Origin of the sequence: Acerihabitans sp. TG2 (genome assembly GCF_035013185.1) — a bacterium.
Lineage (GTDB): Bacteria > Pseudomonadota > Gammaproteobacteria > Enterobacterales > Enterobacteriaceae > Acerihabitans.
Genome location: NZ_JAYGJO010000001.1, coordinates 115,344 through 173,014, shown reverse-complemented (window position 1 = coordinate 173,014; position 57,671 = coordinate 115,344). Strand labels below are relative to the sequence as shown.

Sequence of the window (57,671 nt, the reverse complement as noted above, 5' to 3'; positions counted from 1 at the left end):
CCGCCAGGGAGTGCAGCAGCGCGGTGCCAGCCAGCCAGGGCATCAAGGACGCATTTTCCACCGGATCCCAAAACCACCAGCCTCCCCAACCCAATTCGTAGTAAGCCCAACTCGATCCCAACACGATGCCCAACGTTAAAAAGATCCAGGCTGCGGTGGTCCAGGGCCGGGACCACCGCGCCCAGGCGGTATCCAGGCGGCCGGCAATCAGCGAAGCAATGGCAAAAGAAAACGCGACCGAAAAACCCACATACCCCATATAAAGCAGTGGCGGATGAAAAATCAGCCCAATATCCTGCAACACCGGATTCAAATCATGCCCATCAATGGGAACATCCGGCAATGTCCGGCTAAACGGATTGGACGTGAGCAAAATAAACACCAGGAAACCGAGGGTGATCATCCCCATCACCGACAGTACCCTGGCGATGGCTTCATCGGGCATCCGACGACTGAACAACGCTACTGCCAGCGTCCAGCCGCTGAGTATTAACACCCATAGCAGCAGCGATCCTTCGTGGGCCCCCCAGGTGGCGGCAATGCGATAATAAACCGGCAAGGTGGTATTGGAATTATTAACCACATAAGCAACGGAAAAATCGTTAACCACAAAGGCATAAACCAAGCACACAAACGCGCCGGCAATCGCCAGAAACACCCCATAGGATAAGGGACGCGCCACCGCCATCAGTCGGGCATCACCCCGTGCCGCGCCCCATAGGGGATAAACCCCCAATAACAACGTCAAACCGACGGCCAGACATAACAAGAAATTACCCAGTTCCGGGATCATAATGGGTCCTTGCGCTGCATGCTGGGTTTCGCGACGGTATTTTGCGTGGTTTTCATCGACTCAGCCACTTCGGGAGGGATATAGTTTTCATCATGCTTAGCCAGCACTTCGCGGGCTTGCACGACCTGATCGGCCCCCAACACCCCTTGGGCCACGACCCCCTGCCCTTCGCGGAACAGATCCGGCAAAATGCCCTCGTAACTCACCAAAATGGAACCTACTGCATCATAAATTCTGAATGTGACCTGTAATGTATGTGGGTCGCGCTTAACGGAACCCGGCATCACCAGACCACCAATGCGCAGCCGCTGGCCGATATGCGGTTTTTCATGTTGCGCCCCTTTCCCCTCAATGATCTCCCTGGGGGTATAAAACAGATCAATATTGGCCCGGAGGGCATACAGTACCAGCGTCACGATAAGCGTAGCGCCCAACAACATCACCAGGGCCAAATACAGCCGGTTTTTGCGACGTGGCGTCACAGAACATCCTCCCCGGCGATTTTTCCAGGCGTATTCAGTGCTGATCCTTTCTCATCCGGCGCATTGCCATCGGCAGTATGGGCAACCGGCGGGTTTGCATCAACCGTGGTATTCAGCCTGCCTCGACGCATGCGCAGCGTCCGCGTCTGTTGGCGGCGAATAGCCTCCAGCAATTGACGCCGGTGCCAATGGGTATGAATCACCAACCCTAACAGCGACAACAGGCTAACAGACACCGTAAGCCAGACATAAAACGCATAGCCGCCCATGGCGAAAAACGCGGACCACGAGTTAAATGCCGGCGTCATCGCAAGGTCTCCTTCGTGACCAACTTAGTGACCAACGCCACCACCCACGGGCGGTGGCGCTCCGACAACAGGATCATATTTCGCAAACGCATCAATGTCAGCGTAATAAAAAACAGCAGATATCCAAGCATCGACCAACGCAGCGGGGTGCGCATGCTCGGATCAATACTTTGTTGCATATCGGTCGAACCTTGATGCAGGGTGTTCCACCACTGCACTGAATAGTGAATAATCGGAATATTCACTATACCTACCAGAATCAGGATACCGGCAGCACGCCCGGCCAAACGACGATCTTCAAACGCGTTATACAGCGCCATGATCCCCAGATACAAAAACAACAGTATCAACTCGGACGTCAGCCTGGCATCCCATACCCACCAGGCACCCCACATCGGTTTGCCCCAGGCGGCACCGCTAACCAGGGCGATAAAAGTCAACACCGCGCCCACTGGCGCCATCGCTGCGGCCGCTAAATCGGCCATTTTCATTTGCCATACCAGGCCAATAAATGCGGCAACGGCCATTGCCGCGTAAATCCCCATCGACCCCATGGCCGCGGGCACATGGATGTACATGATGCGATAACTTTCACCCTGCTGATAATCCGCCGGCGCAAAACCAAAACCCCAGACCCCGCCTAGCGATAACGCCAATACGGTAGCCGTCGCTATCCAGGGAATAAGGCGACCGCAGAGCTGATACACCCGCTCCGGTTTCGCCCATTGATGCAGCCATTTCCACATAATTATATTCTGCTCATCAAAAAATCGACACCCGATCGCCGCCCGCGCTATTGTGCACTGACCCGCAGCGCAGCGGCAGTGGCAAACGGCGCCAACATGACACTTCCCACCAATAGCGCGGCAAGAATGGCCAGATAGCCGCTTATTGGCATCCCCTGAGCCGCATTGTTGATAGCAGCGGTGGCAAAAATCAATACGGGGATAAACAGGGGTAACAGGAGTAGGCTTAACAGTACCCCCCCTTTGCGTAACCCCACCGTTAGGCCCACACCAATGGCGCCGATCAAACTTAAGCTCGGCGTACCGAGCAATAACGTCAGGGCTATCGCCCGCCAGGTCATGACATCCAAAGAAAAAAACAGCGCCACTAGCGGCGAAAGCAACAACAGCGGCAACCCGGTTAACAACCAATGCGCACACACTTTACCCAACACCATGACCGGCACCGGCATCGGCAATAACAACAGTTGGTCCAGCGAACCATCGACATAATCGTCCCGAAACAAACGTTCCAAAGACAGCAGACTGGCCAGCAGTGCCGCCACCCAGATCATGCCTGGGGCAATGCGCTGCAGCAGTTGCGGCTCCGGGCCGATGGCCAGCGGGAATAGCGTAATAACGATCAGGAAGAAGCACAACGGATTAATAATCTCCGCGCGGTTACACAACGCCAGCCGCAGCTCGCGGCGCATAATCAGCCAAAACATGGATGATCCGCAACCGTTGTAGCCCAGGGGTTGCCACCGACTCTCTTCTGGTTCTTGCTCACAGTAATCCCGCCAGCATTGGCGCGGACCTGGTTATGGACAAGGTGTTCAGTGAAGCCATTGGCCAGCGTTGGAACCTCGGGTGATAATAAAATTTTACCTATCCTAGTGTGGGTTGCGGGCAGCGGTTGATGCGTGGTGAGCAAGGCCATGCCGCCCGCAGCACAATGGTCGGTAATGACCCCCATGACATCGTCAACTCCCGCGTGATCAATCGCAGTCAGCGGTTCGTCAAGGATCCATAATACGGCGGTGGAAAGCCATAAACGCGCCAGGGCGACACGCCGTTGTTGACCTGCCGACAGCCCAGCCGCCGGCAGCTCTTCATATCCCAGCAGCCCGACCCGCTCCAACGCTTGCCAAATTGCGTTTTCATCACGACCCACGCCGGCGGCGGCCTGAAAAAAAGCCAGATGTTCAAACGGTGTTAACGTCGTTTTTACCCCCGCCTGATGACCAAGATATAACAGGTCGCGGTGATATAACCCACGTTCACGGTTGATCGGTGTTTTTTTCCAACACACTACCCCGCTATCAGGCTGAGACAACCCGGCCAGAATACGCAATAGCGAGGTCTTGCCCGCGCCGTTGGCCCCTTCCACCTGCAGCAATTCTCCCGCTGAAACACACAGGTTCAAGCCGGTAAACAATGCACGGTTATCACGAACACAGCATAGGTCATGCGCTTCCAGCATCGACAACTCAGCTCTTGGTTAACATGTTAGCAATCATAACATAGAGCACTTCCACGATGACGTCAGCCCTGTTTTTTACTCACCATTGCGCAGCGAATGAGCGATTGAACGCTTAAGTACTTATTTTTGGAGATGAATCGGGTATAATCACCCGCGCTATCGGGTCCTCGTAGTTAAACGGATATAACAAGCCCCTCCTAAGGGCTAGTTACAGGTTCGATTCCTGTCGGGGACACCAAAAGCCATAATCAGACGTTAACCCACATCAACCCATCCTCACTAATCCCTTGTAAAAAAGCATCTGATGTAAATTCACCTACACTGAAATAACGTCCAATCTTCAACAAAGCGGGAGGAGTATTCGGGGGTGTTCCGTTGCATAGAATTTGATCGCCGGGCAAGTGGCCACAAATTCCGGCATCATTTATTGTGTAAGCACCTGGGGATTGATGAACCTCCGCCCGGTGGTTCACCTTGGCACCAGCCCAAGTGCTGTTCGACTCTGTTCCAGATTTATTGGCCTGTGTATTGCCAACGTTGGGCGACTCGAATCATTCAGGGTGTAACGTTTGTATCAAGTCCCGATAGTGCCTATGCGCTGAAGGCTGACTCAACGATCGCCTGGCGTTCATTATATTATCGAACTACCAAAGGTGATGGCCTCACTGGTCAAAAACCGCTTAGGCAGATACCGGTGATAGTTGCGCTGCTCGCAAAACGCCTTGAAATCGTCAAGATTACGCGATTCCGTCATATCGTATAGAGTCTGCATATAATTATTGATGGTGTTAACTGTGAGATTCAACCTGATTGCGACCTCCTTTACCTTAAGTCCTTGCAGCCGATAAAAAAAGATTTCACATTGGCGTTCCGTAAAAAAATCATCGGGTTTATTCAGCAGTAATGAACCTGGCATTTGACCTTTGACATAATCATTTAAAGTATATAGTTCCAAAACCTTATTATACCCACACATACCTACGCACTCGTGGTTTTCATTATAAAATGGTGTTTTTTTGAATATATAGGGATGATCGTGAGAGTGGGGATGAATTTCCAATGTGGAGAAGATGATTTCCTCTTCCCATGTACGTTTATATTGTTTGTTAAATTCAGCTACCACATTTTCTGCATTGAAGAGTTTACAATCCACTTCGCTATCAAGTTTTCCCAACAGAAGATTTACCGACTTGACGCCCAAACTCTCCGCACTTGCCTGATTGGCGTAGATCATCCTACCCTCCTTGTTTCTTATCACAAAGGGATAGTTAACCTGATCAAATACTTTAGTAAATGAACTGGGTAAATTAATTTCAGGTACTACTTCAGGTACTACTTCAGGTACTACTTCAGGTACTACGGAATCCGAACACACATGAGACATATTTTTCTCCTAACAGAGTAGGCTTTCTTTTACAAAAAAACCATGGCCGAAATATCTATCCACTGCCAATGAATCAGATGAATATATCCAAATAATTAATATCGGCTTACAATAACTAGATGGTGATCCGACGATTCACAGTAGTTCATTACATTATCAAACGACCAAAGATGATCGCTTCGCTCTCCAAAAACCGCTTAGGCAGATACCGATGATAGTTACGCTGCTCGCAAAACGCCTTGAAATCGTCAAGATTACGCGATCCGGTCATATCGTATAAAGTCTGCATATAATTATTAACGGTATTAACCGAGAGATTCAACCTGATGGCAACCTCCTTTACCTTGAGTCCTTGCAGCAGATAAAAGAAGATTTCACATTGGCGTTCCGTAAAAAAATCATCGGGCTTATTGAGCAGAAGTGATCCTGACATATTACCTTTAACATAATCATTTAATGAATTAGTTTTCAATATATCATTATTCCCAATTATGCCAATGCACTTACCCTCTTTATTTTTGTAAGGTGTTTTTTTGAATATATAAGGATACCCCATGACTTGAGGGTGTAATTCAAGTGTTGCGAAGGTTTTTTCTCCCTGACAAACGCGACGATATTGTTTGGCAAACTCTTCGGTAACCTCATTTGATTCAAACAATTGTGCTTTAACGTCCTTATCAAACTTACCCACAATTTCATTTTTAGACTTCAAACATAAAAACTCAAGATATGCCGGATTACCATAGATTAACCGCCCCTCAAGATTTCGTATGGCAAAAGCATAATGCATCTGATCAAACAGTTTTGTTACCGACAGCGGCAACTCTATTTCTGGTATTATTTCACTTGAGTTGATTGCTGACATAAGTCGCTTCCATCACATTACAATATGTTTTAGCATGTTATCAGCAACCAGAGTGTTCATCTACTAGACTATAGTTCAGATGAATATATCCAAACAATTATTCATATGTCAAATTTACAAATTATATATATTAACAATACTACCCGGAACTTAATAATACGATATGGGAATATTAAAATACAACAATGTTCTGGTAACCAAACCAAATCCGTAAGGCGCTTATTTTTATCTTAGTGGGGCCACGATGGCCCGTTTTTATTCAGTCATTGGATAAGGGATGTGTAAGAACGCGATTACCACACAGGCATCACTACCCACAACTGATTATGATAAATGGGGGTTATTCCATTATCCCCCTCGCGTTATTTACAGTTTAAAACCTGAGACCACCGTCTCCAACTGCAAGGTTTGTTCTTGCATCGATTGCGCCGCGGCGGACACCTGTTCAACCAGGGCGGCATTTTGCTGTGTGGTACTGTCCAGTTGGTTAATAGCAATATTGACTTGCTCGATACCCAGACTCTGTTCCTGGCTGGATGACATGATCTCGCCCATTAGCGTGGCAACATTGTTCACACCTTTCATCAGTTCGTCCATGGTGCTACCTGCCGTCGTCACCAGATCGCTACCGACGGAAATATCCGCCACCGAGTCTTCTATCAGTTTCTTGATTTCCCTGGCAGAAGTAGCAGAACGTTGCGCTAGGTTACGTACCTCGGAGGCCACCACGGCAAAACCCCGGCCCTGTTCGCCGGCGCGGGCTGCTTCAACCGCCGCATTCAATGCCAGGATATTGGTTTGAAAGGCAATGCTGTCAATAACGCTAATAATATCGACAATTTTCTTGGATGAGTTGTTAATGGATCCCATGGTATCAACGATCTGGTGTACCACATGGGTCCCTTTGCCTGCGACTCCCGACGCGTCGCGCGCCAGTTGATTGGCGTCTTGGGCATTGCCGGCGTTCAGCTTCACGGTGCTGGTCAACTGCGCCATGGACGCGGCGGTCTGTTCAATAGAGCTGGCCTGTGCTTCGGTGCGCGCGGACAGATCCAGGTTGCCGCTGGCGATTTCACGCGACGCGCTGGCAATGGCTAAACTGCTATCACCGACCTGCTTAAGGAGGTTTTGCAGAAAATCCAGAAAGTGATTAACACTCTGGTTAACGCGATTAAATTCCGGGCTTTTACCCAGCGGTAACCGACGCGTCAGATCCGCACCGCCTTCGGACAGTCGGCTGATATTATGATGCAGTACCGCCAACTGGCGCATAACGATCTTGATGGCAAAAATCATGACACACAACAGCAGCAATGCCATGGGTATCTGAACCCAGCCCAAACTGGCAAGGATGGCGTGGGTCCTGGCCAGCAGCATGCTGGTGGGCATGTCCGTCGCAATAAACCATGGACTGCCTTTAATCGCCCGCAAAATCATGGTATGCGAGGTGCCGTCATTATCGTAGTCCGCAAGCAAATCACCGCTGTTACCTACCTGTCCCAGCATGATTTGCATTTGCCGGGCCTGGGGATTGGACTCACCGAGCGCACTCAGCTTGGGTAGTTTTTCATTTGCCGGGGTACTGGCTCCCACGATAGTGCCATCGCGCTCCAGGATAAAAATACTGGCATTGACCTTCTGCTCCATATTTTTAACCAGGTTATTAAAAAAACCCAAGGTGACATCAATGGTTGCCACGCCCCACGGCTTATCATCTTTATAAATTGCCATGGCGCAATTGGTACGGGCTTCACTGCTGGCGCTATCAACATAAGCAGGAGCCCATACACATTGTCCTTTTGGCGATTTTAATCCGGCCTGGTACCAGGATTGTTCAAAATAGTTAGGCGACTCTGCACTGTTCCAGAACGTATTCACCGTAAGCTGGTTTTGCTCGTTTCGCGCAAAGAAGGTACTGAATTTTGCCCGTGTGGCATCACGCTGGTTCGGCAGCGGCCAGATGCCACCACCAAATACATTACTATCGCCATATTGATCCACTAACGCAGGTAACAGACGATCGATGGAATTACTGTCCATCTGCGCCACCACTTGGGTAATTGAGCGAATTTGCGACTGAACCGTATTAAGGCGGTTGGTAATATTTACGGCAATCCCGTCAACCTGATTGGCTACTAATTGGCTTTCAGCCCGTTTTAATTGTGGTGAAACAAAAATTTGAATAACGATTACTGTAATGATAATCATTACTATAAAAAATAGACTGAGTGATGTGATGAACCTGGATTGCGTAGTTTTAAGCATTTTTAGAAGTCCACTGGCAACGCAGCGACGTCACTGCCTAAGTATTAACGGCATACTTAATGGCACCTTTACCTATGCTGAATGATTCTTTCCAGCTTTGTGATCAAGTTACCATTTTATACTCTTTATCCCTGTTGGAAGGTAAATCCGGTTCCAAAGCCAGCCACCGGATTTACCCACGCCTACCGCCAACCAAAACCACAACGCGCCGCATCATAAGATAACATCACAGCATTCACCTTAATGAGTGTATTATATGTACATTACAATACTACAGCCTATTTCACTGCCTATATCATAATAGGAAAATAAACCTGTTTAACAACCTAAGTAATAAAAGACCCTGGATCTATATGTCAACATCTTACAATATAAGCTTTATAACTTAGGTGATTAGATTACTATAGCCATTAACATGATGACTTAAAAAACGTTTAGGCAAGTAACGATGGTAATTACGTCCTTTACAAAACAGTTTAAAACCTTCAAGTTGCCTGGCACCAGTTTTATAATATAATGATTGCATATAATTACAGATAGTATTCTCCGATAGACCCAATTTTTGCGCAACGTCTTTTGATTTCATACCTTGGATCCGATAAAACATGATCTCGCACTCTTTTTCGGTAAAAAAATCATCCGGTTTGGTTAATAACATCGAACTAGGCAAATCACCGGTAATAAAATCGTCTAAACAATAGGTGGTTAATACATTAATGATGGCAACAGTACCCGAGCATAGCCCCTCATCATTATAGTAGGGTAGTTTTGTGATAATGTAGGGATAATCCTGGCTACGCGGGTGAACTTCCAAAAAACTCATGCTCTCCTTAGTGTTGATAACATACCGGTCTTGCATTGCCCATTCATCCGGAACGTTATCATAAGCCATTAAAGATGACTGCACGTCTTTATCCAGTTTCCCCACGACGTCATCTTTACGACAGACCTTATAAATTCGCAGCATCGGCTCATTAGCGTAGACAGTACGTGAATACCTATCCCTTATGGCATAGGGTTCAGTAAACTGATCAAGCAGCGATGTTAGCGTAGGGGAAATCATCATATTAGGGATGATATGCTCATCAATCATAGCGTGGTTCCTATTGCAACTTTATGTTTTTGATAGAGTAAATTATACCTCCTTAAAATAACGTCAAATTTTGGTGACAACAACGTTACTTTCTAGTTTTTTAGTCACATTTAACTAAATAATTCACGTTGCCGCAAGGCGAAAACACGGAAAATGCCGAGGGGCTAACTCAGGTAAAAAACGATTGTAGGCGAAAATATTGGTCATCTTGTTATGCCCACTTTTTTATTTCACCACGGAGAGATTAATCTTATTATTGGTCCTTAATTTAGCCGGTAGATAACGATGATAAAAACGACTTACGCAAAATGCTTGAAAATCATCAAAATTTGCTGTCCCTGCCTTAAGGTATAACCCTTGCATACAGTGGCTAAACCGTGTTTCGGATAACCCCAGTCGCAATGCAACGGCCGCCGGCGCCATGCCCTGCAACCGATAAAACATCACTTCACACTCCCGCTCGGTAAAAAAATCATCTGGTTTATTAAGTAATAACGATCCTGTCATATTACCTTTAACATAATTGTTGGTGGAATACACGTCGAGTCTTTTCACATAGGCTAAGATCCCAATGCATTTGTTGTTGATATCTCTGAAGGGTACTTTATTTACGAGATAAGGGTAATCTACTGCAAGCGGGTGGATCTCGAGTGAATTAAGTGGCTGATCTAAATTAAATACTACCCTGTCCTGTCGAATAAACTCTAAAGCAGTATTTTCAGGCTCAACCAGTTTCGATTTTATTTCCTTCTCAGTGTTACCCACAAGATCGGACACTTTATTAACACCATAAACTTTGAGTAATGCATGATTTGCATAGACGTAACGTGACTCAAAATTTTTAATGCCATAAGGCTCTTTCATCTGATCAAATAGCGTCACCACAGACTTGGGTAACGTTATTTCTTGTATCAGGCTTTTACCATCCATAATAATTCCCACTTTAATTATAAGTTTTTTACCCAATGACTGCCAATGCTTAGTTTTGTTATCTGTAATTTTTACAATGCCGAGAGTTCGGTGATGCTCGGCCACCCATATTTTTTATAACAATAGCATCAGAATGGATGTATGTCCGTTCATCCTCTCCCTCCCGGATCCGGCTAAATGATAGAACTGCCAAAATCAATGTGCTGATTGCTTAAGAACCGTTTGGGTAAATAACGATGATATTCCCGTATTTCACAAAACTCCTTAAATTCGGTGAGATTGTTAACATTTGCCATGTCGTACAAAGTCTGCATATAATTATTGATGGTGTTTTCGGTTAAATTTAACCGTTTGGCCACCTCTTTTACTTTTAACCCCTGCAAACGGTAAAACATGATTTCACACTGGCGTTCGGTGAAAAAATCGTCAGGTTTATTTAATAACAATGAGCCTGGCACATTTCCTTTAACATAATCATTGAGGGAATACACTTCTAGTTTTTTCACGTAAACTAATACCCCAATGCATTCATTATTGATATCCCTAAAAGGTATTTTATTTGTTATAAATGGGTAATCGACCGCATGCGGATGGATATCAAGTAAGTTAAGTGATTGTTCTGAACTCACCACCAGACTATCCTGTCGAACAAATTCCCCGGCAACTTCCTCATCTTCTACTAATTTTGATTTTATTTCCTTATCCGTGTTACCTATGAGGTCAGAAATGTTATCTACTCTAAACAAATTAACCATTGCCTGGTTAGCATATACAAAACGCGATTCTACATTTTTAATGCAATACGGCTCTTTCATCTGATCAAATAAAGTCACCATCGACTTGGGTAACGTTATTTCTGGTATCAGGTCTTTTTTATCCATAATAATTCTCCCTTTGATAATAAGTTGGTTTTTTATTCCAAGACTGTTTATACTTAACACTTAACACTTAACACTTAACACTTAACACTTAACACTTAACACTTAACACTTAACACTTAACACTTAACACTTAACACTTAACACTTGATTTTTTATATTTAATTTTACAATACCGAGAGTTCGGTGATACACACGACCTCTTGCATTTTTTATAACAATAGCATCAGGGTGCATGTCATTTCATCCTATCCTTCCTGGATCCGGTTAAATGATAGAACTGCCAAAATCAATGTGCTGATTGCTTAAGAACCGTTTGGGCAAATAACGATGATATTCCCGCATTTCACAAAACTCCTTAAATTCGCTGAGATTGTTAACATTTGCCATATCATACAATGTTTGCATATAATTATTGATGGTGTTTTCGGTTAAATTTAACCGTTTGGCCACCTCTTTTACTTTTAACCCCTGCAAACGGTAAAACATGATTTCGCACTGGCGTTCGGTGAAAAAATCGTCGGGTTTATTTAATAACAAAGAACCTGGCATATTGCCTTTAACATAGTCATTAAGGGAATACACTTCTAGTTTTTTCGCATAGGCTAATACACCTATACATTTATTGTTGATATCTCTAAAAGGTACTTTATTCGCTATATACGGGTAATCCACAGCCTCTGGATGGATTTCCAAAGAATTTAACGATTGATCGGTACTAAAGACTATTTTATCCTGGCGAGTAAATTCTTTTCCTGCATCATTGTATTCAACCAATTTTGAGTTAATTTCCATCTCCGTTTTTCCAACTATTTCTGACATTTTTTTTACGCCATAAAGTGCTAATACTGCCTTATTAGCATACACATAACGTGATTCAAAATCCTTGATGCCATAAGGCTCTTTCATCTGATCAAATAAAGTCAACATCGACTTGGGTAGCGTTATTTCTGGTACCAGGTCGTTTCCATTCATACTATTTCTCCTATGATAATAAGTTGGTTGTTTATCCAACGATTGCCTATACTTAAACTAGATTTTGTTATCTTTAACATATACGCTACCGAGCGTTCGGTGACACTCAATAACTCGCAACCTTTACTCAAATAGAAATAAGAATGCACTCGCTGTTATCTAGCGATCATACAAAACTTATTAAGTAAAAATGATATTAAATATTTTAGTTTATTAGCTTTTTATATCATTCTTCATTAACTAGCCTTTATCATTTTTAAATATAAACATCCATTCTTTACTCAAACATAACAATAAAATTACCTTAACTCAACACTAACTTTTGTTATTTATCCGCTTGAAAATATGCATTAAGGCATTAATAATTAGTGCTTAATTAGCTCAACATGGTTGCTTATAAAGTGGGGTGATCTTTGACATCGTTATTCACTGTATAAACTGCCATTTTTTGATTGGGAACAAGAACACCTACGCCATGGTTATCTTAATATCTGGATGAAATATCATTGAGGATAAAGGCGTAACTTATGGTATTTGGCTATATTCCCGCGCGCACAACGGTTGGCGACGCTCAGGTATCTAAAACCTTTGGCTGGGTGCCAAATTCCCTGGGTAGCTACCCAGCCCTGATCTTGCGGCCATGCCGCCGCCGCCAATCTGGGTTAACGGCCTGCTTGGGCATTCATCGTCCGCCGATGTTTTAATCGTCGCCGTTAACTTCCACAAATTGCGAAATGGATATCAACCTGACAAAGTGGGCCAACAGCAGGTCAACGTCGGATTGTAAAAACGCCTCGCTGGCACTGGAGGCGGATAAGATGGCTTTTTCAATATTGGTGGACATGACTGATGAGCTGCCTTTGCCAACGGTCAAGACCAAGGCAGCAATAATAAGTGACTGTGCTTCCACCTGGGCGGTCAGCTCTTTGGCTGCAGATTCAGTTTTAGCCAATTTTCTTAAAATATCAATGACAAGATTTTTCATAGGAATCCTACTGTAGAATGAGCAACTGCCCACATTTCATGCGATTAATAACGGCACAAAGGGTATTACCCTTATTGTAGCAAAGTTAATATATTATGAACGGTAAGTATTATCTACTATATAGATAAGCTGTAGACATAAAGAGAGGGTAATAGGCTAGATAGATAGGTGAACAACAACATCGGCACCGAACTACGATGCCGATTGGCGGGATTATTCAGTTACCGCCTTGCTAGCAGAGGGTATTACGATGCCGTCAGCGCGAAACATCGCTTTGATTCCCCTCACCGCTTGCCGGATACGGTCCTGGTTTTCGATTAAGGCAAAACGCACGTGGGTATCACCATAATCACCGAAGCCGATGCCGGGCGAAACACAAACTTTCGCCTCCGCGAGCATTTTTTTGGCGAATTCCAGGGATCCCATGTTGGCATAATGTTCAGGTATCTTGGCCCAAACGTACATTGATGCCTTCGGGGTATCGACCATCCAGCCGGCCTCGTGCAGGCCACGCACCAGCACATTGCGTCGTTGGTGATACTGTTCAACGATATCCAACACGCACTGCTGGTCGCCTTCCAGCGCGGCGATGGCGGCCACCTGCAACGGGGTGAAGGTGCCATAATCATGGTAGCTTTTAATCCGCGCCAACGCATTGACCAGCTCCGGATTTCCCACCATAAAACCGATGCGCCAGCCCGCCATATTGTAGCTTTTGGACAGGGTAAAAAACTCAACCGCGATGTCTTTGGCCCCCGGGACCTGCATAATTGAGGGTGCTTTCCAGCCGTCGTAGACGATATCAGCATAAGCCAGGTCATGTACCACCAGCACACCATATTGCTGCGCCAGCGCCACGACCCGTTCAAAAAAATCGAGTTCGACGCATTGGGCGGTAGGATTGGATGGGAAACCGAGAATCATCATTTTGGGGGTGGGGATACTCTCACGGATCGCCCGTTCCAGTTCGCAGAAGAAGTCCACCCCTTCCACCAGCGGTACCGAGCGCACCTGGGCACCGGCAATCACCGCGCCGTAGATATGGATCGGGTAGCTGGGATTAGGCACCAGCACCGTATCACCGTGATCGAGGGTAGCCAGCATTAAGTGAGCCAGCCCTTCTTTGGAACCGATGGTGACGATTGCTTCGCTGTCAGAATCGATTTGCACTGAGTAGCGGTCGGCATACCACTGGGCAATCGCACGCCGCAGACGCGGGATCCCGCGAGAGGTAGAGTAGCCGTGGGTGTCCTCGCGCCGGGCGACGGTGCAGAGTTTCTCCACAATATGGGGCGGCGTCGGTCCGTCGGGGTTGCCCATGCTGAAATCGATAATGTCCTCGCCACGCCGGCGCGCAGCCATTTTAAGTTCAGCAGTAATATTAAACACATAGGGGGGAAGGCGATCGATGCGAGTAAAACGCCGTGGCGAACCGGAAGTAGCCATAATATCCTCATGGTACGTTAGCGCCCGGACCATCCGAGCGACGTTAGCCCAGTGGGCCTGATAAATAACCTACCTGGTTAGACGGTGGTTTTCAATATGTTGAGAGAATTTTAAATAAAGATGTCTGAAACACCCATAAAGCAGGTCATTGCACCGGCGACAGCGCAGCTTGATTGGCACATTAGCGGGCTATTGCTTATAGTAGGGGCCGTTGCTTTATCTGTTAACGGGATCGGGTTGTGAAAGAAAATTTTGATATGCTGCTGGCCGTCTATGAACGGGCGGCGCTGATGTTGATTTGTCTATTTTTGCTGACCCGCACCCGCACGTTTCGCGAGTTATTGCAAAAAGAGCAGCATACCGGCCAGGAGTTGCTGGCAGTAACGGTTATTTTTTCCCTATTCGCCATTTTCAGTACCTATTCCGGCATCCCGGTTGAAGGATCACTGATTAATGTGCGCATTATCGCGGTGATGTCAGGTGGCATTTTGTTCGGTCCCTGGGTTGGCATTGCCACCGGAACCATCGCCGGGGTTCATCGTTACCTGATCGACATGGGCGGTCCGACCTCGGTTCCTTGCCTGATTAGCAGTATCGTGGCAGGTTTTGTTTCCGGTTATATAAAGTTAAAAGTGATAAAACAACATCGCTGGGGCATTGGTATCATCGGCGGCATGCTGTGTGAATGCCTGACCATGCTACTGGTTATCCTGTATGCGCAGCCCATGTCTTTGGGGCTGGATATTGTATCAAAAATTGCCGTGCCGATGATCTTCGGCGGGGTGAGTATCGGCATGATTGTGCTGTTGGTACAAGGTGTCGAGGATGAAAAGGAGGTTATTGCCGCCCGGCAAGCCAAGTTGGCGCTGGATATTGCCAATAAGACCCTGCCCTATTTTCGTCATATCGACAGCCAGTCGCTGAACCAGATTTGCGATATTATCCGTACCGATATTCAGGCAGATGCGGTGGCCATTACCAATGAGCATAATATTCTTGCTTACGTTGGTGTCGGCGCGGAGCTGTATAATATCGGTCATGAAATCATCAGCGAAATGACCAAAGAGAGTATCCACAGTGGGAAAATTACCATAAAAAATAACGATGAGGCCGAGCGTACCCCACAAATTCATTCGTTAATCATTATTCCACTATGGGAAAAAGGCGTGGTGACCGGCACACTGAAGATTTATTACTGCCATGCTCATCAAATCACCAATTCACTCAAGGTGATGGCTGTCGGCTTATCACAGATCATCTCAACACAAATTGAGGTGTCACGCATCGAACAACTGCGGGAAATGGCCGATCAGGCCGAACTGCGTGCACTGCAGAGTAAAATTAACCCGCATTTTTTATTCAATGCACTTAATGCTATTTCATCCTCAATCCGAATTAATCCTGACACGGCCCGTCAGTTGATTATTAATCTCTCCCGTTATCTACGCTACAACCTGGAACTGGATGGCGCGCACATTAACATTAAAAAAGAGCTTTACCAAATACAAGATTATATCGCCATCGAGCAGGCCAGGTTTGGTAGCAAACTGACGGTGATCTATGATATCGACGAAGAGTTGTCATTTAACATTCCCAGTCTGCTGATCCAGCCCCTGGTGGAAAATGCTATCGTACACGGGATCCAGCCATGCAGGGGCAAAGGCGTCGTGGTTATTTCGGTGAAACCTGACGGTGAGCACCGTATTCGCATCGCCGTGAAGGATACCGGCAGTGGTATTAGCGAACAGGTTATCGACCAGGTAAAGCGGAATGAACTGCCCGCCAATAAGATTGGATTATTAAATGTGCATCACCGGGTACGGCTGCTGTACGGTGAAGGACTGCATATTCGTCGCCTGGAACCGGGTACTGAAATTTGGTTTTATATCTCGTTGGCCGACCGGCGATTAGCGGCATGACATCGCTTATCGCCCCAATTGATTTTGTTTGTGAGGCACGATGAAAGCCATCATTGTTGAAGATGAGTTCCTGGCCCAGGAGGAGCTGCGTTTCTTAATTCAAAAACACAGTAGTCTGACCATTGACGCCATACTTGACGACGGACTCGATGTGTTGCGTTATCTACAGCACCACGACGTAGACGTGATATTTCTGGATATTAATATCCCCTCGCTCGATGGCGTATTGCTGGCGCAAAATATCAGTAAGTTTAGTCATAAGCCGCATATTGTTTTTATCACCGCGTATAAAGAGCATGCCGTGGAAGCATTCGAACTGGAGGCGTTTGATTATATTCTTAAACCTTATCAGGAGTCGCGCATCGTCACCATGCTGCAAAAGCTGGAAGCCTTATCTAAGGAGAACAGCCTTTCCGAGCCAAACAGTGCACCAGCAGCATCTGGACGTGTCAGCCATTCGATAAACCTGATGAAAGATGAGCGCATCATCGTCACGGATATCAATAATATTTATTACGCAGCGGCACAAGAAAAGGTCACCATCGTCTATACCCGTCGTGAGGAATTTATTATGCCGATGGCCATTTCCGAATTTTGCGTCCGCCTACCAGAGGACAATTTTTTTCACTGCCATCGATCTTATGTGGTGAATTTGGGGAAAATCCGCGAGATCGTACCCTGGTTTAATAATACCTACCTATTGAGATTAAGCGATTTGGATTTTGAAGTACCGGTGAGCCGCAGTAAGGTCAAGGCCTTTCGGCAACTGATGCGTTTATGACTGGCAAATCCATTATCCCACCGGTGTTGACCGCGCGTTCCAGCGCGGCCGGTTAACCGCGGATTAGATCACCATGCCCATTTTCTGACGCATATGCGCGCCGGCCCCCAGCAGCCCAGGCTGTTCATGGGAAATTAAAAATACTGGAATGGTATGCAGGTAATCTTTGAAGCGGCCTTTATCCTCAAAAGCAGCGCGAAATCCTGACGAACGAAAGAATTCAAGAAACCGTGGAACCAGCCCACCAGCAATATAGACGCCGCCAAAGGTGCCCATATTTAACGCCAGGTTACCGCCAAAGCGCCCCATCAGTACACAGAACAACGACAATGCGCGACGACAATCATCATCACTGTCGTTAATGGCCAGTTCCGTCACCTGATGGGGTTTTAACAGTTGCGGCGTGCGGCCATCGATGGCAACAATACCGCGATAGATGTTTACCAGTCCCGGTCCCGACAGTACACGCTCGGCAGAAACATGACCCAACTCCTTACGCAGTACCGCCAGGATCTGTTGCTCTTCCTCGCTGCCGGTGGCCATATCTACATGGCCACCTTCACCCGGCAGGCTGATCCAGCGTTTATCTAACTGTAACAAGTGACAAACACCCAGGCCGGTACCGGCGCCGTAAACCGCGATTGGATGGCCCGGCTGGGCAGCGGCACCGCCAATCTGTATGATGTCGCGTTCACCCAGCATGGGCACGGCCATGGAAACGGCAGTGAAATCGTTAATCACCTCTAATGTGGCCAGTCCCAGGCTGGCTTTCATCGCTTTGATGGAAAAAGCCCAGGCACTGTTGGTCATATCAACCCAATCGTCGGTAATAGGGCAGGCAATGGCGATACAGGCCTCGGTAGCCTCCACTTTTTGCGCTGTCAAATAATGACGAATCACCGCTTCAAGGGTATCGTAATCTTGTCCGGAATAGGTATGAATATGGGAAATGTCGCCGTTATCCATATCACATAACGCCAGCCGGGCGTTGGTACCGCCAACGTCACCCACTAAGGCATATTTGGTCATTATTATCTGGCTCCGCGCGCTTTGCCGGTTACCAACGAGCACCAACCCGATGGCCCACGCAAGCATTTATTATTGATGTAATAATACCATCTATATCTATCAATGCCATAAAAACGGGCGTTTTAAGATTCAGTCATGCATTCAATGCGTTTCAACCGTCATGCTTACCTTCAATGCATCCTTGAGCTACGCGCCATGCCTGACGCAGGAAAAGTACTCAGACCCGCGATTTCGATTTGCCAGGATCCCGCATCAATCCGCTGGCCAGTATGCTTAATGCAGATCTCGGCAGATATTTTCAGCATATCTTGGCATTGCAACATTAAGATCGACTGGCCGGAATTAGCGTCTGGTCAGTCTGCCTGGAAAAGCTGATGTTATCCGAAAACAAACCAAAAACCGGGTAACGTACTGGGCGGCTGGCCGGGGTTTGAAATTGTCTCACGTTTGCAGGCATACAAACGGCCGTCAAAACTCACTGCGGTCCCCGGCAAGTAACATACGGCATGTTCGTCCCAAGGGGCAATGGTTGTTGGCGTCAGTGTTAATATGCGATCAATATAACTAATGGCCGCCAACACATTGGGCCTAAAGCCAATTAAATCGGCCACCCCTTCCCGAGAACCGGTAACCTCTAGAATCATCAGCATCTGCCAATTATTAAATATTATCTTGTAGTGTTTTTTGACATGAGATTGAAGTACTGCCAATACGCCGGCTGCCATGCTAGGCGTACCGCTAAGACCATAGCTTGCAGTATATTGACGACGGACATCGTTATCAGGGTTAAACAGGTCGCCATAACCACAGCTGGCTACGGATTTTCCCCATACATTAACAAAATTCCGCAAATTAAAATTAACCATGGGTAATCTTCTGCCTGTCTGAGGATCACTCCCAGCCGCGAGGATAACGCCATTGTCACCATAGTCTTCAAACACGGAATGGCTTAAATCCACACCGTTTGGAATACCCATGCCAGCATGAAGTACCAAGACGACACTAGAACTGACCAAACTACCATAAATATCCCACCATACAACATGATGAAGTATCGGTAAGTAGAGTGTATTTTCATTAACATTCACGAAATAGGTTAAGGGGTTACAGGCGACATCTCCAGGCAAAAGATCCTCGATAAATTGGCCTATGCCCCCTGAATACAGGTGATAATAATAGGTGTCAGCATCATAGGCAATTCCGGTCATGCCAACGTCATTGTTACGCGCCATGATAACACCCGCGCCTGCCGTGTCAGCGTCAGTGGCGAGGCCCACACCATTACTTATGATGTGGATCCCCGATAAGTCCTCATGTTCGGGAACAATTGCGGAGCCCCCCATCCGAAGATTTATTCCTTGCCCAGTGGCACCAAGATCCCAAGCGCCCTTGACATTGAGTCCTCGGATTGAATCGAGATAGCCTTGCTGGGAAGTAAAATCTGGCGTAGGGGTATTGGCTGGAACCGGGGGTTCGGCCACAATCGGCGGCTGTGCCGGAATTGGCGTTTGGTCAATCACCTTACCTAATAAGTCGCAATATTCAACATCGTCGAGGTTCTGCAGTTCATTGGCCAGATCAAGCAACTGTTGATTGTCAATATCAGGCTCAACTTTATAAAGATGGCGTAACGTTGCAAGTTCTGGGCTGTATTTGCTGACTTTATCAATCACTCGCCTACTGAAAAAGGGGATAAAACGAATCCCATGTCTCAGTTGATAGTAGATGGGTGACCGTAAGGATGGCTCGTGGTTTAGTTTTTCTAATCCACCGCTGATGAATTTAACCACCAATACATTTTGTTGATTCGGTACCAATGCCAGTGGCCCTTTCAATGATTTTATTGCAACTATGGGTGGTGGCAATAAATCATACGGAACCGGTTTTATCTCATCGGTAATCAAGTGTCGCTTAGCGGCATGGTCGCAAAAAATGTCAGCATGAACAGTATAACAACCTGGTGAGTTATAATTAAAAACCACCAGTTCGTCACCCTCTGCTGTAGTAGTCTCTAACCGCTTATTCTCTCTATATAGCTGGTAAGTTATTTTGCAGTCATGAGGGTTCCCCAGACAACGGACATAGATATTTCCTGAAGGGCCGTAGGTATTGTAATAATCTAAGTAGATATTCATAGTTTTTTCCCCGTGTTATCGGTATAAAACTTTTGGCTAAGCCATGTTCATGGTCTGCGGTCAATCTGTCGAGAAAAGCTGTGTTATCCAAAAAAATCAACAACTCGGCAATATATTAGGTCTTACGCCAAAAAAACTGGCCATGTTATCCAGTGGTATGAAATTTTTGCGCGGGCGGGTCGAACGCTAGCGATGGTTTATTCGGCAACTGAGATCCGGTCCATATTATGGTATTCCATCCGTAAAACTCGCTCTATTTCAAGTCATTAAGACCTTGTCGTTAATTCACCAAGGCAATATGTTGTTAATTGGTAATGGCAGGTTAAATGTGATAAGGATTTATTCCCTAATGTAGTTAAGCTATTTTTGATAAACCACCCACTCACCACCGTCTGCATCTTGGGTTTTTAGCTGTTTACCCTGTCTACGCGAAGGCTAAATTATTTCCCCCCAAGCTATTCACACAGCAATGGATATATGCTTTTTTTGATAAATCCTAGATGCTAGGACAGTCTAGATATAGCCATGATTCATCATCTATTTTTATACAGTTTAGATTTATTTTTTGGTCATAAATAACCTTAAAAATAAATATACTGAAATAACCAACTTTACGAAAATGTTGGCGGTTACATATATTATAATGCATAATAATAATTATCAGTGTTATGAAATGACGCTTCTCTACACTGATTTGTCTATTTTATCAGCTCTCGGTGAACGATCAATGTCGTTTTTTAACAGTCTCAATAAACGTGATTGTACACCGTTTTTTTTACCTTATCGCAACCTTAGGCGTACGGCTACTACCACCCAAGCGAATAGTCTATTGTACTAACATCAAGTCGGGGTCAGTTACCAATGACGGCCTATACGCAGAATCGATCTGTCGCGCCTTGATGTATTATTCGTTAACTTAGGGCAAAGTCTACCGCGGCGGCGGCATGAATCGCCGTAGTGTCAAACAACGGCACCGTTGCATCTTTGTGACCAATCAATAGGCTGATTTCAGTACAGCCAAGAATCAAACCTTCAACCCCTCGCGCTTCGAGCGTGGCGATGATCCGGCGGAAAACGAGGCGAGAGGCTTCACGTAACTGCCCTAGGCACAATTCGTCAAAAATGATGCGATGTATCTCATCCATATCCGACGGGTCCGGAGTTATCACCTCGATACCGTAGGGCTGTTCGATTCGACGGCGAAAAAAGTCCTGTTGCATGGTAAATCGGGTACCCAATAAACCGATCCGATGCAATCCTTGAGCATTGATTTGCCGAGCAGTGGCATCGGCAATATGCAACAACGGTAAATCACAGGCCTGCTCTATGATGTCAGCCACTTTGTGCATCGTGTTAGTGCACAGTACTATACCCTGTGCACCGGCAAGCTGAAGCGCCAACGCCTTTTGTGCCAAGATATTCCCGGCCTGTCGCCACTGCCCTGCAACCTGTAGCTGCGCAATTTCCGCAAAATCAACGCTATACAGCACTAGATTTGCCGAATGAAGTCCACCCAGACTGGCGCTGATCCCTTGGTTAATCAGTCTATAATAGGGTAAGGTGGACTCCCAACTCATGCCACCCAGCAGTCCTAATGTTTTCATGGTATTTTCTCCGAAAGGCGCTTTGGCCGCGATCACGATGAGCGTTGGAGGGTGGGTCTTTGACTGTGTATCGCAGAGGTAATTTGCATTGATTGAATCTACCGTCGATCCGTTGTTGAATGCAACACCCGCGTTGGCGTAAGTTGATGACAGGCAAACATAATAAAAGGAAACCCTATGGTTTATCTGGCCAGCCCTACTCGTTATGACAATATGATTTATCGCCGCTGCGGCAAAGGCGGTCTTAAGTTGCCAGCAGTTTCGCTCGGATTATGGCATAACTTTGGTGATGCCACTCTATTGGAAAACAGCCGCGCTATGTTGCGCCATGCTTTCGATCTGGGGATCACCCATTTTGATCTGGCCAACAATTATGGTCCCCCGCCCGGATCGGCGGAAGCGAACTTTGGCCGATTACTGCGTGAGGATTTTTTGCCTTATCGGGACGAGTTGGTCATCTCAACCAAAGCGGGCTACACCATGTGGCCAGGGCCTTATGGCGACTGGGGATCCAAAAAATACCTGGTATCCAGCATTAACCAAAGTCTGCGGCGTATGGGTCTGGAGTATGTGGATATTTTTTATCATCATCGCCCCGATCCAAGCACGCCGCTCGAGGAGACCATGGCCGCGCTGGATCTTCTGGTACGCCAAGGCAAAGCGTTGTATATCGGCCTGTCCAACTACCCCGCACCGTTAGCCCGGCAAGCGTTTGGCATATTGACCGCCCTGGGCACACCGTGCCTGATTCATCAACCTAAATATTCACTGTTCGAACGCTGGGTTGAACCGGAGCTGCTAGACGTGCTGGAAGAGCATGGGGTGGGTTCCATTGCATTTTCGCCGCTGGCCGGCGGGATGTTGACCGATCGTTATTTGCAGGGTGTGCCGGAAGATTCACGGGCGGCCAGGCCAGGTAACTTTTTGACCCCGGCGCAGCTTACCGAGCAAAAAATGGATAAAGTCCGCCGCTTGAATGCCATGGCGCTAAGCCGGGGTCAAAAACTGTCGCAAATGTCTCTGGCCTGGGTATTACGCGGCGATCGCGTGACATCGGTACTGATTGGTGCCAGTAAAACCGCGCAAATCGATGATGCGGTTGGCATGTTGGCCCGGCGTGAGTTTTCGGCCGACGAACTGGCGCAAATCGAGTCGATATTGGCCGGATAAACGAGCAACAGTCCCCATGGTGCATGACGCCAGGGGACTGTGGCAGTTTATTGAAGAACCCGCTGGGTTCTTGTTGTGACAACCACGGGGCTGGCCGAGACCGGGTAAGGGTTACAGCCCCAGCGCGCTGCTAAAGAATAAATAACCGTTAAGTGCCACCACCACCGCCACAATGCACCAGCCAATCCCTTGAATCATGGCCGAGTTCACCATATCACCCATCAATGCACGATTGCCGGTAAAAGCCAGCAGCGGCACCAGCGCCAGCGCGATGCCAAAGCTTAACAATACCTGACTGAGCACCAGCATTCTGGTCGGGTCCAACCCCATGAGAATAACCACAAATGACGGCAGCATGGTGATGATTCTGCGCAGCAGCAGCGGAATGCGAAAGTGTACAAAACCTTGCATAACCACCTGACCGGCCATGGTGCCCACCACGGTGGAGGAGAGCCCTGCGGCCACCAGGCTCAGTCCGAACACTGTTGCCGCCGTGTGGTTTAACAGCGGTGTGAGCGTCAGGTAGGCTGCATCAAGATCTGCAATACCGGTATGACCGCTAAAATGAAAGGCCGCCGCCGCAGTGGCCATCATGGCCAGATTAACAAAACCGGCAATCGTCATGGCGATAGCCACATCCAGCTTGGTAGAGGAGTAGCGCTGCGCCCGATTACCGTATTGCCCATGTTGAGTAAGGGACGAATGTAAGTAAATCACGTGAGGCATAATTGTCGCACCTAGCACCCCGGCTGCCAGAAATACCGCGTTGCCATTGGGTAACGAGGGAAGCAGCATGCCTTTACCCAATTGAATCATATCGGGCCGGGAATAAAACAGCTCGGCAATATAAGCACCAGCAACAAATAACAGCAGCCCGCCAATCACCCACTCCAGCGGCTTTTGCCCCCGCTGCTGCAGCATAAGAATAAGAAATGTCACGATACCAGTGATGATTGCCCCTTGCAGCAACGACACACCCAGTAGCATCTTAAACCCAATGGCAGCGCCGACAAATTCCGCCAAGTCAGTGGCCATCGCAATAATTTCCGCTTGAATCCAATAGGCCCAGACGGCGGGACGGGGGAAACGATCGCGAATATGCTCAGCCAGATTTTTACCGGTAGCGATACCCAGCTTAGCCGATAAAAGCTGGATCAGCATAGCCATAATGTTTGCCCACACCACGACCCACAACAACCGGTAGCCAAAGCTGGCGCCGGCCTGAATGTTGGTAGCGAAATTACCGGGATCGATATAACCAATCGCCGCAATAAACGCCGGGCCGAGCAACGAGAGCTTCACCCGGCGTGAGGCACGGCTGACACCTTCTGCGGTTCGGCTATTCCACATAGATGTGACCCCTTTAGTGCATTGTTTTAGCTTCATCCTATCCAAGTGATAATAATTATCAAGCGCATTAATTACGTTTCGACTTATCTCTGCGATAGATGAGGGTGATAAGCATGTGAGACAGGGCCACAACCCAGCCTGGGGACAGTTTCATTTACGGAAAATTATTATAGGAATTACAGATATAATCTAAATTACTATAGCACAAAAAAATAACATCACCCCAACTTTTTTTCTTTTTTAGGCCTAAAAACGTGAACAAATCTTTATCTTAATATTCTAATAGATGATTTTTTTATATTTGCAACTTATAACTCGTTTTTGGTTCTGCCGTTACATAGAATGAGCGGCGAATTACTGCCTGCCTCATAATTGGAGCACCTATGTCCCGGATTTTTCATTTTGTCCTAGCACTTGCCGTTGTGGCAATTCTGGCGTTATTGGTTAGCCACGATCGTAAAAAAATCAGGTTGCGTTTTATCGTTCAATTGTTGGTCATTGAAGTCTTGCTTGCCTATTTTTTCCTCAACTCTCAGGTTGGCCTAGGCTTTGTCCAAGGGTTTTCGGCATTATTTGATAAGTTATTAGGCTTTGCCGCCGAGGGGACCGGTTTCGTTTTCGGTAATATGAACAAACAGGGTTTAGCCTTCTTTTTCTTGAATGTGTTATGCCCAATCGTATTTATTTCCGCGTTAATCGGTATTTTGCAGCATATTCGGGTACTGCCCCTTATTATCCGGATCATCGGCACCCTGCTGTCAAAAATTAACGGTATGGGCAAGCTGGAATCGTTCAATGCCGTAAGCTCGCTGATTTTGGGCCAATCGGAAAACTTTATCGCGTATAAAGATATTTTGGGAAAAATGTCGGAACGCCGCATGTACACCATGGCGGCGACCGCCATGTCCACCGTGTCCATGTCCATTGTGGGCGCGTATATGACCATGCTGGAGCCTCGCTACGTGGTGGCTGCATTGGTATTGAATATGTTCAGCACCTTTATCGTGCTGTCGTTGATCAATCCCTATCAGGTGGAAAAAGAAGAAGAGCTGCAGATGAGTAATCTGCATGAAGGACAGAGTTTTTTTGAAATGCTCGGGGACTATATCCTGGCAGGCTTTAGAGTGGCGATCATCGTCGCTGCGATGCTGATTGGCTTTATTGCCATCATCGCGGCAGTAAATGCCTTGTTCAGCCTGGTGTTCGGTATCAGCTTTCAAGGCATCCTCGGTTACATTTTTTATCCTTTCGCCCGTGTTATGGGGGTCCAGGGTGACGAGGCGCTGCGGGTCGGCAGCATCATGGCCACCAAACTGGTGTCTAATGAATTCGTTGCCATGATGGATTTGCAAAAAGTCGCCAGCCAATTGTCCGCACACTCCGTCGGCATCCTGTCGGTGTTCCTGGTGTCGTTTGCCAACTTCTCGTCCATTGGCATCGTTGCCGGCGCCATCAAGGGCCTCAATGAACATCAGGGTAACGTGGTATCACGCTTTGGCCTGAAACTGGTATACGGCTCCACGCTGGTGAGTATTCTCTCTGCTTCCATCGCCGGGTTGGTGTTATAACCTCGCGGTTAACAATCGTTATCATTAACGGCCTGAGGGCCGTTGGGGCCGGCGCAATCCGGCCTTTTTTTATGCCGCCGCTGCAGCCGGTAGTTTTAGCGGTGTTAACAGGTCACAACGACATTGGTGGCCGGGCACCAGTACCCACAAGGCATCACACGTAATTTTATAACTTAAAATATAATGAAATAACATGGAATAATGTCACCATGATTATTGTTGGTTTATATTACAGGCTTAATCTTCTGAAAACATCTGTTGCATGCAGAGTGGCCTTTGATTAATGATACGTAGGCGTTAGAGAAACGCTTATTACCTTTCAGCCAAATATGCGCAGGCAGGACAGCACCGCGAGGCGATAAAGTATTTACTTTATATCAATGAACGGCCTGCTGCAGAAGCATTGTGTATTTCACCCATAACCTCCCATGATTCATCTTTTGATAAAAAAATGATGTTAGAGATTTTCCAAGATGAGCGCCAATTTGGGTTCGGGTATTGTGACGACCCACAGCTCGCCATTAATGAAACCAAAAAAATTCATAGGGCGATCGCTGTGATTCGACAGCAGGTGAGCCCTGCATTTGCAGAAATCAATACGTTTATCCACGCGATTTATCTGACGAGTGAGACGCAAGACGGATCTTGTTTTTTGCGATCTGCGAGTAACTTTTACCTGTGGGGAGCGATGTTTGTTTATACCCACAAGGAGCACACGATTCCGTACTATGTGGGCATTCTGGCACATGAGTGCGGTCATACCGCACTGAACATCATTAACTCTTTTGATGAGTTGGTGGTCAATAATCCTCAAGAGCTTTATGCCGCGCCGCTACGTGAAGATAATCGACCGATGATTGGAATATTTCATGCGTTTTTTGTGTTGTCACGAATTTGCTATGTCTTTAATGCAATAGTGCAAAACAATTCAAGCCCGTATGTAGAAGAATGCCGCGAAAGGTTTGCTGTTGTATTCAAAAAACTGCAAGACACCCATAACACCATCAAGCAACATGCGGTATTGACAGATATTGGCCGGCGTATTTATATCGGTATTTGCGAGCTATGGAATTTCGACTGAAAATTATGGGCACGGTTGCCGACATGCCATTTTTTAAGGGTGATGCTAAAAAAGCTGATATATACCTGTAGTTGATAACCAAACTTTTATGGTAAATCTATTTATTTTACTGCCAACGACGCTTTTTGTTGGCGCAATGACCGCTACACAGGGTTTATACTGTTGTGTCATTATATTTTTTTATTATACTCGATATACAGCAAAAAATAATTATTGGAACATGTATTATTGATTGCAAGGCAAATCAATACGCAAAGACCGGCCATAAGCCGGTTTTTTAATTTGGTGGAGCTAAGCGGGATCGAACCGCTGACCTCTTGCATGCCATGCAAGCGCTCTCCCAGCTGAGCTATAGCCCCAAAAGTACCCCGAACACACTACCGATAGATCAAACCAACCTGGTGATTGGTGGAGCTAAGCGGGATCGAACCGCTGACCTCTTGCATGCCATGCAAGCGCTCTCCCAGCTGAGCTATAGCCCCATTCCTGATATATCTATCCGGTGGACGGGGCGCATGATATGAAACCCGGCAAACAGTGTCAACGGCTAAATCAATTAAACGTGTTAAACGCTGAAAAAGCCGCCAAATCAGCCGATAGGAAAGAGAAAATCAGGCCCGCTGCGCAATAAATTCCAATGCCATGTCGATCCTGGCCAGGGTGCGCGAACGGCCGACTGCGTGCACGGTCACATCCAGCGCTGGCGATTGGCCCGCACCGGTAACTGCTACTCGCAGCGGCATGCCAATTTTGCCCATACCGACGCCCAATTCTGTTGCCGTTTGTTCTATGGCTTGATGTACCTGCTCCGGCGTCCAGTCGCTGAGATCAACCAGTTTGGCACGCACCTGTTCCAAAGGTTCGCGGGCGACCAAGCGCAGATGTTTTTTCGCCGCATCGGCGTCAAAACTCTCGAAATCCTGGTACAGGTAAAGGCAGGAGGCGGCCATTTCTTTGAGTGTCTTGCAGCGATCCCCCAGTAATTTTACCAGGTCGACCAACTGCGGTCCGTCATGGGTATCGATCCCCAACTGATCCATATGCCAAGCCAGGTGCGTCGCGACATATTCCGGCGGCAGGTGGTTAATATAATGATGATTGAGCCACAACAGCTTTTCGGTATTAAACGCACTGGCGGATTTGCTGACATCGTCCAGCGTAAAGAGTTGCTTCATTTCATCAAGGCTGAAGATTTCCTGATCACCATGGGACCAGCCCAGACGTACCAGGTAGTTAAGCAGGGCCTCAGGCAGGAAACCATCGTCACGATACTGCATTACCCCTACCGCACCATGACGCTTGGATAATTTTTTACCGTCATCGCCCAGGATCATCGACACATGGGCATATTCCGGCACCGGCGCACCCAAGGCTTTAAGGATATTGATCTGACGCGGGGTATTGTTGATGTGGTCCTCGCCGCGGATCACATGGGTAATTTCCATATCCCAATCGTCGATGACCACGCAAAAATTATAGGTGGGTGAACCATCGGTGCGGCGAATAATCAGATCGTCCAACTCCTGGTTGCTGAATTCTATCGGCCCACGGATGTTGTCATTAAAGACCACCGAACCATCAAGCGGATTGGCAAAACGCACCACGTAAGGCTCATCATCATTATGTTGATGATGATTATGCCGACAATGGCCGTCATAACGGGGTTTTTCTCCTTCCGCCATTTGCCGTTCACGCAGCGCATCCAGACGTTCTCTCGAGCAATAGCACTTATACGCGGTGCCCTGCTCGAGCATCTGGTCAATGACAGCGTTATAACGATCAAAACGTTTGGTCTGATAATAAGGGCCTTCATCCCAATCCAGGTTTAGCCAGTTCATGCCATCCATGATGGCGTTGATCGCCTCCTGGGTAGAGCGCTCAAGATCGGTATCCTCAATACGCAATACAAACTCCCCGCCATGGCTGCGGGCGAACAGCCACGAGTATAATGCGGTGCGGGCACCACCCACGTGAAGATAGCCAGTGGGGCTGGGCGCAAAACGGGTTTTAATTTTCATCGGGAACACTGCCTTTAATGACGCATGACTGACAGTCGGGAGCCCTGCCCCCGGCCGGTTATAAAGAATGAGTAATATTCTACCACTCCCTTTCGATTCCTCAACGCTGTTCCACGTTTGCTGCTCTTTTTCACAGTATTCGCCGTGCAAAAGCGCCCTTCTTGTTTAATTTTACGACGAACACACTTTTTGTTTTGAAAAATCGTTGACTCACTTTGCAGTATCCCTATAATGCGACTCCACACGGCGGGGTGATTAGCTCAGCTGGGAGAGCATCTCCCTTACAAGGAGAGGGTCGGCGGTTCGATCCCGTCATCACCCACCACTTTATTTTTTAGAAGTGGCTCCGCTGTGAGAAATAGAAGTAATACGCTGTAAGAAGTGGGTGATTAGCTCAGCTGGGAGAGCATCTCCCTTACAAGGAGAGGGTCGGCGGTTCGATCCCGTCATCACCCACCACTTCTTAGGTTAGTATTGTTTTGATGTTCGTTTTCAGAAATGGGTGATTAGCTCAGCTGGGAGAGCATCTCCCTTACAAGGAGAGGGTCGGCGGTTCGATCCCGTCATCACCCACCATTTCTGATTTTTTAAGTGGGTCGTTAGCTCAGTTGGTAGAGCAGTTGACTTTTAATCAATTGGTCGCAGGTTCGAATCCTGCACGACCCACCACTTTCAAAGAAATATTCTGCACTTAAATCATCTCGCAAAACAGCCATAACGCTCATGTCGTGCGCGATGAGAACCTGCACAGGTTCGAGCCGAGCGAAGCGAGACAGCGTTGCCGGCACGGCAACGACCCGCAGGGCGAGGCCAACGGCCGAGTCATCCTGCACGACCCACCACTTTCAAAGAAATATTCTGCACTCAAATCATCTCGCAAAACAGCCATAACGCTCATGTCGTGCGCGATGAGAACCTGCGCAGGTTCGAGCCGAGCGCAGCGAGACAGCGTTGCCGGAACGGCGACGACCCGAAGGGCGAGGCCAACGGCCGAGTCATCCTGCACGACCCACCACTTTCAAAGAAATATTCTGCACTCAAATCATCTCGCAAAACAGCCATAACGCTCATGTCGTGCGCGATGAGAACCTGCGCAGGATAGGGTTATGACAAACATGGCGACGCTTTAGCGCCGCCATGTTGCGGTTTCCCTATGCAACCCTGTAAGGTCAGAGGGCATTGCAGCGTGCTCTTCGCAGCAAACCTGCGAACTAGTGCCCCCCGCCGCCGCTTTGCGCGGTAAACGGAGGTTTTGCCAGGAAAATAACCAAGATCAACGATAAAAACATCCAACCCAGCATGGTAAAATAATCCATGGTTGACAGCATATAAGCCTGTCCCTCAATAACCTTATCGAGCTGCGCCATCGTGCTCTGGGTCATTCCCCCGAGTTTGGCGATATAGTCCTGCGCGTTGGCGCTGTAGGGGGTTATATTCTCCGTTAACTGGGCATGATGCATAATTTCCCGCCGTTGCCAAATCCAGGTGGTAAGAGACGACGCAAAGCTGCCGCCCAGTACCCGCAGAAAGGTGGCCAGTCCCGAACCGTCGGCAATCTCTCTCGGTGACAAACTGGAGAGCAGAATACTGGTGGTAGGCATAAAAAATAATGCGACCCCAATCCCCATAAAACCCTGGATCATCGCGATATGGTAATAATCTACCTGGGTATTAAAATCAGCGCGCATAAAACAAGACACGCCGATCACCAGGAACGAACCGCCCGCCAGTAATCGCAAGTCAAACTTATGCGCATAACGCCCCACCAGCGGCGACATAAACACCGGCAAAATACCCAGAGGCGCCGCCGCCAGCCCGGCCCATATTGCGGTATAACCAAGCTGATTTTCCAGCCACTGCGGTAACAACAGGTTGATGCCAAAAAAACCCGAATAACCCAGCACCAGCGCCAAGGTGCCGAAGGAGAAATTTCGATATTTAAACAACCTAAGGTTGACGATGGGATGCTTATCGGTCAATTCCCAAATAACTAAGGCGATTAACGAAATAGTGGCGATTAGCGCGCCGATAACAATAAAATTGGAACTAAACCAGTCGAGGTCGTTCCCTTTATCCAATACCACCTGTAGCAGGCCAACACCGACCACCAGCAGACCCAGACCGATATAATCAATCGGCTGGTGCTCTTGCTCTTCAGGCCGCCCCTTAAGCTGTGTAAATACCAGCATGGAGGCAAAAATACCGATCGGTACGTTGATAAAAAAGATCCACGGCCAGGAATAGTTATCCGTGATCCAACCGCCCGTCAGTGGACCGACAATCGGCGCCACCACCGTGACCATAGCCAAGAGCGACAGTGCCATACCGCGCTTGGCGGCAGGATAAATAGATAACAGCAACGTCTGGGCCATCGGGTATAACGGCCCGGCGAAGAATCCCTGTAGTGCGCGGAAAATCACCAGTTGGGTCATGCTTTGCGATATGCCGCAAAGAAACGACGTGATGATAAACAGCAGCACCGACGCCAGAAACAGTTTAGTCTGGCCAAAACGCCGTGACATCCAGCCGGTCAGTGGCAAGGCGATAGCGTTGGATACGGCAAACGAGGTGATAACCCAGGTACCCTGCTCTGAACTGACGCCCAGATTGCCAGAGATAGTCGGTAACGCCACATTGGCAATCGTGGTATCCAGCACCTGCATAAACGTCGCCAGCGACAGACCTATAGTGGCCAGAACCAGGCTGGGTGGACGAAACGATTGTTCACTCATGGCGACTCCGCATCAATCTTTACCCTGAACGGCGGAACCAGCCTGCCCGTCATTCTCATGGATAATACGCGCAACTAACTTATCGGCCTGTGCCAATTGATTATCATATACATCAGTGGAGTAACGCGGTTTTGCCTGTGGATGCTGTGCCAATACAGGTCCATCCTGGTTATGTAAGTTCACCGTAACGTTGGTTGATAATCCTATACGCAGTGGGAATTTATCGAGGCTGTCCGGATCCAGGCTAATACGCACCGGCAGACGCTGGACAATTTTGATCCAGTTACCACTGGCGTTTTGTGCCGGCAATAATGAGAAGGCGCTACCGGTACCCACCCCCAGACTTTCAACTTTACCGTGATAGGTCACTGCCCCACCGTAGAGATCGGCGCTAATTTCCACCGGTTGCCCAATACGCATGTCGAGCAATTGTGTCTCTTTGAAGTTGGCATCGATCCAGATTTGATCCAACGGCACGACCGCCATCAAGGCGCTCCCGGGCTGAACGCGGCTGCCGACCTGTACCGACCGCTTAGCCACATAACCACTTACCGGTGCGACCATAGTGCTGCGCACATTATCTAAATAGGCCTGACGCAGTTGTGCGGCCGCTATCTGGACATCCGGATGGGAGCTGATGGTAGTATCGTCCACCAGTGCAAAGGTGGTGTCTAATTGCTGTTTTGATGAGGTCAACGACGTCTGTGCAGAGGTTAAGGCATCCCGTGAGTGAGATAGCTCCTCTTGGGAGATGGCGCCGTCACGGGCCAAATTAGCCCGCCGTTGATAATCTTCTTTGGCCTGCTGCAGTTGGATTTTACTTGCCGCCACCATGGCTTTGTAGTTATCTACATTGCTATATAAACCACGTACCTGACGCACGATCTTTGCCAGGTTGGCCTCGGCGTTTTCCTGATTGACCATGGTATCACTGGGATCCAGGCGCACCAGCACTTGGCCCTTTTGAACAAAATCCCCATCGTCGGCCGTGATCGCCGTCACTGTCCCGGCCACTCGCGGAGTAATCTGTACCAGGTTGCCGGTGACATAAGCGTCGTCGGTGGATTCAAAAAAGCGTCCATACAACCAATAATAAATGCCGAAAGCAATGGCGGCAATAATGATAACCGCTAATAAAATCGATAATAACATCCTGCGGTTACCGGATTTCACCGGTTGATTTTCCACAGCGTCGTGGTTGCCCGCAGGTTCAGTATTAGGTTGTTCAGCCATGTCAATGTTCTCAGTGTGCTTGATTCACTGCCACGTTGGTGGTGGCGGTCGACGAAACGGATGAGGTAAAGCCGCCGCCCAGTGCCTGCATCAGCACAATGGCGGTGTCTGTACGTTCAGCATTCAGGCTGGCCAGTTGGCGCTCGGCCTGGATCAATTGTTGTTCTACGCTCAATGCGTCCAGATAATTACCCACACCTGCACTGTAGCGCTGCATGGCGTTGGCCCAGGAGTCATTAGCGATATCGCGGGCACGCATCTGCTGTTGAATCTGCGTATCCAGCGACCCTAATCGAGTAATGGCATTACTAATATCCCCCAGTGCCGACACCAGAGATTGGTTATACTGAGCCACCGCCAGATCATAATCAGCGTTACTGCCCGCCAGATCGGCGCGCAGGCGGCCACCGTCGAAAATAGGCAGCGATAGCGCCGGTCCGATAGAGAAATACCGGCTTGGGGAACCGAAAAAGGCATCACCCAGTAAAGATTTCGTGCCAGCGGCGGCGCTCAGGTTGATATTGGGATAAAACGCCGTGCGGCTGACTTTAATATCCTTACTGGCCGCCTCTACGCGCCAGCGGGCGGCCACCAAATCCGGCCGGCGTCCTAGCAATTCGGCCGGCAGTTGCGGCGGCAGACGCACCGCTTGCGGAGCAATCAGATGTGGGCGCGGCAACGCCAACGCCCGGTCAGGCCCTTGGCCCATCAACACCGCCAGACGGATACCCTCAGTGCGTACCTGTTGCTGTGCTGCGGTCAGAGAGGCTTCCGCTGAAGCTTCCAGGCTTTCGGTTTGCTGGTATTGGAATTTGCTGTCCAGCCCGGCGCTTAATCGCTTCGCGGCCAGAGTCAGCATGGTTTGGGTTCTTTTCAGATCTTTTTGCGCCAGATCTTGCATCTCCCAGGCCTCACCGAGAGCGCTGTAGGCCCTGGCCACATTAGCCGATAGCGTCAGTCTCGCCGCCTGCCGGTCCACTTCACTGGCATTGGCACGTCCGACCGCCGCTTCCCAGGCCGCCCGTTGACCGCCCCATAAATCAAAGCTGTAGTTAAACTGTGCCGAGAGAGTACGTACTGTGGCATACCTGTCGCCTTGACCGGTGGGATCGTCAACCCGAGAGAGACGCTCGCGGCTAATACCCGCGTTGGCATCAAGCGTCGGCAGGCGATCAGCTTCAGCCGACAGCACCGCAGCGCTGGCCCGCCGCGCACGGGCATCGGCAACCTGAAGGTCGGGACTCGATTGCAACGCTTGCTGAATCAATAGATTGAGCTGAGGGTCGCCAAAGGCGTTCCACCAATTGGCCGCTGGCCAGGCGGCGGTGGACAGTGTTTTACCCTGCAGTGTGCGATCGGTGTGGAGACGCGAAACATCCAGTTGTTGGCCTTCTGTATGCAAACCGTTAGGCAAAGCACACCCCGCCAAGATACAAGAGCAAAGCAACGGTAATAAACGAATGCGCAACGGCATAATGAAATTAGCTCCTTAAAAACCGGAATGGACCAGTAGCTTTGTCAGCATGCGGTCAAATTCATTAAATTCGGCGGGAGTGAACGGCTGCAATAACTCATTAAAAGCGTTCACTGCTATCAGCGGTATCTGCCCACAGAATTCCTGCCCTTGGGCCGTCAGCTCCAAGTGAAATAGCCGTCGATCGGTGGTACAGCGTACCCGTTTAATCATTTTTTTATTTTCTAGTCGGTCGAGCATGCGCGACATGGCACCACTATCAAGCCCGAGGCTACGACATAACTCAGTTGAAGTGGCCAAACCTTCGCGCTTCATTAGCAGCATGACTTTGAACTGCGCCGCAGTGATATCGTAGGGTTCTAGATGCCGTTCAAGCAGGCGATCCTTACAGCAATTCAATCGATGTATCTGCCGTCCCCATTTAAAGACGTTCTCAATATCATCACCGGGAAAGTGGTCCATATTATGGTTGCCTAGGCAGCTATCAGGTAGTGAAATATACCGCTTGGTACTTTGGTAAACAACATCCTATATTGTAAGCAGATATTTACCATTACGAAGGGAAGAGTAAGGCGGGGCTCACGTGACGAACTTCACATTATCAGCGCGTATTATGCATCCAGGGTCAACACCGTCAGAACATTGTTTTCGTCAACCGCATAACCACAGTCAAACCGGGTACCCGCAGGCAGAGCGGGCGTGAGCGTAACCAACAACGCCAAAGTGATATGGTTATCACCCAGTTGAACCACCTGCACATCCAGAAAATCAAAATAACGCAATACCAACGGGTATAGTGCCTTAAACAGGCTCTCCTTGGCCGAAAATGCCAACGTCAAACATGTGGCAAATGAGCACGGCAGCGTGGAAAAAAACGCGCGTTCCCCAGCCGAGATAATGCCAGGCCACAGATCACGCGTGCGCGGTGCATCGATCACCGTTTCGATATCAATCCCCAGACCCGAAATCTCGCGTGGCGGACGATGCCAGCCAATGCATAGCGCCAGGTTAGCGTGATGCGTCAGCGCACCCTGGATACCGTTGGGCCAGCAAGGAGTGCGATCTTTGCCTATTTGCACATCGAAACGCGGATAACCTAGCACCGTTAATACCCGATCGGCGGCAATGCGTCCCGCCAGATACTCCGCTCGCCGCTTAATCGCTGAACCCGCGATGATCGAGGGCAACGCAATGCCCTGACGGCCGTAATCCTCATCATGATAAAACGCGTTATCAAAGCGACAATACCAGACATGGGCCAGCGCATGCCTTGCACTTAGCTCCACCTGGCCAAAAGGCAGCCCAGGTTGAACGGACAACACGCAGGAGGCGGTTCGATTCATAAGGGGTGACATATCCTGGTTGAGGCTGGAAATCCCGCCGAGGGTGTTGGTGTATGAGGCCCCTAGTATATACCAATAGATGTCGCGCGGTAGGCCAGGCGGCAAGCGAACAATCCCTGAGTGGATAGGGTGAACGCTTACTGCCCACGCATCGACAACGAGAGCGGTGAAGGGTCAGTCACGATTGCTGTGCCAGACCTTGCGGATTGACGTCACTAAACCGGGGTTTAACCAGACCGTACAACGCCGGGTTATCGCTTTCATCCTTTAATCTAATGCCCGACAAGCGTCGTTGCCTGGATTGTTCAATCAACCAGGCCAGTTTGAATGCCGCCTGAGGGTAATCCAACCCTTCGGGGCGGATATTGGAGATGCAATTGCGCTCTGACTCAAGACGTCGGGTATGTGGAGCCCAGGTAAAATAGATGCCTAGGCTGTCCGGTGAAGATAGGCCGGGTCGCTCACCGATGAGAATGGCCACCGCCTGGGCCTGTAAACACTCGCCAATGTCATCTCCCAAGGCGACCCGGGACTGGTGGGCTAGCACTACCGGCGCCATTTTCAGGCCCAACATGGCCAAATACGGCGTTAATTCGCGGATAAACGGCACGGCTTGCCGATGCACAGCTTTAGATGACAGACCATCGCCCACCACCAGTAAAATATCAGCTTTTTTATTAGGATAGTCCAATAACATGCGACGGCTATCATCGCTGAGGCGACGTCCCAAATCCGGCCGGCAGAGATAATCTTCGCGATGCGGCGCCGCACTATGTACCGTCAACGTGGTGAGACCGTCAGCCTCCAACTGCTTGACCAACGTCTCACTGTCGAAGGGTTGGTGCACCGCGTCACGAGCTTGGGCGTGCGCCAAACCAAATTTCAGCAGTTCCGCGGTCGGCAGACTGGCACCCGCACGACCCAGTGCGATACGTGCTGCGGTAAATTGTTTCAGCCCCTCCCAGGGATTGTTATGAATGACCTTGCCCACCGCAAATGAGCCGGTTACAGGCTTATCATGTTTGTTCATTGAACACTCCTTTTTGCCCGGCAGGGTTAACTCAGTGCATTGCCCAGAGACGGCAGATGTTGCAACAGCGGATGCTGACTGCTGGTATCCCTCAGCCGGCCATCAGAATCAATAATTTGCATACGTTGCAACCAGGCTGAAAATTCCGGCGCGTGTTTCAGACCGAATAATTCACGTACGTAGAGCGCATCATGAAACGAGGTACTTTGGTAATTGAGCATAATATCATCAGCCCCAGGCACCCCCATCAGGAACGTCAACCCTGCGGCCGCAAGCAGGGTTAACAGCGTGTCCATATCGTCCTGATCCGCCTCGGCATGATTGGTGTAGCACACATCGCAGCCCAAAGGCACGCCTAGCAGCTTGCCACAGAAGTGATCCTCCAGACCGGCGCGAATGATTTGTTTCCCGTCATACAGATATTCCGGTCCGATAAAACCGACTACCGTGTTAGTCAGTAGCGGTTTAAAGTGACGGGCAATGGCGTAAGCGCGGGCTTCGCAGGTCTGTTGATCCACCCCATGATGGGCGTTGGCCGACAGGCAACTGCCCTGCCCGGTTTCAAAATACATCACGTTGTCCCCCAGCGTGCCACGCTTGAGACTTAACGCCGCCTGGTGCGCTTCGTCAAGCAACGCCAGGTTGATACCGAACCCGGCGTTGGCCGCCTCGGTACCCGCAATGGACTGGAACACCAAATCCACCGGCGCACCACGCTCAATCAGCTTGAGGGTGTTGGTCACATGGGTCAGCACACAAGACTGGGTCGGGATCTCGAAGCTGCTGATGACATCATCAAGCATGAAGTTCAGTTTCTCCAGCAGCGGCAAGCTATCACTGGCGGGATTGATACCAATCACCGCGTCACCGCTACCATACAACAGCCCGTCCAGCATACTCGCGGCGATACCTTTCAGATCGTCCGTAGGATGGTTAGGCTGCAGGCGCACACTGATATGGCCTGGCAATCCGATAGTATTGCGAAAGCGCGTGATCACCCGGCATTTTTTCGCCACCAGGATCAGATCCTGGTTTCGCATAATTTTACTCACCGCCGCCGCCATTTCCGGAATGATACCCGGCGCTACCCGCGCTAAACGCGCACTGTCGGTACGTTCGCTGAGCAACCAGTCGCGAAAATCGCCCACGGTTAAATGGGCAATCGGCGCAAAGGCCGCCGCATCGTGGCTGTCGATAATCAGACGGGTCACTTCGTCTTTTTCATAGGGTATCAGCGGTTGCTGCAAAAACAGCGGCAGCGGGATATCCGCCAGCGCGATACGCGCCGCCATACGCTCTTCGGCGCTGGCGGCCGCTACGCCGGCCAGATAATCACCGGAACGCGGCGGCGACGCCTTGGCCATCAGTTCGCGTAAATCGGCAAAACGGTAACTTTTATGGCTTAGTGTGGCTTGAAACATCGCCCCTCCTGCATCAATCCGTCAGTGTCAGTTGGGAATCCGGCTCAGCCGCATCCCGGGCATGCCGAGTCAGACGGAAATAGGCATAACCCAACAGCATCATCGCGGCGAAGATCATGAATAGCAGTTGGTTATAGTAAATCATCGCCACCAGACAAACCACCGCCAGCACCAGCGCCAGCGCCGGGGCAAAAGGATAAAACGGCGCACGGAACGGTCTGCTCAGCTCGGGTTCCAGGCGACGCAGTCTGAACAATGAGGCCATCGAGATGATATACATGACAATAGCACCGAATACTGACATGGTAACAATATTGGCGGTAAGCGGCTGCCCGCCGATGATGATCAATGAGTCGGAAAAAATGGCGGCAATACCGACCACACCGCCAGCAAGAATAGCCAGATGCGGCGTACGGAACCGGGCACTGATCTTGGCCAGCGGCTTAGGCAGATAACCGGCGCGCGCCAGAGCAAAGATTTGCCGTGAGTAGCCCATAATAATGCCGTGAAATGAGGCAATCAGACCAAACAATCCCAACCAGACCAGCATATGCAACCAGCCACTACTGCCACCAACAATAATTTTCATCGCCTGCGGCAGGGGATCGTTAATATTGGACAATTTGGTCCAGTCGCCCACGCCGCCGGCAAAAAACATCACGCCGATTGCCAGTACCGTTAGCGTAAGAATACCGCCGATAAACGCACGCGGGATGGTACGTTGTGGATCCTTGGCTTCTTCAGCCGCCATGGATGCCCCTTCGATGGCCAGGAAAAACCAGATGGCAAAGGGGATCGCGGCAAAGATACCGGAAAGCGCGCCAACGCTAAAGTGCTCGGCGCCCGCCCAGCCACCGCGGGTAAAATTCGCTATCTCAAAACCTGGCGCCACTACGCCCATAAAGACCAACAGTTCGAAGATCGCCAGTAGCGTGACCAGCAGTTCGAACGTCGCGGCAATACCGACACCCAGGATATTCAGTCCCATAAACACCAGATAGGCACCAAGCGCCACCCAACGCGGCTCAATCGATGGAAACTGCACGTTTAGATAGGCGCCGATGGCCATCGCAATTGCCGGTGGTGCAAAGACAAATTCAATCAGAGTGGCAAAACCTGCAATAAAACCGCCGGTTGGGCCGAAAGCCCGGTGGGCATAAGCAAAGGGACCACCAGCGTGGGGAATCGAGGTTGTCAGTTCGGTAAAACTAAAGATAAAAGCGCAGTACATCGCCGCCACTGCTATCGCCGTCACCAGGAAGCCCAGCGTGCCGGCCTGGGCCCATCCATAGCTCCAACCGAAATATTCACCGGAGATAACCAAACCGACGGCAATGCCCCATAAATGGAAGCTGCCCAGCGTACGTTTTAGCGCAGGTGCAACGTGATTATTTTGCATGATGTTGTCCAATGAAGCCAAAGTATTGAGATAGGTGCAAAGGTCATACCAAATTGCTAGTTTTTGAAATTAGGCGTTTTTTGGCAATATTGGCCATCAAAGCAGACATCGTCGCACCGAAGTGGTCCGTTCAAAGACGGCGGTTGTTCTATTTTGGTGCATTCCCATTTGCACGGTGCAAGAGAACGATCCCAACCATGTAACATCGCGCGCAGAGTCCGGCACCTGATAACCCGCCACCTCGATTGTCTGCTGTTGGTCGGGCGTTATTTCTTGCCAGATATTTCCCCGGTGCCGGTGCCTTGCCGCACGTCAACGTGCTGATGCCTTTACGCTACACATAAGTCGCCTGGCTGAACAGTCAGTAAAAATACCCGGTTCCGCTGGCGGCGCGAACGTCCCATTTTCCGCTGGCACTCAAATTGCTTAATGACTCGGATAACCGGGGGTCGTAGGGTCCATGCCGGCCACGTCACGGCACACAGTGGTGCGACTTTGAATGAGGTGAGCCAATGAGCATAGTGATTAATCGAACAGAGCAACCGAGTTCGCTGGACAACAGCCTTGACGTGGTTTTTGCCGCATTATTCCAGCAAAGCGCCCGGTTGGGCATGGAGGCACTTATTTATGATTACACGCCAGTGCCGCGTTCACTGGATGGCGAGTTGATCACACCCTCGGTACTGCGCATGAGCAATGTGCCGACGGATATGCGCCGCTTATGGACTGAACAGGGGTATTATCAGGTGGACCCGGTGCAACTTTATGCTCTGGGTACCTGCGCGCCCTTTGTATGGTCCTATCAACGACCCGATAAAACCTTACTCAGAGATATTATCAACGAGCGCCACCAACCAGTGACTCACTATATGCGCGATAATAATATGCCCTGCGGCGCTACCGTCCCCCTGCATCTACCGCGCGGAGGCTTTGTTACCCTCACTGGCATTGTCAGCCAGGCCGGCCACGAACGGGATCTCAGCCAGGCCCTGGCAGAATTGAGTCTGCTGGCGCTCACGTTTCAGGAACGCCTCTATCCGCTATTCGATCCGCTCATATTGACCTGCCAGCACGTGCGGCTCAGCAAACGTGAACGTGAGTGCCTGAGCTGGTCAGCTGAAGGGCTAACGGCTAAGGAAATTGCGCGCAAATTGTCGCGCTCGGTGGCTACTGTAACGCTGCATCTCAATTCAGCGGCACGCAAGTTAGGTGCCAGCAACCGGGTCCAAGCGGTGGTTCGCGCCATGCATTATCGGCTGCTGGACAGCTAAGCGCGACGCCTTACCTAATCCTCGGGGGGTCTCAATCACAGGATGCGTCCCCCGGACTCGTGTTAAGAATTAATGTACTTTCTGGCGCAAATTGCGGTGGTTAAAAATAATAAACCGGATAATACTAACCGCCTTAATTTCATCCCTGTTTCCATTCGGCGAGCCAAAACACAACTTTTCGTAAAATATTCGCCGCGATGTCAATAACATGCCAGTCCAAGGAAAGAAAATAATGTTCAACCGTTGGTGTAAATATGCGGCCGCAATATCGATGGCATCACTGCTGTGTTCAGCGGCATACGCTGCTAAGATCACCTCGATTGCAATAATGACGCCTGAACCAGGTACCGATTTCGGCTGGAACCAGCAGGGCATCAACGCTGCCAAGGCCGCCGGTGCCAAAGAAGGTGTCAAGGTGATGGTGGCAGACAATCTGGGTTACGGCGATATACGGCCAACGGCACGCGACTTGGCGGATGACGGGGCGCAGTTGATCATTGCCCATGCCAGTGGTTATAACCAATCCGCACCAGAAATCGGCGCCCAGACCAACGTGCCGGTGGCGATCACCGACAGCCCATCAGCGCTGGCCGCCGGTAAAGTGGCGGATTATACCGTAAGCGGCCAGCAAGGGGCTTATCTGGCCGGTACTCTGGCAGCGAAAATGACCCGCAGCGGTACCATTGGCATTGTGGTTTCCGGCGAACCTCCAGCCTGGAACGCACAATCTTCTGCGTTTATTCGCGGCGCCCGGGCGACCAAGAAAGACATTAATATTCATTACGCAGTAATAGGTCCAGCAGCATACAGCGATGCGGCCGGCGGTAAACGGGTTACCACATCGGTGATTGCCGCCGGTGCAGATATCATTTTTGGCCAGGGCAACGGTTCGAGTTTCGGCATGCTCCAGGCGGTGGAAACCACGCCGGCAGCGGACGGTGGCAAAGTCTATTTTATTGATGTGATCGGCGATAAGTCCGCCATCGATAAAGGCAATTTACTCAGTTCGGTATTATGGAACCTCACGCCGGTTTACACCGCAATGATAGAGGATCTCAAGCATGATACGTTTGGCAGCCATAATTATAAAACGTCGCTGGCAGATGGATCGATAAGCTTATTAAAAACCTCGCATATCCCCGATGCCGTTTGGCAAAGCGTAAACGCGGTCCGTGATGAGATCATTAGTGGTAAAATCGTGGTTCCGGCGGATTACGACGCGAAAGCCTTACATACGCTGTTGGCCGCCACCGGCAAATAAACCGGGCCGCTATTGCCGGAGCGTGGTGCATTCGCGCTCCGATTAACCCGATTGAGATAATGATGAGCCAGAACCCGTCTGCAGTGAAGACCCCGGTTATTACCTTAAACCAGGTCACCAAACGTTACCCTGGAATTATTGCCAATCACCAAATCGACCTCACATTATGGCCCGGTGAAGTTCAGGTGCTGCTAGGGGAAAACGGCGCCGGAAAATCCACGCTGGTCGCGATGCTATCTGGTCTGCAACAACCGGATGAGGGCTATATTACCGTAGACGGACAGATTCAGTCGGTTAGCTCACCACGTCGCGCTCATACACTCGGCATCGGCACGGTATTTCAACATGCCATGATGGTGCCGGGTTTGAGCATAGTGGATAATATCGCATTGGGTGATACCTGGTGGCGACGCCCGGCCCGCCACCGCTATGCGCAACGGATTAATGACCTTGCCCGCGATATTGGCGTCACCGTCAATCCCTTCGCCCGCGCGGGCTCGTTATCACTGGGGGAACAGCAGCAGGCGGAAATTATCCGCACGCTGCTGCGCGGTAGCCGGATATTAATCCTCGATGAGGCCACCGCCATGTTGACCCCGGATGATGCGCAAGAATTGGGGCAACTGATGCGCCGGCTGGTGGCCCAGGGCCTGGCGGTGGTTTTTATTACCCATAAACTTAACGAGGCGCTGAATTGGGGCGATCGAATCTCGGTGCTGCGCCGTGGGCGCAAAGTGGGCGAGATCACCCCGCAACGGCTGACATCGCTTTCGCGCCACCAGGCCACGGCAGAAATAGTGGAAATGATGTTCGATTTATCTGCACGCCCCGACAGTGCAGTGCTACCTACATCCAAGCCCAGCAAAAAAACGCTCGGCGAACCGGTGCTTGAAGCACTGGCTATTGAGGTTGCCGACTCACTCATGCCGCTCAAGGGCATTGAACTTAGGGTCCGCGCCGGTGAAATCGTCGGAATTGCCGGTATTGACGGCAATGGTCAAAAACAATTGGCGGAAGTGCTGGCCGGTCAGCGACCCATGACCCGTGGCCGGATCCTGTTGATGGGCGAATCTATTGGATCGTGCAGCATCGGTCAGCGACGTCAACGCGGTTTGCGTTACATAACCGACGATCGGATGGGCGAAGGTACGGTAGTCAGTTTCCCGGTTGCCACCAACCTGTTGTTAAAACAGATTGGCGAGGCACCTTTTTGGCGCCGAGGTTTCATGCAGGCACAGCAAATTGCCTACCACGCGCGCGATAAAATTGCTGAATACGATATCCGGACACCGCAAATCGACACACCTGTCGGCACGTTATCTGGCGGGAATATCCAGAAAGTATTATTGGCTCGCGAACTGGGTGGTCAGGCTAGAGCCGTCATCTTTGCCAAACCCACCCATGGCCTGGATGTGCAAAATAGCCAATCAATTCGTGAGCGGATCCGCCGAACGGCACAATCGGGGGTGGCGGTGTTGCTGATATCCACAGACCTGGAAGAGTTGCTGGAACTGTCGGACCGCATCGCCGTTATGTCGCAGGGTACTCTCGTGGGTACCGTCGATAACGATTCCCTGGCCCGTAACCACATCGGCGCCATGATGAGCGGTGCGGTATCATGAGGCGGCATACCGGTTCATTGCCGGCATCCGGCATAGCGTCGGTGGTGTCGACACGATGGTTCTATTGGCTGGCTGGCGTGGGTTTATCGGTAGGCCCGGTCCTTATCGCGCTGGCTATCACTAGCGCGCTATTGATGATCATGGACGTCAACCCGCTAGAATACTATGGTTATGTGGTACAAAAGGGGCTACTGACCCCTTCCGGCCTGCAGGCTACGCTCACCCGCATGGGCCCTTTATTACTGATCGGCGCTAGCCTGATCGTGGCCTTTCGTGCCGGCTTGTGGAACCTTGGTGGCGATGGCCAGTTTTTACTGGGGGCGGTGATTGCCGCAGCAGTTGCGGCTCCCCTTGACCACCTGGGCACACCCGTCTGGTTAACCTGGTGCGCAGCGTTGCTGGCCGGTGCGCTGGTGGGCGGCATTTGGGCCATTTTGCCGGCGATGCTCAAAGCCTGGCAGCATATAAATGAGATCATTACGACCTTGATGATGTCTTTTATCGGTATTTCACTCGCCAATATCTTGGTAAAGCTGGTGTTTACCGATCCCGCCACCACGGTACCCGAGACACGCACCCTACCCTACGCCCACCGCCTGCCTGCGCTGTTCGGCACCCACGTTTCCAGCGGGCTACTTATCGGTCTGGTGGCCATTATCGTGGTACATGTGATGATGACCCGCACTGCATTGGGGCTACGATTACGCACCGTCGGCGCCAATCCGCGTGCGGCCTTGCATGCTGGTCTGCCGGTTGGCTGGCTGACCATCGCGGTGCTCGCCCTGTCGGCATCACTTGCCGGGCTGGCGGGCGCGGTGGACGTACTCGGCATCGAAGGCAATGTGCGCGCCGATTGGAACCCGGCCTATAGCTTGTTGGTGGTGCCATTGGTGTTTCTCGCACGTTTCAACGGGTTCGGCACAGTCGCGTTTGTGTTTGTCTTCTCGGTACTGTCAATCGGCAGTGAAAGCGCGGCACGCCGCATGGGGATACCCAATTATTTTACGCTGGTGACGGTAGCTATTTTACTTATGGTGCTTGGCCTAACGCAAATGGTTGAGCAACGGCGACGCCAGCGGACCTGGCCAGGAACAGATCAAGGGTAAATGATGGACTTGCTCACATCAGGATTTTTAGCCTCATTGCTGCTAGGGGCCATCGTCGCCAGCGTGCCGCTGTTATTGACCGGGCTGGGAGAGCAGTTGTCGGAAAAGACCGGCGTGCTGAATATCGGTCTGGAAGGCATGATGTTGACCGGTGCCTACCTGGGTTTTTATATCGCCTGGCAAAGCCACTCCATGGCGCTGGGGCTGCTGGGCGGCGCGGCGGGGGGAATGATGGTTGCGATACTCATGGCCGGTTTGTGTGTGTGGCTGGGGTTAAATCAGATTGTTATCGGCATTGCCCTGACGCTCGGCGCACAAGGCGCAACCGCCTTGTTGCATTACCTGCAGTTTAGCCGGACGTATCCCCGACTGGGCAGCGTGGAAACCGTGGCGCTGCCGCTGTTGTCACGAATTCCGTTTGTCGGACGGATAATGTTTAATCAACCGATGGTGGTGTATTTGGCCATTGGCTGCGTGGCGTTAATGGCCTTTATTTATCGCCACACCAATCTTGGGCTTGCGCTGTATGCCGCCGGAGATCAACCCGCAGCCCTCGATGCTGCCGGGGTTAACGTCTTGTGGACCCGAACCTTGGCGGTACTGGTCACGGGGGCGTTGGCGGGGTTGGGCGGTGCGTATATGTCACAAATCGCTGCCGGTATTTTTGTGCCCTATATGACCCAGGGCAATGGTTTTATCGGTATTGTGCTGGCCATGCTGGCCCGGGGGAAACCGTTGTGGGTCCTGGGTGGGGCACTGCTGTTTGGCCTGTGTTTATCACTGACTACCGCATTGCAGGTCGTGGGCGTGGCGGTACCCACCGACGCGATCCAAATGCTGCCATTTATCGCGGTCATGTTGGTATTGCTGATGCTCGGCAGACGCGCCAGCTTACCAAGTGCGCTGGGGACGGCCTATGTGCGGGGGGCGCGTTGATTAAACATCAAAAAATAGTGCCACCGATAAAAAACCAACGCCTTTCGTTACCCATTGTCGCGTAAAGACGCGGCCTTTATGCCGGGGTGGACGTCAAGATCGACGCTGTTTAAGTGGCTTGATAAGCCCCTCAAGCCCCTCTATTTTTATTGCCAGCGTAAGGGACATTAATTGACCCAAACGACCCTCTGGAAACTCATTTTTCCGGGCAAACCACAGTAAATAGGGTTCAGGCAAATCGATAAGCGCCCGGCCCTGGTATTTTCCGAACGGCATGATGGTATTGGCAATAGCCACCAGATCTTCTTTTTCCATTGATTCTCTTCACTGTTTACGCGCCAGATGCGTTGACTACGCTCGTTCACCCGCATGACTAACCTGCGTAAGCTTATCGGGATTCATTCGGTTACCACCTACCCGCATCGCGAAAGCTATCGGGTATCGGTCATTAAAACGGTGAAACAGCTTATGCATCACCGAGCAGGCGCATCATTTCCGCTTCATCAATGATCGGAATATCGAGTTGCCGCGCTTTATTCAATTTAGTCCCGGCTGCTTCGCCGGCAATCACCAGATCGGTTTTAGCCGATACGCTGCCGCTGACCTTGGCCCCAAGGGCCACCAGGCGATCTTTGGCCTCACCACGGGATAACCCGGTTAAGGACCCGGTCAGCACCACGGTTTTACCGCTGAAAGGACTGTTGCCGGCACCAGGGGTTGGCGCAGCAATCGGCTCCGGCCAATGAATACCGATTTCCGGGCTGGTTAATTCGGCAATGACGTCCAGGTTGTGCTGCTCATCAAAAAAATGCCGTGCATGCGCCGCCACTACCGGGCCGATGTCCGGTACGCTCACCAGTGCCTCGATATCAGCCGCATAAAGCGCGGACAGATGTTTAAATTCCGCCGCCAGATTTGCCGCAGTGGCTTCACCCACCTCACGGATACCGAGCGCATAAAGAAAACGGGCGAAGGTGGTTTGTTTGGCGGTTTCCAGTGCCGTCAGCAGGTTTTGTGCCGATTTAGGGCCCATACGCTCCAGACGGGTCAACGTCTCCCGCTTCAACCGAAACAGATCGGCCGGGGTCTTTACCAGTTCACGATCAACCAGTTGATCGATAATTTTATCGCCCATACCGTCAACATCCAGCGCCCGGCGAGAGACAAAGTGCTTAAGGGCCTCCTTGCGCTGGGCCGCGCAGACCAATCCGGCAGTACAACGAACCACTGCCTCCCCTTCAACTCGCTCTACGTCGGACCCACATACTGGGCAATGGGTCGGAAAAACAATCGCACGCGTATCGCCCGGTCGTTTATCCAGTACCACGCCCACGACCTGAGGGATCACATCTCCTGCACGGCGGATAATCACCGTATCGCCAATGCGCAGTCCCAGCCGTTCAATTTCATCGGCATTATGTAACGTGGCGTTACTCACCATGGCGCCCGAGACCAGTACCGGCTCCAGTCGAGCCACCGGGGTCACCGCGCCAGTGCGCCCGACTTGGAACTCCACGTCGCGTACCCGAGTCATCTGCTCTTGAGCAGGAAATTTATAGGCCATGGCCCAACGCGGCGCACGGGCGACAAAACCCAGGCGTTCTTGTAACACCAGGGAATCGACCTTAATCACCACACCGTCAATATCAAATCCCAGGGACGCGCGGTCTGCCTGGATCTGTTGATAAAAGGCCAATACGTGTTCGGCTCCGGTACACAACTGAACACGATCACTGACCGGCATCCCCCAGGATTTAAACAGTTGCAGACGCTCCCAGTGACTGGTAGGCAGTTCGCCGCCTTCCAGCAGGCCGACGCCGTAGCAAAAAAAAGTCAGCGGCCGTTTAGCGGTGATGGACGGATCCAATTGGCGTAATGAACCGGCGGCAGCGTTACGTGGATTGGCAAACAACTTCGCGTTATGGTGCCGGGCATCATCGTTTAAACGCTCGAATCCTGCCTCGGACATAAATACCTCACCGCGGATCTCTACTCGGCGCGGTATTGGCCCGGCACCGTTACGCAGCCTCAACGGAATGCTACGGATGGTGCGTACGTTGGCGGTAATATCTTCACCGGTGGTGCCATCGCCACGCGTGGCGGCACGTACCAGCTCACCCTGCTCATATAACAAGCTTACCGCCAGGCCATCAAGCTTCAATTCACAACAGTAAGTGAGTTCCTCGTCGCTTCTCAGCCGATCCCTGACCCGCTTGTCAAACGCCAGAAAATTGGTTTCGTCAAAAACGTTGTCCAAAGACAGCATCGGAACTTCATGGCGCACCTGCTGAAATGCACTAAGCGGCGCCCCCCCCACCCGTTGCGTAGGCGAATCCGCGCTAAGCATGTCGGGATGTTGGGTCTCAAGTTCGCGCAGTTCGGCCATTAGCCGATCGTATTCAGCATCCGGTACTTGGGGGTCATCCATAACGTGATATTGATATTCATACCGACGCAGCAGATCGCGCAGATTCTCAATATAGAGGTTGATTTGTTCCATTGCTCACCATCAGCGAAAAAACCCCCGCAAGCGGGGGAGTTAAATCAGTCATGCGGGCCGTTAAACAACATTAGCCGCCGGCGTTAACCTCGAGCACTTCACGTATCAGTGCCTTGTAGACATCCAACTTTTGCGGCGTCAGCATGCGGCGTTGGTCGTCGAGCACCACGGCGCCGCAATCATCGGCAATACGCTGTGCCGACTGCAGCATGAGCTTGAAGTTTTGATGAGCATCACCATAGGAGGGCACCATCATAAACATTGAAACCCCCAGAGTGGTGAACGTTCCCATCTCTTCGGGATCAAAGGAGCCCGGTTTGACCATATTCGCCAAACTGAACAGTACAGGACCACTGCCCGCCGGATTCAGGTGTCGGTGAAAAATGTTCATCTCACCAAACTGGAAACCCGCCTGCAAAACACTTTGCAACAGCTCTTCGCCACCAATCACCGTGCCATTATGGGCGGCGACATGCAACACCAGCACTGCCTCTTTGCGTTTTACCGGCTCTGTAGACAGCGGCGCTGCGGCGGCCTCAGCATCCGGTTCAGAGGAGTGCGATTCATCAATCTCTACCCGGTTCTCGTCGGTGTGCGGCTTAACCGGCTCGACCGGGGGCGCTACAGCGCGCTTTTTAAAAAAAGACGTGTGACGTCGCGGCGCAGGAGCGGCAACCTCATCTTCATCATCATCCTCGACACCATCAAGCAGCGCATCGTGACCGCTGCGGTGTTGAAAACGCGGGTCTGAGGTTAACGAATCCCGTGGTTTCGGTACTGGCTGATTTGCCTGATGTTCACCATCGACCGATTTTTTCGATACGCGCGGTGCTGCATCATAGGGGCCATTATCATAAGGATAAGGATCAGCCTCACCGGACGAGGCGTCGACAGACCGATCCCCTTCAGAATGTATGCCGTGATCATAGCGACCAAGCGTGGGCTCGTCGGTACGCAGTTTTGTTACCCGCACTTCGCCCACACCCTCATCCCGCTCATCCAGCGGAGTCTCGTCGTGTTCCTGACTATCTTGTTTAAATCGTCTAACCGGCCGATCGCGAAAAACCGATGAGCGCTCTTTACGGCTGGTCCATAGGCCGTGTAACAGCAACGCTATGATAGCGATCGCACCCACAACGATTAATATCAGACGCAAATCCTGCATCATTGCCATCTCAGTTGTTCTAATTCAATTTCATTGCCACTATGGCAAGCATTTACTTTCCTAACTCTATTTGCCTGCGTAGACAAGTGCAAGTCCGCACGGTACTTTCTGACAATAAAGATAGCATCAGCACAGTTTTTTGCTGCTATTTCATCCAAAAGTGGCCGGACGACACAAAATCAACGTGACGAAGATGGCTTTCACTCTTTTTTAACTGTATAAAATTTGGTCAAAATAAATGCATAACAATATAAAATCCCGTAGTGGTTTCCATTATTTTGCCAGCGGCTGGCAATTAATGATGCTGCCCGGGATCAAACGCTACGTTGTCCTTCCCCTACTGATGAACATCCTGCTATTAGGCGGCGCGTTCTGGTGGCTTTACTCACGGTTACAAAGTTGGATCCCACACATCATGCAACGCGTACCTGAGTGGTTGCAGTGGTTGGGCTACCTGCTTTGGCCACTGAGCGTACTGGCGGTGCTGTTGATTTTCAGTTATTTTTTCAGCACGATAGCCAATCTTCTCGCCTCACCGTTCAGTGGTCTGCTGGCAGAACAACTTGAAGCCCGGCTTACTGGCGAAGAACCACCGGACAGCGGCGTGATATCAATGCTCAAGGATACGCCACGAATACTGCATCGGGAATGGGTTAAACTCGCGTATTACCTGCCGCGAGCATTGGTATTGCTGCTATTGCATCTGATACCGGCCTTCGGCCAGACCGTCGCCCCGGCAATGTGGTTTTTATTTGGCGCCTGGATGATGTCCATCCAATACAGTGATTATCCCTTTGACAATCATAAGGTCCCCTTTGTGACCATGCGCCGCGCATTGCGGCAGCATAAAACCCAGAATTTGCAATTTGGCATTATGGTCTATATTTGTACTGTGATACCTATAATTAACCTGGTGATCATGCCAGTGGCGACCTGTGGCGCGACGGCTATGTGGGTAGATCGTTACCGTAAGGATTTTGCATCTGCGGACAACATTCGCTGAACCCTGCTGTACGCCTCGTATTTTTTCACGCTGTGGGTGTTTTGGTTCTATGATAAAAACTTATGCCTTAATAACATATCGATATACTTTTCTTTTACTTCCGTCATCTATGTGAAAGGGTATGCTTTGCTCATCATCTCTTTCAATTTGCATCCATAGTAAAGGACTGGCCATGAGTAACATTTACGAAGACAATTCTTATACAATCGGCCACACGCCGCTTGTACGATTAAATCATATTGGCAATGGCCGCATTCTGGCAAAAGTAGAATCCCGTAACCCGAGCTTTAGCGTAAAATGCCGTATCGGCGCAAATATGATTTGGGATGCAGAAAAACGTGGTGTGCTCAAGCCTGGCATCGAATTGGTGGAACCCACCAGCGGCAATACCGGCATCGCGTTAGCCTACGTTGCTGCCGCGCGTGGTTATAAACTCACCCTGACAATGCCGGACACCATGAGCACCGAACGCCGTAAATTGCTCAAGGCCCTGGGGGCGAACCTGGTACTGACCGACGGCCCTAAGGGTATGAAGGGCGCCATTGCCAAGGCCGAAGAGATTGTCGCTACCGATCCGCAGCATTATTTAATGCTGCAGCAGTTCAGTAATCCCGCGAATCCGGCAATTCACGAACAGACTACCGGTCCGGAAATCTGGCAAGATACCGATGGTAACGTGGACGTGTTTATTGCCGGCGTTGGTACCGGCGGTACCCTCACCGGGGTTAGCCGTTATCTGAAAAATACTAAAGGTAAAGCGGTCATCTCGGTAGCGGTTGAACCCACCGATTCGCCGGTCATCAGCCAGGCGCTGGCCGGCGAGGAGATTAAACCCGGTCCACATAAGATTCAGGGTATTGGCGCAGGTTTTATCCCGGAAAACCTCGATCTGAGCCTGATTGACCGTGTGGTGAAGATTACCAATGATGAAGCTATCAATACCGCCCGTCGGATAATGCAAGAAGAAGGCATTCTCGCGGGCATCTCATCTGGGGCCGCAGTAGCCGCAGCGCTGAAGTTGCAGGAAGAAGAAGCCTTTGCCGATAAGACCATAGTGGTGATTTTGCCGTCTTCCGGAGAACGTTATTTGAGCACCGCGCTTTTTGCTGATGTTTTTACCGAAAAAGAACTACAGCAGTAAAAACCATCAGGATCTTTACGCATGTGTTCTAGCAAAAGCACCCGCCCGGGTGCTTTTTTGTGGAGTGGATCAAATTTTTGCCCCCTGTATAATTGATTTTGTTGGCTATGGCGGTATTTAAGTAGACAATTATTTCGATGTATGAAATTAATCGTGCTACTAATTGTTCTGCTAGCTGAATCGATTAACGCTATATGGATTTTTATTCGAAAGCAGCATAATGATATGATGCAAAACGGTCAACGCGGCCAACACCGATTTTGGCCGGAAATGCTTTTAAACCGTTTTTCGCTCGCATACATCTTGGCCTTTGTCACATACTAAGGCACTAACCATATAGGCTAAAGTGCATTTTATACGCTAAACTTTAGCCCCACAGTACTGATATCAAATAAGTTGGGGAAACAGAATGTTCCAGCAAGAAGTTACGATTACCGCACCGAACGGTTTACATACCCGCCCAGCCGCTCAATTTGTGAAAGAAGCCAAAGGCTTCGATTCTGACATTACCGTGAGTTCAAACGGCAAGAGCGCTAGCGCGAAAAGCTTGTTTAAACTGCAAACGCTTGGTTTGACCCAAGGCACCGTAGTAGCCATCATTGCCGAAGGCCCAGATGAGCAAAAAGCCGTAGAACATTTAGTTAAACTGATGGCTGAGCTTGAGTAAACCAGGCCCGGTTTTTTTAGTTAACACATGTCACGAGTAAGTAAGGTAGGGTTATGATTTCAGGCATTTTAGCATCACCAGGCATCGCCTTTGGTAAGGCACTCTTACTCAAGGAAGATGACATCGTCATCAACCGGAAAAAGATCTCTGCTAACCAAGTCGAGCAGGAAACAGAGCGTTTTCTTGCTGGAAGAACCAAAGCATCCGCGCAGCTGGAAACGATAAAAACCAAAGCTGGCGAAACCTTCGGTGAAGAAAAGGAAGCGATCTTCGAAGGTCATATCATGTTATTGGAAGACGAAGAGCTTGAGCAGGATATCATAGCCCTCATCAAAGAAGATCTCTCCTCAGCTGACGCCGCAGTTTACAGTGTCATTGAGACCCAAGCCAAAGCGCTGGAAGAACTTGATGACGAATATCTAAAAGAGCGTGCCACCGATGTGCGCGACATTGGGAAACGGTTGCTGCGAAATATCCTAGGCATGCCGATTATTGACTTAAGCTCTATCACTGAAGAAGTGATTCTGGTCGCTGCAGATTTAACCCCATCGGAAACCGCACAGCTTAATCTCGATAAAGTATTGGGTTTCGTCACCGACTTGGGCGGTAGGACCTCGCATACGTCCATTATGGCCCGCTCCCTTGAGCTTCCGGCTATTGTTGGCACCGGAAGCGTGACCAAAAATGTGGTGAATGGCGATTATTTAATTCTCGATGCCGTAAATAATCAAATTTATGTCAATCCCACGCCGGCGCAAATCGAAGAACTCAAAGCACTGTACAATCAGTATGTGCAAGAAAAAACCGAACTGGCCAAACTGAAGGATTTGCCCGCCATTACCCTGGATGGCCATCAGGTGGAAGTGTGTGCCAACATCGGCACCGTGCGTGACGTGGCTGGTGCTGAGCGCAATGGCGCCGAAGGCGTCGGTCTATACCGCACCGAATTCCTGTTTATGGACCGCGACTCGTTACCCAGCGAGGAAGAACAGTTCCAGGCGTATAAAGCGGTGGCCGAATCTCTGACTACCGGCTCGATTATCGTACGCACCATGGACATTGGTGGCGATAAAGACCTCCCGTATATGAATTTACCAAAAGAGGACAACCCATTCCTCGGCTGGCGCGCCATCCGTATCGGACTGGATCGTAAAGAGATGCTCTACGCTCAGCTTCGCGCGATTCTGCGGGCTTCAGCCTTTGGCAAATTACGCATCATGTATCCAATGATCATTTCAGTGGAGGAAGTGCGCGAACTTAAAACAATACTGGAATTGCTCAAAGGCCAACTGCGTGAAGAGGATAAAGCCTTTGATGAGTCGATTGAAGTGGGCGTCATGGTGGAAACACCTGCTGCGGCGACCATTGCTCATCATCTGGCCAAAGAAGTTGATTTTTTCAGTATTGGGACAAACGACTTAACCCAGTATACTCTGGCAGTGGATCGCGGTAACGAGTTAATCTCGCATCTTTATAATCCCATGTCCCCGGCCGTGCTGACATTAATCAAGCAAGTTATTGATGCATCTCACGCGGAAGGTAAATGGACCGGTATGTGTGGCGAGCTGGCAGGTGATGAACGTGCTACACTATTGTTATTAGGGATGGGGCTGGATGAGTTCAGTATGAGTTCTATCTCTATCCCGCGCATCAAAAAAATCATTAGAAACACTAATTTTGGCGATGCAAAGGCATTAGCAGAAGAAGCTTTAGCGCAACCCACTGCGGACGAGCTGATGAATTTGATAAACAAGTTCATTGAAGAAAAAACGCTCTGCTGATTTCACTACGCCGACCCGATATAAATGCTTAGGAGAAGATCATGGGTTTGTTCGATAAATTAAAATCTCTGGTTTCCGATGATAAGAAGGACTCGGGAAGCATCGAGATTGTTGCACCCCTATCAGGTGAAATTGTTAACATTGAAGACGTACCTGATGTTGTTTTCGCTGAAAAAATCGTGGGCGATGGCATAGCAATAAAACCCAGCGGCAATAAAATGGTCGCACCAGTGGACGGTACCATTGGTAAAATTTTTGAAACTAATCATGCTTTTTCCATTGAATCCGACAGCGGCATTGAGCTGTTTGTCCATTTTGGTATCGATACGGTCGAGCTGAAAGGTGAAGGATTTAAACGTATTGCACAGGAAGGCCAGCAGGTTAAAAAAGGTGATGTCATCATTGAGTTTGATCTGGCATTATTGGAAGAGAAAGCAAAATCGACATTGACCCCGGTTGTGATCTCCAATATGGATGAGATTAAAGAGCTGATCAAGCTTTCGGGCAGCGTTGTGGTGGGTGAAACACCGATTATTCGTATCAAGAAATAAAACACGCCCAGGGCAATCTTCCGGGTGTATATCGGGAAAACGTCTAACGAAGCCCCCACCATTGGTGGGGGCTTTTTTTTGGTGCGCCGGGCATGGCGCGTTGCGCTTTAGCGCAACCGGGTTGGCTGTGGTGATCAAACTGGTGACTTGGAGGTGAAAGTCCTCTACACACCCGGCAAGGGGAAGTGTTAGCCGAACGGCAAGGGTGCCCACTGCGAGGTGGGATCTGAAGGAAGCCGAAGGCAAAATGCTGGCCTGACGAACAGGAAGCGGATTAGGCGGCGCAGCGGGGTAAGGTGGCCAATATCATCAAAGCCCAATACTTGCACGGAACGCTGTGACGTAGATCCGACAGGCATAAGCAGGAAGGTCGCGCGAATTACCCCGGAAGATCTACTGTTCTGCCATGTGCTACTGACATCGTGAGGTGTCAGGATGGGGCAGTAGAAGTCAGCCGAGGCCGTAGTAATGGTGTAAAACCGGCATCATGAAGGGCCGAACCTGTCACGAGCGGCAAGTCACACATGCTCTCGAGTTAACGGAACACAAAGCAATGTATAACCATTGCGCCGACAAATGAACCGGAAGGGTCGGAAACCTGGATGGTGCTTGCGGTGTTCATAACGCTAACCGGCGACACGATGCACGAAACAGACTCATGCGAAGAGAAAAGATTTCAATGCAGACAGGAACCGCCGTATACGGAACCGTACGTACGGTAGTGTGAGAGGACGGCGGGAGTAATCCCGCCGCCTACTCGATCTGGGTTTCCACGATAGAGCACAAAACAGGGAAAGGGCGCGTAGAGTACCTCGTCCCTGAGTTAACTCTGAGCGCGCTTGAAACCTTGGCAAAATATTCAGTGACTATCAGAAAGGAGCTAGATCAAGAGATCCGGCTTCTAGCAAAAATTACCAATCCAGATGACCCCGCTGAACACCTGCTCCTGCTGGAAAAGGCGCGAAGGGACTCGAAAAAGCTGTTCCTCGGACGGCATACTCCGGGCGGTAAACTTCAGGATCAATATGTTGAGGCCCTTAGCGGGCAGGCATCCAATTATGCATTTGATCGGTTAGCCAAAGCTGCTGGGAGCACTTGGCCACTGAGAACGCACCAATGCAGACGAACTTATGCTCGATGCTTTGTAGAGTCCCGTATGGGCCGCACCTCATTGATATATCTAAAATGGCAGTTCAAACATAGCAGCATGAGCATGACTCAGCTCTATGCATCGAATCCGCAACAAGATCTAAGCCTTTTCGAAGAAATCTTCCAGCAAATGACCGAATTCAAAATCGACCTGATCGAGTCATGGCTCGACGATCAGCCATTGGCTGGCGGGGCGGGCGAAAAGATCGTGGAGATGCGGACTATCCCGATCAAAGACAGGGCCGCTCTACTTGCCCAAACGGCCCCACATGCCAACATTCGTGCTACTGGCCACAGCTGGTGCATTGCGACGGAGCGGGGCTATACGAAGCCACACTCTGCCCAGGATGCAAAAGCTCGGTGATTGATGAGTTTTTCGCTGGCACGTGGCAGGACATTTACAGCCAACAGCAGAAGCTGATCAAAATCGTGGATGCAGGCCCTGCTGTAAGGCAGCGAGCAGAGCGCGACATGCAGGTCGCACTTGATGTGATCACAAGCTTAGGTCTATCTCCCATCAATGACGATACCGGCGAGGCTGGGCATGGCGATTAAGCCGACTGAGGGGCAGGCCCCTGGCCGTTCGCGGTCAAAAACACTAGATGCCCTTGATAAAGTCATTGATGGCCTTGTTGTAGGTAACGAGAAGATTTCCATCGCGTCGGTTGCCCGAGCAGCAGGCGTTACACCTGGCCTCATTCACAACACGTACCCAGCGGTGGCGGAGAGAATTCGCACTCTCACGGGCAAGTCAGTGCGCGCCCAACGTTATTCGAAGCCTCAGGCGCCGATGAATGAGAAAGAAAAGACCGGGGCGCTTCGCGCCGGAAATGACCAATTAGTGGTCGAGCTTGCCCAGATAGTATCCGTGAACCAACGTCTGTTTTTCGAGTTGACTAAGTTGAAAGCAATTTCCAGCGGAAAAGTTGCTGCTTTGAGTCCGAAAGCACGCGAGTAGGCGCTATTGGCATTCGGCCGTCCAAAGCCGATCGAGCCTAGTTGTGTCGCAGGGACCGAGTATCTCGCACTTCAACCCCAATCAGGGGCACCGGGACACGAACCGGTCGCACCGTGCGCCGACCCCATTTCGCAGTGGTGAACACAGCCACCACCGGTATGTGCGTTAGCAGACAGACTGATCGTATCGAGGAGCTTAGTTTAGGAACATCACAGCACGAGGATAATTTGGCGAAATCCAGCGCGACGGATTTCGAAATATGTACCGTCGATGAGCCCTAAAAATTACTTGTGCTGACGTTCCGAGATTCCGCACATGGCCTCCAGCGCCTACCCGTACTTGCGAGGAAAAATATTATGTCGATTCATTACGTAAAATCAGTCCAACCTCCAAGAGATCTACGCAAAACAGGCTCCCCAGGGAAAGTCTCGAAAAAATCGGCTTACTCAATCATGTCCGGCAATTCAACAGCATCGATATTTCAACGCGGTACAACTCGTGATGCAAGATTAAAAAGTATCTATGGCGTGTTACCGCCAATGCATTTTTGGCTTGGGTGTCGGCGTTGTTCTGATAGAAACCATCAGTTTTATAGCAAAGCTAAATAATAAGTTCCGAGTTCGTTCTGGTTCAGTGAAATTCCGGCGTTTGGGTGAAAAAT

The 57,671-nt window shown here is 49.9% G+C and carries 48 protein-coding genes, 7 tRNA genes, 2 other RNA genes and 1 pseudogene (1 of these 58 only partly in view); 25 read left to right on the top strand and 33 right to left on the bottom strand.

Translation table 11 applies throughout. The features are described 5' to 3' along the window. From SJI19_RS00815 to ccmA, 6 genes and pseudogenes are all read right to left on the bottom strand, one after another. Positions 1-793 carry the 5' portion of a heme lyase CcmF/NrfE family subunit gene (locus SJI19_RS00815; RefSeq protein ID WP_323476352.1) on the bottom strand. It extends 1,175 nt beyond the left edge of the window, so 793 of the gene's 1,968 nt are visible here — the first part of the coding sequence; the start codon lies at positions 791-793; its stop codon lies off the left edge, out of view. After that, a complete protein-coding gene (ccmE, locus tag SJI19_RS00810) occupies positions 790-1,275 on the bottom strand; it encodes a cytochrome c maturation protein CcmE (RefSeq protein WP_323476351.1) in 486 nt (161 codons plus the stop codon). Before ccmE ends, SJI19_RS00815 begins: the two co-directional genes overlap by 4 nt. Beyond that, positions 1,272-1,583, bottom strand: coding sequence for a heme exporter protein CcmD (gene ccmD / locus SJI19_RS00805; RefSeq protein ID WP_323476350.1), 312 nt, complete (start codon positions 1,581-1,583; stop codon positions 1,272-1,274). Before ccmD ends, ccmE begins: the two co-directional genes overlap by 4 nt. Next, positions 1,580-2,329 (bottom strand): heme ABC transporter permease, encoded by a 750-nt coding sequence (locus SJI19_RS00800; RefSeq protein ID WP_323476349.1) that lies wholly within the window; start codon positions 2,327-2,329, stop codon positions 1,580-1,582. The genes ccmD and SJI19_RS00800 overlap by 4 nt, the downstream gene beginning before the upstream one ends. Positions 2,330-2,376: 47 nt before the next feature. Then, positions 2,377-3,036, bottom strand: coding sequence for a heme exporter protein CcmB (gene ccmB, locus SJI19_RS00795; RefSeq protein ID WP_323476348.1), 660 nt, complete (start codon positions 3,034-3,036; stop codon positions 2,377-2,379). A 143-nt stretch (positions 3,037-3,179) separates the two neighbouring features. Continuing rightward, positions 3,180-3,791: pseudogene (gene ccmA, locus SJI19_RS00790) on the bottom strand (cytochrome c biogenesis heme-transporting ATPase CcmA); the annotation flags it as partial. A gap of 163 nt (positions 3,792-3,954) precedes the next feature. On the opposite strand from ccmA, the gene SJI19_RS00785 reads away from it, so the two are divergent. Beyond that, a tRNA-Arg gene (locus SJI19_RS00785) sits at positions 3,955-4,029 on the top strand. Between the two features lie 393 nt (positions 4,030-4,422). Here SJI19_RS00785 and SJI19_RS00780 read toward each other — a convergent pair. The 9 genes from SJI19_RS00780 to alaC all read right to left on the bottom strand — a co-directional run bounded on the left by SJI19_RS00780 (position 4,423) and on the right by alaC (position 14,612). Then, a complete protein-coding gene (locus SJI19_RS00780) occupies positions 4,423-5,175 on the bottom strand; it encodes a PAS domain-containing protein (protein ID WP_323476347.1) in 753 nt (250 codons plus the stop codon). A gap of 148 nt (positions 5,176-5,323) precedes the next feature. After that, the gene (locus SJI19_RS00775; protein WP_323476346.1) at positions 5,324-6,040 is read right to left on the bottom strand and encodes a PAS domain-containing protein; all 717 of its coding nucleotides are present in this window, start codon (positions 6,038-6,040) and stop codon (positions 5,324-5,326) included. 366 nt (positions 6,041-6,406) lie between these two features. After that, complete coding sequence (locus SJI19_RS00770; RefSeq protein WP_323476345.1) at positions 6,407-8,305, bottom strand: methyl-accepting chemotaxis protein; 1,899 nt, start codon at positions 8,303-8,305, stop codon at positions 6,407-6,409. Between the two features lie 385 nt (positions 8,306-8,690). Next, positions 8,691-9,398, bottom strand: coding sequence for a LuxR C-terminal-related transcriptional regulator (locus SJI19_RS00765; protein ID WP_323476344.1), 708 nt, complete (start codon positions 9,396-9,398; stop codon positions 8,691-8,693). Positions 9,399-9,623: 225 nt separating this feature from the next. Continuing rightward, a complete protein-coding gene (locus SJI19_RS00760) occupies positions 9,624-10,328 on the bottom strand; it encodes a PAS domain-containing protein (RefSeq protein WP_323476343.1) in 705 nt (234 codons plus the stop codon). A 173-nt stretch (positions 10,329-10,501) separates the two neighbouring features. Next, a complete protein-coding gene (locus SJI19_RS00755; protein ID WP_323476342.1) occupies positions 10,502-11,209 on the bottom strand; it encodes a LuxR C-terminal-related transcriptional regulator in 708 nt (235 codons plus the stop codon). Positions 11,210-11,473: 264 nt separating this feature from the next. Then, positions 11,474-12,181, bottom strand: coding sequence for a LuxR C-terminal-related transcriptional regulator (locus SJI19_RS00750; RefSeq protein ID WP_323476341.1), 708 nt, complete (start codon positions 12,179-12,181; stop codon positions 11,474-11,476). A gap of 700 nt (positions 12,182-12,881) precedes the next feature. Continuing rightward, a complete protein-coding gene (iraP, locus tag SJI19_RS00745) occupies positions 12,882-13,166 on the bottom strand; it encodes an anti-adapter protein IraP (protein ID WP_323476340.1) in 285 nt (94 codons plus the stop codon). 213 nt (positions 13,167-13,379) lie between these two features. After that, on the bottom strand, positions 13,380-14,612 hold the full coding sequence (gene alaC, locus SJI19_RS00740; protein ID WP_323476339.1) for an alanine transaminase: 1,233 nt from the start codon (positions 14,610-14,612) through the stop codon (positions 13,380-13,382). A gap of 257 nt (positions 14,613-14,869) precedes the next feature. On the opposite strand from alaC, the gene SJI19_RS00735 reads away from it, so the two are divergent. Both SJI19_RS00735 and SJI19_RS00730 read left to right on the top strand, forming a co-directional pair. Continuing rightward, positions 14,870-16,531: a LytS/YhcK type 5TM receptor domain-containing protein gene (locus tag SJI19_RS00735; RefSeq protein ID WP_416347481.1), complete on the top strand. Its 1,662-nt coding sequence runs from the start codon at positions 14,870-14,872 to the stop codon at positions 16,529-16,531. 40 nt (positions 16,532-16,571) lie between these two features. Beyond that, entirely contained in the window at positions 16,572-17,312 is a 741-nt protein-coding gene (locus SJI19_RS00730) for a LytTR family DNA-binding domain-containing protein (protein ID WP_323476337.1), read from the top strand. 63 nt (positions 17,313-17,375) lie between these two features. Here SJI19_RS00730 and glk read toward each other — a convergent pair whose 3' ends face one another. From glk to SJI19_RS00715, 3 genes are all read right to left on the bottom strand, one after another. Further along, positions 17,376-18,407: a glucokinase gene (gene glk / locus SJI19_RS00725; protein WP_323476336.1), complete on the bottom strand. Its 1,032-nt coding sequence runs from the start codon at positions 18,405-18,407 to the stop codon at positions 17,376-17,378. Between the two features lie 311 nt (positions 18,408-18,718). Further along, positions 18,719-20,476, bottom strand: coding sequence for a hypothetical protein (locus SJI19_RS00720; protein WP_323476335.1), 1,758 nt, complete (start codon positions 20,474-20,476; stop codon positions 18,719-18,721). 911 nt (positions 20,477-21,387) lie between these two features. Then, positions 21,388-22,080 carry an aspartate/glutamate racemase family protein gene (locus tag SJI19_RS00715; RefSeq protein ID WP_323476334.1) on the bottom strand — a complete coding sequence of 231 codons (693 nt, stop codon included), beginning with the start codon at positions 22,078-22,080 and terminating at the stop codon, positions 21,388-21,390. Between the two features lie 177 nt (positions 22,081-22,257). On the opposite strand from SJI19_RS00715, the gene mgrA reads away from it, so the two are divergent. After that, positions 22,258-23,250: an L-glyceraldehyde 3-phosphate reductase gene (gene mgrA / locus SJI19_RS00710; RefSeq protein ID WP_323476333.1), complete on the top strand. Its 993-nt coding sequence runs from the start codon at positions 22,258-22,260 to the stop codon at positions 23,248-23,250. A 111-nt stretch (positions 23,251-23,361) separates the two neighbouring features. On the opposite strand, the gene SJI19_RS00705 is transcribed toward mgrA, so the two are convergent. Beyond that, complete coding sequence (locus SJI19_RS00705) at positions 23,362-24,636, bottom strand: Nramp family divalent metal transporter (RefSeq protein WP_323476332.1); 1,275 nt, start codon at positions 24,634-24,636, stop codon at positions 23,362-23,364. Positions 24,637-24,983: 347 nt separating this feature from the next. Between SJI19_RS00705 and SJI19_RS00700 the strand changes: the two genes are divergently transcribed. Together SJI19_RS00700 and SJI19_RS00695 are read left to right on the top strand one after the other, a co-directional pair. Beyond that, entirely contained in the window at positions 24,984-26,168 is a 1,185-nt protein-coding gene (locus SJI19_RS00700; protein ID WP_323476331.1) for a NupC/NupG family nucleoside CNT transporter, read from the top strand. 451 nt (positions 26,169-26,619) lie between these two features. Further along, a complete protein-coding gene (locus SJI19_RS00695; protein ID WP_323476330.1) occupies positions 26,620-27,249 on the top strand; it encodes an aKG-HExxH-type peptide beta-hydroxylase in 630 nt (209 codons plus the stop codon). A gap of 283 nt (positions 27,250-27,532) precedes the next feature. On the opposite strand, the gene SJI19_RS00690 is transcribed toward SJI19_RS00695, so the two are convergent. From SJI19_RS00690 to gltX, 3 genes are all read right to left on the bottom strand, one after another. Further along, positions 27,533-27,608 (bottom strand) — tRNA-Ala (locus tag SJI19_RS00690). A 47-nt stretch (positions 27,609-27,655) separates the two neighbouring features. Continuing rightward, positions 27,656-27,731, bottom strand: a tRNA-Ala gene (locus SJI19_RS00685). 129 nt (positions 27,732-27,860) lie between these two features. Then, positions 27,861-29,267, bottom strand: a complete 1,407-nt coding sequence (gene gltX / locus SJI19_RS00680; RefSeq protein ID WP_323476329.1) for a glutamate--tRNA ligase — start codon at positions 29,265-29,267, stop codon at positions 27,861-27,863. A 249-nt stretch (positions 29,268-29,516) separates the two neighbouring features. On the opposite strand from gltX, the gene SJI19_RS00675 reads away from it, so the two are divergent. The 6 genes from SJI19_RS00675 to SJI19_RS00650 all read left to right on the top strand — a co-directional run bounded on the left by SJI19_RS00675 (position 29,517) and on the right by SJI19_RS00650 (position 30,282). Beyond that, positions 29,517-29,592: transfer RNA gene (locus SJI19_RS00675), tRNA-Val, on the top strand. Positions 29,593-29,650: 58 nt separating this feature from the next. After that, positions 29,651-29,726: transfer RNA gene (locus SJI19_RS00670), tRNA-Val, on the top strand. A 41-nt stretch (positions 29,727-29,767) separates the two neighbouring features. After that, positions 29,768-29,843: transfer RNA gene (locus tag SJI19_RS00665), tRNA-Val, on the top strand. A gap of 17 nt (positions 29,844-29,860) precedes the next feature. Then, a tRNA-Lys gene (locus tag SJI19_RS00660) sits at positions 29,861-29,936 on the top strand. 45 nt (positions 29,937-29,981) lie between these two features. Beyond that, a non-coding RNA gene (locus SJI19_RS00655) (RtT sRNA) lies at positions 29,982-30,109 on the top strand. Between the two features lie 45 nt (positions 30,110-30,154). Further along, positions 30,155-30,282, top strand: a non-coding RNA gene (locus SJI19_RS00650) — RtT sRNA. A 196-nt stretch (positions 30,283-30,478) separates the two neighbouring features. On the opposite strand, the gene SJI19_RS00645 is transcribed toward SJI19_RS00650, so the two are convergent. From SJI19_RS00645 to eat, 8 genes are all read right to left on the bottom strand, one after another. After that, positions 30,479-31,999: a DHA2 family efflux MFS transporter permease subunit gene (locus SJI19_RS00645; protein WP_323476328.1), complete on the bottom strand. Its 1,521-nt coding sequence runs from the start codon at positions 31,997-31,999 to the stop codon at positions 30,479-30,481. Between the two features lie 12 nt (positions 32,000-32,011). Next, on the bottom strand, positions 32,012-33,232 hold the full coding sequence (locus SJI19_RS00640; RefSeq protein WP_416347476.1) for an efflux RND transporter periplasmic adaptor subunit: 1,221 nt from the start codon (positions 33,230-33,232) through the stop codon (positions 32,012-32,014). A 10-nt stretch (positions 33,233-33,242) separates the two neighbouring features. Continuing rightward, a complete protein-coding gene (locus SJI19_RS00635; RefSeq protein WP_323476327.1) occupies positions 33,243-34,706 on the bottom strand; it encodes an efflux transporter outer membrane subunit in 1,464 nt (487 codons plus the stop codon). Positions 34,707-34,721: 15 nt separating this feature from the next. Beyond that, entirely contained in the window at positions 34,722-35,168 is a 447-nt protein-coding gene (locus SJI19_RS00630) for a MarR family transcriptional regulator (RefSeq protein WP_323476326.1), read from the bottom strand. Positions 35,169-35,317: 149 nt separating this feature from the next. After that, on the bottom strand, positions 35,318-36,049 hold the full coding sequence (locus tag SJI19_RS00625; RefSeq protein WP_323476325.1) for a 4'-phosphopantetheinyl transferase family protein: 732 nt from the start codon (positions 36,047-36,049) through the stop codon (positions 35,318-35,320). 178 nt (positions 36,050-36,227) lie between these two features. After that, positions 36,228-37,079 carry an ethanolamine ammonia-lyase subunit EutC gene (gene eutC / locus SJI19_RS00620; protein WP_416347475.1) on the bottom strand — a complete coding sequence of 284 codons (852 nt, stop codon included), beginning with the start codon at positions 37,077-37,079 and terminating at the stop codon, positions 36,228-36,230. 26 nt (positions 37,080-37,105) lie between these two features. Further along, positions 37,106-38,500 (bottom strand): ethanolamine ammonia-lyase subunit EutB, encoded by a 1,395-nt coding sequence (locus SJI19_RS00615; RefSeq protein WP_323476324.1) that lies wholly within the window; start codon positions 38,498-38,500, stop codon positions 37,106-37,108. Positions 38,501-38,513: 13 nt separating this feature from the next. Further along, positions 38,514-39,899 (bottom strand): ethanolamine permease, encoded by a 1,386-nt coding sequence (eat, locus tag SJI19_RS00610; protein WP_323476323.1) that lies wholly within the window; start codon positions 39,897-39,899, stop codon positions 38,514-38,516. 512 nt (positions 39,900-40,411) lie between these two features. Between eat and SJI19_RS00605 the strand changes: the two genes are divergently transcribed. From SJI19_RS00605 to SJI19_RS00585, 5 genes are all read left to right on the top strand, one after another. Beyond that, on the top strand, positions 40,412-41,170 hold the full coding sequence (locus SJI19_RS00605) for a LuxR family transcriptional regulator (RefSeq protein ID WP_323476322.1): 759 nt from the start codon (positions 40,412-40,414) through the stop codon (positions 41,168-41,170). Between the two features lie 232 nt (positions 41,171-41,402). Beyond that, the gene (locus tag SJI19_RS00600; RefSeq protein ID WP_323476321.1) at positions 41,403-42,431 is read left to right on the top strand and encodes a putative B6 ABC transporter substrate-binding protein; all 1,029 of its coding nucleotides are present in this window, start codon (positions 41,403-41,405) and stop codon (positions 42,429-42,431) included. Positions 42,432-42,490: 59 nt separating this feature from the next. Then, complete coding sequence (locus tag SJI19_RS00595; protein WP_323476320.1) at positions 42,491-44,053, top strand: putative B6 ABC transporter ATP-binding protein; 1,563 nt, start codon at positions 42,491-42,493, stop codon at positions 44,051-44,053. Then, positions 44,050-45,159 carry a putative B6 ABC transporter permease subunit 2 gene (locus SJI19_RS00590; protein WP_323476319.1) on the top strand — a complete coding sequence of 370 codons (1,110 nt, stop codon included), beginning with the start codon at positions 44,050-44,052 and terminating at the stop codon, positions 45,157-45,159. The genes SJI19_RS00595 and SJI19_RS00590 overlap by 4 nt, the downstream gene beginning before the upstream one ends. Further along, positions 45,160-46,095, top strand: coding sequence for a putative B6 ABC transporter permease subunit 1 (locus SJI19_RS00585; RefSeq protein ID WP_323476318.1), 936 nt, complete (start codon positions 45,160-45,162; stop codon positions 46,093-46,095). It begins immediately after the preceding gene. 93 nt (positions 46,096-46,188) lie between these two features. Here SJI19_RS00585 and SJI19_RS00580 read toward each other — a convergent pair whose 3' ends face one another. The 3 genes from SJI19_RS00580 to zipA all read right to left on the bottom strand — a co-directional run bounded on the left by SJI19_RS00580 (position 46,189) and on the right by zipA (position 49,763). After that, entirely contained in the window at positions 46,189-46,410 is a 222-nt protein-coding gene (locus SJI19_RS00580; RefSeq protein WP_323476317.1) for a DUF3820 family protein, read from the bottom strand. A 151-nt stretch (positions 46,411-46,561) separates the two neighbouring features. Further along, the gene (gene ligA, locus SJI19_RS00575; RefSeq protein WP_323476316.1) at positions 46,562-48,595 is read right to left on the bottom strand and encodes an NAD-dependent DNA ligase LigA; all 2,034 of its coding nucleotides are present in this window, start codon (positions 48,593-48,595) and stop codon (positions 46,562-46,564) included. A gap of 70 nt (positions 48,596-48,665) precedes the next feature. Then, positions 48,666-49,763, bottom strand: coding sequence for a cell division protein ZipA (gene zipA, locus SJI19_RS00570; protein ID WP_323476315.1), 1,098 nt, complete (start codon positions 49,761-49,763; stop codon positions 48,666-48,668). A 235-nt stretch (positions 49,764-49,998) separates the two neighbouring features. Here zipA and cysZ point away from each other — a divergent pair, with 235 nt between their 5' ends. The 8 genes from cysZ to SJI19_RS00530 all read left to right on the top strand — a co-directional run bounded on the left by cysZ (position 49,999) and on the right by SJI19_RS00530 (position 57,010). Then, positions 49,999-50,763: a sulfate transporter CysZ gene (cysZ, locus tag SJI19_RS00565; RefSeq protein ID WP_323476314.1), complete on the top strand. Its 765-nt coding sequence runs from the start codon at positions 49,999-50,001 to the stop codon at positions 50,761-50,763. Positions 50,764-50,935: 172 nt separating this feature from the next. Continuing rightward, positions 50,936-51,904 carry a cysteine synthase A gene (cysK, locus tag SJI19_RS00560; RefSeq protein WP_323476313.1) on the top strand — a complete coding sequence of 323 codons (969 nt, stop codon included), beginning with the start codon at positions 50,936-50,938 and terminating at the stop codon, positions 51,902-51,904. Positions 51,905-52,313: 409 nt separating this feature from the next. Next, positions 52,314-52,571, top strand: a complete 258-nt coding sequence (gene ptsH, locus SJI19_RS00555; RefSeq protein ID WP_323476312.1) for a phosphocarrier protein Hpr — start codon at positions 52,314-52,316, stop codon at positions 52,569-52,571. A gap of 53 nt (positions 52,572-52,624) precedes the next feature. Next, positions 52,625-54,352 (top strand): phosphoenolpyruvate-protein phosphotransferase PtsI, encoded by a 1,728-nt coding sequence (ptsI, locus tag SJI19_RS00550; RefSeq protein ID WP_323476311.1) that lies wholly within the window; start codon positions 52,625-52,627, stop codon positions 54,350-54,352. 41 nt (positions 54,353-54,393) lie between these two features. Continuing rightward, a complete protein-coding gene (gene crr / locus SJI19_RS00545; protein ID WP_323476310.1) occupies positions 54,394-54,903 on the top strand; it encodes a PTS glucose transporter subunit IIA in 510 nt (169 codons plus the stop codon). Positions 54,904-56,116: 1,213 nt separating this feature from the next. Next, positions 56,117-56,416, top strand: coding sequence for a hypothetical protein (locus tag SJI19_RS00540; protein WP_323476309.1), 300 nt, complete (start codon positions 56,117-56,119; stop codon positions 56,414-56,416). Then, the gene (locus tag SJI19_RS00535; RefSeq protein ID WP_323476308.1) at positions 56,413-56,607 is read left to right on the top strand and encodes a hypothetical protein; all 195 of its coding nucleotides are present in this window, start codon (positions 56,413-56,415) and stop codon (positions 56,605-56,607) included. The genes SJI19_RS00540 and SJI19_RS00535 overlap by 4 nt, the downstream gene beginning before the upstream one ends. Further along, positions 56,597-57,010 carry a TetR family transcriptional regulator gene (locus SJI19_RS00530; protein WP_323476307.1) on the top strand — a complete coding sequence of 138 codons (414 nt, stop codon included), beginning with the start codon at positions 56,597-56,599 and terminating at the stop codon, positions 57,008-57,010. Before SJI19_RS00535 ends, SJI19_RS00530 begins: the two co-directional genes overlap by 11 nt. Positions 57,011-57,671: the final 661 nt, after the last annotated feature.

Coding starts and splice junctions, on each gene's coding strand:
- SJI19_RS00775 (WP_323476346.1), bottom strand. CDS start 6,040: ATGTCAGCAATCAACTCAAGTGAAATAATACCAGAAATAGAGTTGCCG.
- SJI19_RS00720 (WP_323476335.1), bottom strand. CDS start 20,476: ATGAATATCTACTTAGATTATTACAATACCTACGGCCCTTCAGGAAAT.
- SJI19_RS00530 (WP_323476307.1), top strand. CDS start 56,597: ATGGCGATTAAGCCGACTGAGGGGCAGGCCCCTGGCCGTTCGCGGTCA.
- SJI19_RS00755 (WP_323476342.1), bottom strand. CDS start 11,209: ATGGATAAAAAAGACCTGATACCAGAAATAACGTTACCCAAGTCGATG.
- SJI19_RS00770 (WP_323476345.1), bottom strand. CDS start 8,305: ATGCTTAAAACTACGCAATCCAGGTTCATCACATCACTCAGTCTATTT.
- ptsI (WP_323476311.1), top strand. CDS start 52,625: ATGATTTCAGGCATTTTAGCATCACCAGGCATCGCCTTTGGTAAGGCA.
- mgrA (WP_323476333.1), top strand. CDS start 22,258: ATGGTTTATCTGGCCAGCCCTACTCGTTATGACAATATGATTTATCGC.
- SJI19_RS00780 (WP_323476347.1), bottom strand. CDS start 5,175: ATGTCTCATGTGTGTTCGGATTCCGTAGTACCTGAAGTAGTACCTGAA.
- SJI19_RS00595 (WP_323476320.1), top strand. CDS start 42,491: ATGATGAGCCAGAACCCGTCTGCAGTGAAGACCCCGGTTATTACCTTA.
- SJI19_RS00700 (WP_323476331.1), top strand. CDS start 24,984: ATGTCCCGGATTTTTCATTTTGTCCTAGCACTTGCCGTTGTGGCAATT.
- SJI19_RS00625 (WP_323476325.1), bottom strand. CDS start 36,049: ATGAATCGAACCGCCTCCTGCGTGTTGTCCGTTCAACCTGGGCTGCCT.
- gltX (WP_323476329.1), bottom strand. CDS start 29,267: ATGAAAATTAAAACCCGTTTTGCGCCCAGCCCCACTGGCTATCTTCAC.
- SJI19_RS00705 (WP_323476332.1), bottom strand. CDS start 24,636: ATGAAGCTAAAACAATGCACTAAAGGGGTCACATCTATGTGGAATAGC.
- SJI19_RS00590 (WP_323476319.1), top strand. CDS start 44,050: ATGAGGCGGCATACCGGTTCATTGCCGGCATCCGGCATAGCGTCGGTG.
- SJI19_RS00645 (WP_323476328.1), bottom strand. CDS start 31,999: ATGAGTGAACAATCGTTTCGTCCACCCAGCCTGGTTCTGGCCACTATA.
- SJI19_RS00765 (WP_323476344.1), bottom strand. CDS start 9,398: ATGATTGATGAGCATATCATCCCTAATATGATGATTTCCCCTACGCTA.
- SJI19_RS00640 (WP_416347476.1), bottom strand. CDS start 33,232: ATGGCTGAACAACCTAATACTGAACCTGCGGGCAACCACGACGCTGTG.
- SJI19_RS00580 (WP_323476317.1), bottom strand. CDS start 46,410: ATGGAAAAAGAAGATCTGGTGGCTATTGCCAATACCATCATGCCGTTC.
- SJI19_RS00695 (WP_323476330.1), top strand. CDS start 26,620: ATGATGTTAGAGATTTTCCAAGATGAGCGCCAATTTGGGTTCGGGTAT.
- SJI19_RS00540 (WP_323476309.1), top strand. CDS start 56,117: ATGACTCAGCTCTATGCATCGAATCCGCAACAAGATCTAAGCCTTTTC.
- SJI19_RS00735 (WP_416347481.1), top strand. CDS start 14,870: ATGCTGCTGGCCGTCTATGAACGGGCGGCGCTGATGTTGATTTGTCTA.
- ligA (WP_323476316.1), bottom strand. CDS start 48,595: ATGGAACAAATCAACCTCTATATTGAGAATCTGCGCGATCTGCTGCGT.
- ptsH (WP_323476312.1), top strand. CDS start 52,314: ATGTTCCAGCAAGAAGTTACGATTACCGCACCGAACGGTTTACATACC.
- glk (WP_323476336.1), bottom strand. CDS start 18,407: ATGCTTGCGTGGGCCATCGGGTTGGTGCTCGTTGGTAACCGGCAAAGC.
- cysZ (WP_323476314.1), top strand. CDS start 49,999: ATGCATAACAATATAAAATCCCGTAGTGGTTTCCATTATTTTGCCAGC.
- ccmD (WP_323476350.1), bottom strand. CDS start 1,583: ATGACGCCGGCATTTAACTCGTGGTCCGCGTTTTTCGCCATGGGCGGC.
- SJI19_RS00600 (WP_323476321.1), top strand. CDS start 41,403: ATGTTCAACCGTTGGTGTAAATATGCGGCCGCAATATCGATGGCATCA.
- zipA (WP_323476315.1), bottom strand. CDS start 49,763: ATGATGCAGGATTTGCGTCTGATATTAATCGTTGTGGGTGCGATCGCT.
- SJI19_RS00635 (WP_323476327.1), bottom strand. CDS start 34,706: ATGCCGTTGCGCATTCGTTTATTACCGTTGCTTTGCTCTTGTATCTTG.
- SJI19_RS00760 (WP_323476343.1), bottom strand. CDS start 10,328: ATGGATGGTAAAAGCCTGATACAAGAAATAACGTTACCCAAGTCTGTG.
- alaC (WP_323476339.1), bottom strand. CDS start 14,612: ATGGCTACTTCCGGTTCGCCACGGCGTTTTACTCGCATCGATCGCCTT.
- crr (WP_323476310.1), top strand. CDS start 54,394: ATGGGTTTGTTCGATAAATTAAAATCTCTGGTTTCCGATGATAAGAAG.
- SJI19_RS00800 (WP_323476349.1), bottom strand. CDS start 2,329: ATGTGGAAATGGCTGCATCAATGGGCGAAACCGGAGCGGGTGTATCAG.
- SJI19_RS00615 (WP_323476324.1), bottom strand. CDS start 38,500: ATGTTTCAAGCCACACTAAGCCATAAAAGTTACCGTTTTGCCGATTTA.
- SJI19_RS00715 (WP_323476334.1), bottom strand. CDS start 22,080: ATGAAAACATTAGGACTGCTGGGTGGCATGAGTTGGGAGTCCACCTTA.
- SJI19_RS00585 (WP_323476318.1), top strand. CDS start 45,160: ATGATGGACTTGCTCACATCAGGATTTTTAGCCTCATTGCTGCTAGGG.
- ccmB (WP_323476348.1), bottom strand. CDS start 3,036: ATGTTTTGGCTGATTATGCGCCGCGAGCTGCGGCTGGCGTTGTGTAAC.
- iraP (WP_323476340.1), bottom strand. CDS start 13,166: ATGAAAAATCTTGTCATTGATATTTTAAGAAAATTGGCTAAAACTGAA.
- SJI19_RS00605 (WP_323476322.1), top strand. CDS start 40,412: ATGAGCATAGTGATTAATCGAACAGAGCAACCGAGTTCGCTGGACAAC.
- cysK (WP_323476313.1), top strand. CDS start 50,936: ATGAGTAACATTTACGAAGACAATTCTTATACAATCGGCCACACGCCG.
- SJI19_RS00750 (WP_323476341.1), bottom strand. CDS start 12,181: ATGAATGGAAACGACCTGGTACCAGAAATAACGCTACCCAAGTCGATG.
- eat (WP_323476323.1), bottom strand. CDS start 39,899: ATGCAAAATAATCACGTTGCACCTGCGCTAAAACGTACGCTGGGCAGC.
- SJI19_RS00630 (WP_323476326.1), bottom strand. CDS start 35,168: ATGGACCACTTTCCCGGTGATGATATTGAGAACGTCTTTAAATGGGGA.
- SJI19_RS00730 (WP_323476337.1), top strand. CDS start 16,572: ATGAAAGCCATCATTGTTGAAGATGAGTTCCTGGCCCAGGAGGAGCTG.
- eutC (WP_416347475.1), bottom strand. CDS start 37,079: ATGAACAAACATGATAAGCCTGTAACCGGCTCATTTGCGGTGGGCAAG.